This window comes from Nocardia sp. NPDC102475 (assembly GCF_055584605.1).
On the sequence record NZ_JBVJLS010000029.1, the window covers coordinates 1 to 55,909 of the forward strand.

The window sequence follows — 55,909 nt, forward strand, 5'->3', positions numbered from 1 at the left end:
CGGTCCCATTCCGAACCCGGAAGCTAAGGCCACCAGCGCCGATGGTACTGCACTCGACAGGGTGTGGGAGAGTAGGACACCGCCGGAACATCCTTCACGATAGGGGACCCAGAACTGGGTCCCCTATCGTCGTTTATGCACCTATATCTATGCCGTGTTCGGGCCCGACTGCCGACACGTGATTGAATTCAGGGGTTCGACAACCTCTGGCGGAACCTAGAAAGGGGCCACCGTGTCGGAACAGAACGACGGCCGGAAGTCTTTCCGGCAGGACGGTCCCGACCGCGATCGAGGCGGCGACTCTCGCGGCTCTTCCGGCCGAGGTGATTCCGGTGAACGGCGCGGCTTCAAGCGCAGCGACTCGACCCGGGGTGGTTCGAACGACCGCGGCGACTCCAACCGCCGCAACGATTCCAATGATCGCAGCTCCGGCGACCGCGGTGGTTTCAAGCGCAGCGGATCCGGTGAGCGTGGCGACTCTGGTAATCGTGGCGGCTTCAACCGCAGTTCCGATGATCGCGGAGGTTTCAACCGCGGCGGCGGCCGTGGCGGTTCCGAGCGCGGCGACTCCGGCCGGCGTGGTGATGATTCCGGCGAGCGTGGTTTCAACCGTGGTGGCTCGGGTGAGCGCGGCGGATTCAAGCGCTCCGGTGATTCCGCCGACAGAGGTGGTTTCAACCGTGGTGGCTCGGACGAACGCGGCGGATTCAACCGCACCGGTGATTCGGGCCGACGCGGCGATGCGGGCGATCGGGGCGGGTTCAGCCGAGGTGGCTCCGGCGATCGCGGCCGTTCCGATCGGGGCGACTCCAGTGAGCGTGGCGGTCTCAACCGTGGCGGTGATTCCGGCGAGCGCCGTGGCTTCAAACGTGGTGGCGATTCGGGTCAGCGCAGTGATTCTGGCGATCGAAGTGGCTTCGGCCGCAGTGGTTCTGGTGACCGTGGCGGATCCAGCCGTGGTTCCGGCGATCGCGGGGGCTTCAGCCGCGGCGGTTCGAGCGATCGCGGCGGTTTCAACCGTGCTGACTCGGGCGATCGCGGTGGTTTCCGCCGTGCTGACTCGGCGGAGCGCGGTGGGGTCGGCCGTGGTGGCAGCGGTGAGCGCGGCGGTTTCAAGCGTGGTGGCGACTCGAGTCAGCGCGGCGACGTGAACGAAGGCACCGGGTTCAAGCGACGCGATGACGCCGGACCACGCGGTGGTTTCAACCGTGGCGGTGACTCCGGTCAGCGCGGCGGCTGGACCCGTGGCGACGACGCGCAGGATCGTCGTCGTGGCGGCGAGGGCGCGCGTACCGGGGGTGGTTCGGCTGATCGACGCGCGGCGCGTCCCGAAGAGCCGGATCTGCCCGATGACGTCCAGGCCGCCGACCTCGAAACCGAGGTGCGTCGCGACCTGCTGAGTCTGGACAAGAGCAATGCCGAAACGGTCGCCCGGCATCTCGTGATGGCGGCCCGACTCATCGACGATGATCCGCGTCTCGCTTTGGCTCATGCTCGGGCCGCCCGCCAACGCGCCGGCCGCATTGCCGTGGTCCGCGAAACCGCGGGGGTCACCGCGTATCACGCGGGCGAGTGGGCCGAGGCCCTCTCCGAATTGCGCACGGCCCGCCGGATGTCCGGCGGTTCCGGTCTGCTCGCCGTCATGGCCGACTGCGAACGCGGCCTCGGCCGTCCCGAACGCGCCATCGAACTGGGCCGCAGCGACGAGGCCCGTGCCCTGCGCGGTGACGAGGCCACCGAACTCCGCATCGTGGTCGCCGGCGCCCGCATGGACCTCGGCCAATACGACCAGGCAGTAGTCACCCTGCAGACCTCGGAACTCGACCCCTCCCGCACCGGCTCCGCCGCCGCCCGTCTCTTCTACGCCTATGCCGATGCCCTGGTCGCCGCAGGTCGCACCGCCGAGGGCCTCACCTGGTTCCTCAACGCAGCCTCCGCCGACCTCGACGGCGAAACCGATGCCGAGGAGCGCGCCGAGGAACTAACCGGCGACACCGACCTATAGGCACAGCGGCTGGGAACCCGACGCCGAAGAGTTCGTCGACTCAGGGCAGTCACACAAGAGAGCCGGACCGGCGCGAAACAGGTCGCGTCGTCCGCGTCATCGGCAGTGCCGGGACGATCCAGTCGGGCAGCCTGTCAAAAGGGTGCGGGTAGAGAAGTTGCCCGGGTCTTGTCGGAAGCGGCAGCACGGTCTCACGTCGGGCGCTATCCAGCGAAGGCGTGACTTCTCAGGGTTGTGCACCGCCCGCCGGATATCCGGGCGGTTCTGGTGGCTCGTCGTCATTGCTGACTGCGAACATCGCGCAACGCACTGGCTAGGCGATATCGCACATCGCACTGTCAATTCGAGCGTGGGCTCGGAATGGGTTTGCGGCATACGGTCGGTCGACGCCGTCATTTTCCTGTCGTCGGGCTGGCGTAGGGTTCGGGAAGGTGTCGGTCGGTTACATGGAGTGAGAGTGGTGTGAAGCGGCTACGAGAGCGGTATGAAGCCCTGCTGCTGGATCTGGACGGCACGCTGTATCGCGGGCCGGAGGTGATCCAGGGCGCGCCGGAGGCGTTGGCGGATTTCGATGCGGCACAGCGGCTTGTATATGTCACGAACAATGCGAGTCGCGGTCCGGATGTGGTCGCGCGGCATTTGGCCGCGCTCGGGTTCGCGGCGGAAACCGATGATGTCGTGACCAGTGCGCAGGCGGCGGCACGGTTGTTGGCTGAGCGGCTCGATTCCGGGGCGACGGTGTTGATCGTCGGCACCGATGACCTGGCCAAAGAGATCGAAGCGGTCGGGCTGCGTTCGATCCGGCGCTTCAACGGCGCCGCACCAGATGCTGTCGTACAAGGACATTCACCCGAAACCGCGTGGCCGGATCTGGCCGAGGCGGCCTACGCGCTGAGCGCCGAAGCATTGTGGGTTGCCGCCAATACCGATAAGACGCTGCCGAACGAGCGTGGCCTCGCGCCCGGCAACGGCGCCATGGTCGCGGCATTGCGTGCCGCCTCCGGCAGAGAACCGGTGGTAGCGGGCAAACCCTATGCGCCACTAATGGAGGACGCCTTGGTGCGCGCCGGAACACGCAGCGCGCTGGTCGTGGGCGACCGCCTGGACACAGATATCGAGGGCGCCAACCGCGTCGGCCTCGAATCGCTACTGGTCCTGACCGGCGTGAGCACCCTCGACGAACTACGCGACGCCCCGGCGGACCGGATCCCGACCTACGTCTCGGAGTCATTGGACGCGCTGAATCATCCGCCTATCGAGGACGAGGCGACCGACCTCGCCCACGACTTGGCGGAACGCTTGCGCCGTAACCCGGGACGAGCCGTAAGGGTGCAGGCGTCCGGTTCGGAAATCCGATAGCGTTGACCCCACGATGACTACTCCGATGCCACGCCCCAACGGACCCGGCTCGAATGGACCGCGCCCCGGGCCACCGCTGCCCGGCCAGCATCTGCCGGGTGCACAGGGACGCCCGGAGCCAGCCGACCCCGAGCGGATCCGCGCCGAGATCGACGGTCTGCTCGCCGAACTCGACGCGCGTCCGGCCTGGGCCGGCCTGGCGGCGCCCCCGCCGACGGCCTCCGATTCCGGCGCCGATATCACCCGGCGCGCCCGCATCCTGGAACAGGCGCATGAGGTGCTCGTACAGGCACTGGCCACGGTGGACAAGATCTGAGGTGGCCAGGCGCGCGCGGGTGGACGCCGAACTGGTTCGCCGCGGATTGGCGCGATCGCGTGAACATGCGGTCGAGCTGATCGGTGCGGGCCGCGTCCTGATTGCTGGAACGGTCGCTGTGAAGCCGGCGACTGCTGTCGAGACCGGCACGCCGTTGGTCGTGCGCGAGGAGCCCGACGAGGTGTCGTGGGCGTCGCGCGGTGCGCATAAGCTGCTCGGCGCGCTCGAAGCTTTCGAACCCCTGGGCTTGACCGTCGGTGGGAAGCGCTGCCTGGATGCCGGTGCGTCGACCGGTGGCTTCACCGACGTACTGCTCTCCAGGCAGGCGCGTGAGGTCGTCGCCGTCGATGTCGGCTACGGCCAGCTGATCTGGCGGCTGCAGAACGACGACAGGGTGCAAGTTTTCGATCGCACCAATGTTCGCGCCATCACCCCCGAATCCATCGGTGGCACCGTCGAACTGGTTGTCGGCGATCTGTCGTTCATCTCGCTGAATCTGGTGCTGCCCGCCCTGGCGGCCTGCTCCGCGTCGGGTGCCGACCTGTTGCCTATGGTCAAACCCCAGTTCGAGGTGGGCAAGGAGCGAGTAGGCTCCGGCGGTGTGGTGCGTGATCCCGCATTGCGCGCGGAAGTGGTGCGCGATGTCGCGGCGGCGGCCGGCGAATTGGGCTTGCGCACGGTCGGGGTGGTGGCCAGCCCGCTGCCCGGCCCATCGGGCAATGTCGAATACTTTGTGTGGCTGCGTAAAGACGGGCAGCTCGAGTACGACGGCGAGCAGGTCGCGGCGCTTGTCGAACGTGCGGTTGAGGAGGGTCCACAGTGAACGCGCTGACGCCGGCCGAATCCAGAGAGATTCTGCTGGTTTCGCATCCGGGCCGGGCGGAGATCATCGAAACCGCTCATCGTGTCGCGAAGATTTTCGCGGATGCGGGTATCGGGCTGCGCGTGCTCGCGGACGAGGCGGACAGCACCCGATTCGATTGCGAGCCCGACACCTCCGGCGGGACGGCCGTCGCGGAACCGGGCGGATATCCGGCGCGCGTGGTCGAGCATTGCCCGGACGCGGCGGTGGGCTGCGAGATGGTGCTTTCGCTCGGCGGTGACGGCACCTTCCTGCGCGCGGCCGAACTGGCCAGGCCAGCGGGGGTGCCGGTGCTCGGAATCAACCTGGGCCGCATCGGTTTTCTGACCGAGGCCGAGGCCGAACACCTCGACGAGGCATTGGCGAGCGTGGTCCGCGGCGATTACCGCCTCGAGCATCGGATGACCATCGATGTGAACGTCCGGGTGGACGACGAGATCGTCGAAACCGGTTGGGCGCTCAATGAAGCCAGCATCGAGAACGCCTCGCGCATGGGTGTGCTGGAGGTGGTCCTGGAGGTCGACGGGCGGCCGGTTTCGCAGTTCGGTTGCGATGGCATCCTGATCTCCACACCGACCGGATCGACCGCCTATGCGTTCTCCGCGGGCGGCCCGGTGGTGTGGCCGGAACTCGAAGCGCTGCTGGTGATTCCGAGCAATGCGCACGCCCTGTTCGCACGGCCGCTGGTGACCAGTCCGGAGTCCAGGATCGCGGTCGAATCCGTTGCGGCGGGCCATGATGCGATAGTTTTCCTGGATGGCAGGCGCACCCTGGCATTGCCGAAGGGCGGCCGGCTCGAGGCGGTCCGTGGCGCCGAACCGGTGCGGTGGGTGCGGTTGGATTCCGCACCGTTCGCGGACCGGATGGTGCGCAAATTCCAATTGCCCGTGACAGGCTGGCGTGGCCGACGGCCACCGGAGATCAGCCGGGGGATGGCCGCCGGTGGGGTGGGTGAGGACTAGTTGCTGACAGAGATCAGGATTGACGGGCTTGGCGTCATATCCACGGCCACCGCGCAATTCCATGAGGGGCTGACGGTTCTGACCGGTGAGACCGGCGCCGGTAAGACCATGGTGGTGACCAGCCTGCACCTGCTCAGCGGAGCGCGGGCCGATGCGGGCCGTGTCCGGTTGGGTGCGGACCGGGCCGTGGTCGAGGGGCGGTTCACCGTCGAGGAGGTGAATACCACCGCGCAGAAGCAAGTGCAGGAAGTCCTGGAATCGGCCGCGGCCGAACGCGATGACGACGGCAGCATCATCGCGATCCGCACCGTCGGCAGTGACGGACGTTCCCGCGCACACCTGGGTGGGCGCGGCGTACCCGCCTCTGTCCTCGCCGATTTCACCGCGCCGTTGCTGACCGTGCACGGTCAGAACGACCAGCTGCGCCTGCAGCGTCCGGATCAGCAGTTGTCCGCGCTGGATCAGTTCGCCGCCGATACGGTCGGTTCGCTGCTGCGTAAGTACCAGGTGCAACGGCGATCCTGGCTCGACGCCCGCAGTGAGCTGCTCGAACGTACCGCGCGCAGTAGGGAACTCGCGCTGGAGGCCGACCGGCTGAAGTATTCGCTGGCCGAAATCGATGCCATCGCACCGGAACCCGGTGAGGACGAGCGCATCGTGGACGAGGTGCGCAGGCTCAGCGATCTGGATTCGCTGCGTGAGGCCGCCGCGATCGCGCACGATGCGTTGGCCGGTCCCGCCGATTCGCCCGAAGACGGTTCGGGCGCACTGGAATTGCTCGGCGGCGCGCGGGCCCGCATCGAATCGGCCCACGATCCGGCGCTGACCGCGCTCGGGCCGCGGCTCGGTGAGGCCATCGCGGTGGTCGTCGATCTCACCACCGAGCTCAGTGGCTATCTTTCGGATTTGCCTTCGGACCCGGGCGCATTGGATTCGCTGCTCACCCGGCAGGCTGAGTTGAAATCGCTGACGCGCAAGTACGCACCGGATATCGACGGGGTCATCGCGTGGGCGGATGAGGCGCGCACGCGTCTCGGCTCGCTAGATGTCTCCGAAGAGGCATTGGCCGCGCTGGCGGCGGAGGTGGATATCGCCGCGGACCGCGTTCGGGAAGCGGCACGCAAATTGACTGCGGCGCGCACCAAGTCGGCGGGCAAGCTCGCCTCGGCGGTGAGCGCCGAACTCGGTGGCCTTGCGATGGGTAAGGCGAAGCTCGAGGTCGTGGTGCGGCCGGTGCCGGCGAGCCCGCAGGATTCCGCGCCGCTGTCGGTGGACGGGCAGGAATTGCACGCGGGTTCGACCGGTGTCGACGAGGTGGAATTCCGGCTGTCCGCGCATTCCGGCGCGCAGTCGTTGCCGTTGAGCAAGAGCGCATCCGGTGGGGAGCTGTCGCGCGTGATGCTGGCTCTCGAAGTGGTGCTCGCCAGTTCGGATCATGGCGCGACCATGGTGTTCGACGAGGTCGACGCCGGTGTCGGCGGCCGGGCCGCGGTCGAGATCGGCCGCCGACTGGCTCGGCTAGCGCGCACCCATCAGGTGATCGTGGTGACCCACCTGCCGCAGGTCGCGGCATTCGCCGACACCCATCTGGTGGTGGACAAGTCCGATGACGGCAAGGGCAAGGTCAACAGTGGCGTCCGGGCATTGACCAAGGATGAGCGCGTCATCGAATTGGCTCGCATGTTGGCCGGTCTCGATGACACCGAAACCGGCCGCGCCCACGCCGAGGAGCTGCTCGAAACCGCCCGCGCCGAACGCTCCCTCGCCTGAGGAGTCAGCGCAGGGCTTTTTGGGCGCCCTTGATGAACTGGTTGATGAGGTTCTTCAGGCCGAATTCCAGAACCTTCGCGGGGACGGGAAGGCTGGGCTCGGACTCCATCGTGTAGGAGACCAGGGTGCCTTTATCGGTGTCGGTGAAGGTGATGGTGCCGACGTGCCGCTTCACCGGCGCACCCTTGATGATCTTGTATTCCATGAGTTCGCCGGGGACCAGCTTGGTGGTCTCCTCGACGATGCCGACGCCGGCCTTGCCGATGAAGTACTGCGCGCCGACGCCTGTCGGGGTGGGCGAGCCGGGGGTCTTCAGGGTGAAGTCGACCGGGATGTACGGGTTGATGCCATCCCGCTCGGTGAAGAACTTGTAGACGACATCGCGCGGTGCCGCGATCACGGCATCGACGGTACTGCTGACCATGGTGACTCCTATTCGGGATATCTGTGACCCGCAGCATACGGGTACTTGTTGGCGCGCTCTCGGCGCGGCGTGGTGTTCGTGTTATCACAGTGACGAATGTGATAGGTGATTCGGCGCGCCTCCATCAATGGTTGAGGGTTTGCGGACAGGATCGGCCACATGAAGATGTTGGCGTTGTTGTCGAAGAGCACCGAAGCGCTGCCCGGGTTGACCGGGACAGCTCGGGTTGACCGCAACACCAGGCGTCTGCTGAAGCGGGTCGGGCCCGGTGATGTCGTAATACTCGACGAGATGGATCTGGATCGGCTCACCGCCGATCGGTTGGTCGAGGCGGGTGTGGTCGCGGTGGTGAATACTTCGCCATCGATCTCGGGCCGCTATCCCAATCTGGGGCCGGAAGTGCTGGTCGCCAACGGAATTCTGCTGCTGGACACCGTGAGTTCGGATGCCTTCCGGATCAAGGACGGCACCAAGGTCCGCATCGATGAGGGCGTCGTCTACTCCGACAAGCTGGTCAAGAAGGAGCCCGAGGTCCTGGTCACGGGCATCGAGCTGACCGAATCCGATGTCGCTGAGCGGATGATCGAGGCGCGCAACGGTCTCGCCGATCATCTGGAGGCCTTCGCGGGCAACACCATCGAATTCGTTCGCACCGAGAGTGCGCTGCTCATCGACGGTATCGGGGTGCCGGAGCTCGAACTCGACATGAAGAATCGGCATGTGGTCGTGGTGGCCGACGGCCCCGAGCACGCCGACGATCTCAAGCGACTGAAGCCCTTCATCAAGGAGTACGCGCCGATCATGGTCGGCGTCGGCCGCGGGGCGGACACCTTGATCAAGCAGGGCTACCGCCCCGATCTGATCGTCGGCGACCCGGACGAAATCACCACCGCCACCTTGAAATCCGGTGCCGAGATGATTCTTCCCGCCGATACCGACGGCCACGCCAAGGGGCTGGAACGCATCCAGGATCTCGGCATCGGCGCGACGACCTTTCCGTCGTCCGGCGCACCTTCCGACCTGGCCCTGCTACTGGCTCACCACCACGGCGCATCGCTGATCGTGACCGCCGGCGCCGCCGCCTCGCTGGACGATTTCTTCGACCGCGGCCGCCGCGAGAGCAATCCGGCGACCTTCCTCACCCGACTGAAAATTGGCACCGAACTCATGGATGCCAAGGCCGTCGCCACGCTCTACCGAAACCGGGTGTCCGGCACCGCCATCGCGATGGTGGTACTCGCCGCACTGGTCGCGGTGATCGTGGCCATGCTCGCCTCGAATATGGGGACCGAGGCGCTGGATTGGGCGGCCGATACCTGGAACCGGTTCGTGCTGTGGGCCGAGGGCCTAGCCGGTGCGGGAGGGACCCGATGATTTCGATTCGGCAGCACGCGGTTTCGATCGTCGCGATCTTCCTGGCCCTCGCCCTCGGCGTGGTGCTCGGGTCGCAGACCGTAGCGGCGGACCTGCTGTCCGGATTGCGCGCGGATAAAACGGATCTGCGCAAACAGCTCGACGTGGCCACCGATCAGAACCGGCGGTTCGGCGACGAAATGAATGCCGCGGACCGGTTCATCGCCGGATCGGCGGGGCGGATCCTCGGCGGCACGCTCACCGACCGCAGCGTCGTGGTTTTCACGACCCCCGATGCCGAACCCGCCGATGTCGAGGCCGTCGCGAAGGATCTGGAAACCTCGGGCGCCACCGTGACCGGCCGCATCGCACTCGACGACGCCTTCCTCGACGCCGCCGAGGGCGACCGGATGCGCACCGCGGTCACCAATATCATTCCCGCGGGCGCGCAACTGCGCACCGGCCAGGTGGATCAGGGCAGTATGGCGGGCGATCTGCTCGGCCTGGTGCTGCTGCTCGATCCCGCGAGCGCGCAACCGCGCAGCACCCCGCAGGAGTTGAGCCTGGTGCTGGAGACGTTGCGCGGCGGCGGTTTCCTCGCCTACGGCGACAACCCGACGCAGGCCGCGAACCTCGCCGTTGTCGTCACCGGCGATGGCGCGAAGTCCAGCGAGAACAGTCAGGGCAGCAATATCGCCCGATTCGTCGGCGCCCTGCGTGGTCGCGGTGCGGGGGCGGTGCTGGCGGGCCGATCCGGCGCCGCCGACAATCCGGGTCCGATCGCGATCATTCGTTCCGACGCCGCGCTCGCCACCGCCGTCACCACCGTCGACAATCTCGACCGCGATATCGGCCGCGTCACCACCGTGCTCGGCCTGAGCGAGCAGCTCAACGGCGGCGCGGGCCGATACGGAACCGGCACCAAGGCGACCTCCCTCACACTCGTCGCACTGCCCTCGAGCTGACCCGCCGGACCCGCGATGCCCGGTGCTGCGAACATGGCGCACAGTGCGGATCCGATCGATCGCAGCGACTCGGTGGCAAACGTGCGTGGTGTGTGATCAGACCAGCAATTTCGTGTTACCGTGAAGACCCGTGGGTCATACACGGAATCAGGCGCGAACGGCCACGAAGCACATCTTCGTCAGCGGTGGTGTCGCCTCCTCATTGGGTAAGGGTCTTACCGCCTCCAGCCTCGGTCAGCTGCTGACCGCGCGCGGACTGCGGGTGACCATGCAGAAACTCGACCCGTACTTGAACGTCGATCCGGGCACCATGAATCCGTTCCAGCACGGCGAAGTGTTCGTCACCGAGGACGGCGCGGAGACCGATCTCGATGTCGGCCACTATGAGCGGTTCCTCGATCGGGACCTGTCCCGGGACGCGAATGTGACTACCGGGCAAATCTATTCGTCGGTGATCGCCAAGGAGCGTCGCGGTGAATACCTCGGTGACACGGTGCAGGTTATCCCGCACATCACCGACGAGATCAAGAGTCGCATCCTGGCGATGCAGGGGCCGGATCTACAGGGGCAGGTGCCCGACGTGGTGATCACCGAAATCGGTGGCACCGTCGGCGATATCGAATCGCAACCCTTCCTCGAGGCCGCGCGCCAGATCCGCCACGATGTGGGCCGGGACAATGTGTTCTTCCTGCACGTCTCGCTGGTGCCCTACCTCGCGCCGTCGGGTGAGCTCAAAACCAAGCCGACCCAGCACTCGGTGGCCGCGCTGCGCAATATCGGTATCCAGCCCGACGCGCTGATCCTGCGTTGCGATCGGGAGGTGCCGCAGGCGCTCAAGAGCAAGATCGCGCTGATGTGCGACGTCGATGTGGACGCATGCATCTCCACGCCGGACGCGCCGTCGATCTACGACATTCCCAAGGTGCTGCACCGTGAAGGCCTCGACGCCTATGTGGTGCGCAGGCTCGGGCTGCCGTTCCGGGATGTGGACTGGACCGTGTGGGGCGATCTGCTGGATCGGGTGCACCAGCCGCGGGAGACCGTCGAGGTCGCACTCGTCGGCAAGTACGTCGATCTGCCTGATGCGTATCTGTCGGTGACCGAGGCGTTGCGCGCGGGTGGATTCGCTTCGCGGGCCAAGGTGAATATCCGCTGGGTGCAGTCGGATGAGTGCGAGACCCCGGCGGGTGCGCAGGCCGCGCTGCGCGATGTGGACGCGGTGCTGATTCCGGGCGGGTTCGGTATCCGTGGCATCGAGGGCAAGGTCGGCGCCATCAAATATGCGCGGACCAGGGGTCTTCCGCTGCTCGGTCTGTGTCTTGGCTTGCAGTGTGTGGTCATCGAAGCCGCGCGCTCGATCGGTCTGGCCGAAGCGAATTCGGCCGAATTCGAGCCGGATACACCGCATCCGGTGATTTCCACCATGGCCGATCAGGAGGAGATCGTGGCCGGTGAGGCCGATCTCGGCGGCACCATGCGCCTCGGCGCCTACCCGGCGACGCTGCAGAAGGGTTCGGTGGTCGCGCAGGCCTACGGCACCGACCAGGTCTCCGAGCGGCACCGGCATCGCTACGAGGTGAACAACGCCTACCGCGACAAGATCGCCACCAGCGGTTTGAAATTCAGCGGTACCTCCCCCGACGGACATCTGGTCGAATTCGTCGAGCTGCCTGCGGATAAGCATCCGTTCTTTGTGGCCACCCAGGCGCATCCGGAGCTCAAGAGCCGCCCGACTCGCCCGCATCCATTGTTCGCGGCGCTGATCGCGGCGGCGCTGAAATATAAACTGGCCGAGCGGCTTCCGGTCGATATCCCGGACGAAGAGTTCGCGAACGCAGATCAGGCGTCGTAGATGAGTGATAACGGGGGAGCCCAGCCGGGCAGCCACGACTTCGAGACAGTGGCGAGCAAGACCGTGTACAGCGGTGCCATCCTCGCCTTGCGCCTCGACCAGGTGGCAATGCCGGGCGGACGCGTCGTCGAGCGCGAGGTGATCGAACATCATGCGGCGGTTGCGGTTGCGGCCATCGATGATGCCGACAATGTGGTGCTGATCAGGCAGTATCGGCATCCGATCGGTCGGCGGCTGCTCGAGCTGCCCGCCGGACTGCTCGATGTGCCCGGCGAGGATCCGCTGGCAGCGGCCAAGCGCGAATTGGCCGAGGAGACCGGACTGGCCGCCAGGGAATGGTCGGTTTTGGTGGATGTCGCGCTGTCGCCCGGATTCACCGATGAGGCGCTGCGGGTGTATGCCGCGCGGGGTCTGTACGAAACCGACCGGCCGGAACCAGAATTGGAGGAGGCGGACCTGGAACTGGTTCGCCTGCCGGTGGACGAGGCCGTGCGGGCCGCATTGGCCGGTGAGATCGTCAATGCCACGGCTGTTGCCGGTCTGCTCGCGCTCGCGGCCGCCAGGGCGGGCGGGGTGCAGTTGCGTCCGGCCGACGCGGCGTGGCCGGGGCAGCCCACCGCCTTCCTGCGTCGCAAGGCGCAGCGGCAGTCCGAAGACTGACGGGTCCGGGCGGTGCTCGCGCGGGAGGTGGACGCCTACCTCGATCATCTTGCGGTCGAGCGCGGCGCCGCCCGCAACACCCTCGGTGCGTACCGTCGCGATCTCGACCGGTATCGGGATTTCCTGACCGGGCGCGGGGTTGCGGCACTCGAGCAGGTCTCCGAATCCGATGTCGCGGAGTTCACGATGGTGCTGCGGGCGGGTGGGGATACACACCCGCCGCTGGCCGCGAGTTCGGTCGCTCGTGCCTTGATCGCGGTGCGCGGGCTGCATCGCTTCGCCGCGGCGGAGGGTATGACGAGTACCGATGTCGCGCATGCGGTGAAGCCGCCGACACCGGGACGTCGATTGCCGAAAGCGCTGCCGTACGACGAGGTATTGCGGCTGCTGGAGGCGGCTGGTGGCGGGCCGATCGATGACGCGAATGGGGTCGGAACCGACGGCGGGCCGCGCGGATTGCGCGATCGGGCGCTGCTCGAGCTGCTGTATTCGACCGGGGCGCGGATTTCGGAGATGGTCGGGCTCGATGTGGACGATCTCGATCCCGAGGAACGCGCTGTTGTGTTGCACGGCAAGGGCGGCAAGCAGCGCATGGTTCCGATCGGCAGGCCCGCGCTGGCGGCTGTCGACGCCTATCTTGTCCGGGGGAGGCCGGTGCTCGCCGCGAACGGGAAAGGCAGTGCGGGCGCGCTGTTTCTGAATGCACGCGGTGGACGGTTGTCGCGGCAGAGTGCCTGGCAGGTTTTGCAGACCGCCGCCGAGCGGGCGGGCATCGGGGCTACCGTTTCGCCGCATACGCTGCGTCATTCCTTCGCAACGCATTTGCTCGACGGGGGTGCGGATGTGCGTGTGGTCCAGGAACTTCTGGGACATGCGTCGGTGACGACTACTCAGATCTACACCTTGGTCACCGTGAACACGCTTCGTGAGGTTTGGGCAACAGCTCACCCCCGCGCCCGCTGACCCGCTGGACTCCGGCGACCGCCGCGGAAGAAATAGGACCGCGGTCCGGTTGTGTCGGTATGTCGGGATCGGGTGATCTCGGCATACCGACGTGAGGTGAGTTGGATGGCAAAGGCTTTCATCGTTCAGGAGCGCGATGTCGAGGCGGTGGCGCTGCCCGGTGGCGGATCGTTCCAGTTGCTCGAGGACAGCGAGAACACCGATGGGCTGTTCGGAGCGAATCGGCTCGTCCTGCGGGCGGGCGCGGATGGGACCAGGCCGCACCATCACACGAAGTCCACGGAAATCTTCTATGTCCTGGACGGGACCATGGAATTCCTCGTCGACGGCGAACAGCATGCGATCGCGAAGGGTGGCCTGGTGGTGGTTCCGCCGGGTACTGTCCATGCCTTCGGGGCGTCCGCGGACGGTCCCGCCGAGTTCTTCGCGGTACTCACACCGGGTATCGTCCGGTTCGAGTACTTCCGGCAGCTCGGTCGTATCGCTCGGGGTGAGGCGGATTGGGACAGCATGGATGAGCTCCACGATCGGTTCGACGTCCATTTCGACGGCGGACCCGATTGGCGTTAGGGGAGTGGACGCCTGCGCAGGTAAACGCGGGTGTCGCGTGTCCGAGCATGGGTCTTGCGCTGTCAAGCGGTAGCGTCTATCGAGAGCTGGACCGTACGAAAGCGAGGTCGGGCCTGATCGGCCTCGCTACGCTCGGGCAGATGATGCCGGAGTCGGGCGAAGGCAACGGGCAGGAACGTATAAGGAGCAGCGGATCGTGACGACAGCGGGTGCGGCAGAGCCGCCGATGAGTGCTGGGGCGCAGCCGCTTACGGGTCCCCGGACGGGTCCGTACTCGGCCGCCGCGGCGGAAACGCTGTGGGGCGACGGCGTCGATCCCGTCCCCGACGATGCGACGCTCGGCCCGACCGGGCGCCCGCTGCGTGTTGTGCCCGACCCGCCGCCGGTCGAAAACCACGGTGATGCGCTGATCGTCGCGATGTGCAATCAGAAGGGGGGCGTCGGCAAGACCACCTCGACCATCAACCTGGGCGCCGCGCTCGCGGAGTTCGGTCGGCGGGTGTTGCTGGTCGACCTGGATCCGCAGGGTGCGCTGTCGGCGGGATTGGGTGTGGCCCACCACGATCTCGATCTGACCGTGCACAACCTGCTCATCGGATCCAAGGTCTCGATCGATGATGTCCTGATGGAGACCCGCGTCGAGAATCTGGACCTGCTGCCGAGCAATATCGATCTGTCGGCCGCGGAGATCCAGCTGGTCAACGAGGTCGGCCGGGAGCAGACACTGGGCCGCGCCCTGGAATCGGTGCGCGATCGCTACGACTACATCCTCATCGACTGCCAGCCGTCGCTCGGCTTGCTCACCGTGAATGCGCTGGCCTGTTCCGACGGCGTGATCATTCCGATGGAGTGCGAATACTTTTCGCTGCGCGGACTCGCCCTGCTCAACGACACCGTAGAGAAGGTGCGGGACCGCTTGAACCAGCGCCTGAGCCTGTACGGCATCGTTGTGACCATGTTCGATGCGCGGCTACTGCATTCGCGTCAGGTCATGGCGCGCGTCGTCGAAGTGTTCGGCGACCTGGTGTACGACACGGCGATCGCGCGCACCGTACGTTTTCCGGACGCCAGCGTCGCGGGTGAACCCATCACCACGTGGGCACCGAAATCCAGTGGGGCCGAAGCATATCGGGCGATGGCGCGGGAAGTCATCCACCGGTCCGGCCGGTGATCGGCGGTACGGAACCGGCGCCATCGACGAACACGGATACGCTCGGCTCGGAGTCTGATGAGTTCGTCGATCGGGACTCCGGTGCCGGGCGTGCCGCGTCGGCTGCGAACGACTCGGCCGCGGATGATCCGCCCGGTAGACCTGGCAGCGAGAGCGAGCCGGCGGCCCAGACCTCCGGGTTCCAGCTGCGGCTGAGCAACTTCCAAGGGCCGTTCGATCTGCTGCTGAATCTGATCAGTTCGCGCAAGCTCGATGTCACCGAGGTCGCGTTGCATCAGGTGACCGACGAATTCATTGCCTACACAAAGGCTTTGACCGCCAGCATCGGGCATCAGGCGTTGCGTGCGGACAAGATCCTGGATCAGACCACCGAATTCCTTGTCGTCGCGGCGACATTGCTCGACCTCAAGGCGGCGCGACTGCTGCCGTCCGGTGAGGTGACCGACGCCGAGGATCTCGAACTGCTCGAGGCACGCGATCTACTCTTCGCCCGGCTGCTGCAGTACCGCGCGTTCAAACAGGTCGCCGAACTGCTCGGGGAACTGGAGGCGGTCGCGTTGCGGCGTTACCCGCGCGCGGTCGGGCTGGAGGAGCGCTACGCCGACCTGCTGCCCGAGGTTACGCTGGGAGTTGACGCAAACCAGTTCGCCGCGATCGCCGCGACGGCCTTCCGGCCTCGCCCGGCGCCGCGGGTTGGACTCGACCACCTGCACCAGCACGCCTTCTCGGTCGCCGAACAGGCTGCGCTCGTGCTCGAACAGCTCAAACTGCGCGGACCGGGCGGCTGGACGACCTTCGGCGAACTGGTCGCCGACTGTGATGTGCCGATCCAGATCGTCGCCCGCTTTCTGGCGCTGCTCGAGCTGTACCGGGGCAAGACGATCGAGTTCGACCAGCCCGACCCGCTCGGCCCGCTCTCGATCAGCTGGACCGGCGACCCCAAGGACGAGACCGCCGACACCGTGACCATCGAGGAGGACTACGGGTGAGTGAGCGCACCGACGATGCGACACCCCTCGAGCACAACGGCATCGAGCATGACACCGGGATGGTGGGCGAGCAGGTCGACGGTGGTAATCGTGCAGTGATCGCGCGGAGCGGCGACGCATTGGGCGCGAGCGCAGTGGAATCGGGCGACGAGGCGGCATCGTCGAGTGATGAGTTCATCGAAGACGCCGCGGATGCGAGCGTGCCAGGATCCGACGGCAATGCGGCGCTGAGTTCGAGCGGCGGTGTCGCGGTGGGCGCGAGCGCCGCAGAATCGAGCGTCGACAAGGCGGCGTCGAGTGGGCGTGGTGAGTTCATCGAAGACACCGCGGATGCGAGCGCGCCCGTATCCGACGGCAATGCGGCGAATTCGATCGGTGACGATGCCGGGGATGCGGCGATCTCGAGCGACCCGGGAGCGGCGGCTGTAAGCAGTCGAGTTGTCGACCCGGATTCCTCGGGCGCGGTCGAGCCGAGCCTCAGCGGGCAGGCATCGCGCGGAGTCGAAGGCGTCGCGGGGCGCACTGCTACGCCGCCGACGAGCGGTGGGGGCGAGGAGCCCGCAGCTTCGGCAGGTGCGACCGAGGCCGTAAGCAGTCCGATCGTCGACGGCGATTCCTGGGGCACGACCGAGCCGAGTGTCAGCGAGCAGGTAGCGCCGAGCACGGAGGATGGCGACGGTGTCGCTGGAGGACCGAGTGAGACGCGGCTGGGGAGTGGTAGGGACGAGGCCCCGGCTTCTGTAAGTGCGACGACGACCGCACGTGCGACGAAGAGCAAAAAAGACGCCGACGCCGGTTCCGGTGACGAAGTGGCGGAGTTCACGCCCGAACCGCTGGATGACGATGAATTCCGGTCGGCCTTGGAGGCGATGCTGCTCATTGTGGACACTCCGGCCCCGGTAGAACTGCTGGCCGACGCGTTGCAGGACAAACCGGCGCGGGTGGAGCGGGCGCTGCACGAAATGGCCGCGGAACTGTCCGCGCGGGCCAGTGGCATCGATCTGCGTTTCGTGGGTGACGGGTGGCGCTTCTATACTCGCAGCGAGTACGCGCCGTATGTGGAACGGATGCTGCTCGATGGCGCCCGGTCGAAATTGACCAGGGCCGCTTTGGAAACATTGGCGGTGGTGGCATACCGCCAACCGGTGACCCGGGCCAGGGTCAGTGCGGTGCGCGGCGTGAACGTCGACGGTGTGATGCGAACCCTGCTGGCTCGCGGATTGATCGCCGAGGCCGGGGTCGACCCGGAAACGAACGGCACGCAGTACTGCACGACCGAACTGTTCCTGGAGCGGATCGGACTCGCATCGCTGTCCGATCTGCCGCCACTGGCGCCCCTGCTGCCGGGCGTCGACCTGATCGACGAGATCAACGAGAGCCTGGATACGGACCCCCGTTACACCAGGTTGAAGAAATCCGCCGAGACCGATTTGGATCTCGGTACCGAAGAAGACTGACAGGACAACATGAATACGCCCGCTCGCCGAGATGGCACACCGGATCGTAGGAACAGAAGCGACCAGCCCACCAGGGGCGGCGCAGGCCGAAACGCACGCGATATGCGTTCGGCCCAACGGGGAAGTACGCAGCGCGGGGCCGCAGGGGGCGGTTCCGAGCGCGGTACCTCGCAAGGGGGTTATCGGGGGAGCTCAGAAGGCGGCGACCGTGGGTACCGCGGTTCGTCGCAGGGCGATCAGCGTGGCTCCTCGCGTGGCGGCTACCGCGGCACCTCACAGGGCGACAGTGGTTATCGCGGTTCGTCGCACGGCGACAGTGGCTATCGCGGTTCCGCCGAGCGCGGATCCGATCGACGTAGCACGTCGCAGGGTGGCGGTCATCGCGGTTCTGCCCAGGGTGACGGTGGCTATCGCGGTTCCGCGCAAGGCGGCTCGGGCTACCGCGGTTCGTCGCAGGGTGGAGCGGGTTATCGCGGCTCGTCGCAGGGCGGCTCCGATCATCGTGGCTCGCGCGGCGACGGCTATCGTGCTGGCGCACAAGACAGCTCGGCCCCGCGTACCGCCGGTTCGCGCGGCTATACGCCGGGAGGCGCTGCGCAGCAAGGCAATCCATCGCGCCGCACAACATCGGCCGCGATGTCCGCGCCCGTCGGCAAGAAGCCCAAGAATCCGAAGCCACAGAAGAAGGTCGTCTCCGCCCCGCTGCTGAGCAACGCCAAGCCCGCCAAGAAACAGCACGTCGACCAGCCCGCCGAGGGTGGCCACGAGAAGTTGCCGTGGGGCGAGGGCGAGCGGCTGCAGAAGGTTCTCGCCAAGGCAGGTGTCGCATCGCGCCGCGCCGCCGAGGAGATGATCGCCCAGGGGCGGGTCGAGGTCGACGGCGCCATTGTCACCGAGCAGGGTCTGCGGATCGATCCGCAGCATGCCGTGGTCCGCGTCGACGGCACCCGCGTGATGGTGCGTGAGGAACTGGTCCATATCGCGCTGAACAAGCCCAAGGGCTGGCAGTCCACCATGTCCGACGATCTGGGCCGCCCGTGCGTCGGCGATATCGTCGCCGAACGCATCGTGGCCGGTCAGCGCCTGTTCCACGTCGGCAGGCTGGATGCCGACACCGAGGGACTGCTGCTGCTCACCAATGACGGTGACCTCGCGCACCGGCTCATGCACCCGTCGTTCCAGGTCCCGAAGACCTATCTGGCGACGGTGAACGGTGAGGTCAACAAGTCGGTCGGCAAAAGCCTGCGCGACGGTGTCGAACTCGAAGACGGTCCGGCCAAGGTGGACAGGTTCCAGGTACTCGAGCTGGGCGAGGGACGTTCGCTGGTCAAGATCGTGTTGCACGAGGGGCGCAAGCACATCGTGCGCCGGTTGCTCGACGCGGTCGGTCATCCGGTGACGCGGTTGGTGCGCACCAATATCGGTCCGGTCGCACTCGGCGACCAACGGCCCGGCACGCTGCGCGTGATCGGCCGCGATGAAGTCGGCAAACTTTACGAGGCGGTGTCGTTGTGAACGGTGTAGAGATTCCCGTGGAGGTCCCTGCGATGGTTGAAGGCACCACGCCGCTGGTCGTTGCCATGGACGGGCCTTCCGGAACCGGCAAGTCCAGTGTGTCGCGGCGACTGGCCACCCGGCTCGACGCCAGCTACCTCGACACCGGCGCGATGTACCGTGTCGCAACGCTGCGGGTGCTGCGTGCTGGTGTCGAGTTGACCGATTCGGCGGCCATCGGTGCGGCGGTCAAGGAACTGCCGCTGACCATCGGTACCGATCCCAGCCGTGAGCTGATCCTGCTCGACGGTGAGGACGTCTCCTCCGAGATCCGTGGCAATGCCGTCACCAAGGCGGTCTCCGCGGTGTCCGCCGTGGCCGAGGTGCGCGAGCTGCTCGTCGCGCTGCAGCGTGAAATCGCTTCCGCCGCACAGCGAATCGTGGTCGAGGGGCGCGATATCGGTACCGTTGTGCTGACGGATGCCGACGCCAAGATCTACCTCACCGCGTCCGCCGAGGCCCGCGCGCAGCGGCGCAACCAGCAGAACATCGCCGAAGGCCGCGGCGACGACTACGAGGGCGTACTCGCCGACGTGCAGCGTCGCGACACCCTCGACTCCACTCGCACGGTGTCCCCACTTCGTCCGGCCGACGACGCGGTGCAGGTCGACACCAGCGAACTGAATATGGATGAGGTCATCGACGAGCTGTATCGCGTTGTGGTGCGGCAGGTTTCGATCGGCCGGACGGGCAGGACATCGTGAGCGAGCGTAGCGAGCGAACCAAAAACACAGCAGTGTCACTCGTGACGGAGCCGAGCGTCAGCGAGGCGCAGTCATGAGTGAAGACGTTCTCGCGGGAGATGGCGTCTGGAGCGACGAAACCGATTGGGAGATAGCCGATCTCGACGGTGATTTCGACGAGCACGAGCACCTCGCGATGCCGACTGTGGCGGTCGTCGGCCGCCCGAATGTCGGCAAATCGACCCTGGTGAACCGGATTCTCGGCCGCCGTGAAGCCGTAGTCGAGGACATTCCCGGCGTGACCCGCGACCGGATCTCCTATGAGGCGAACTGGGCGGGTCGCCGTTTCCTGGTGCAGGACACCGGTGGCTGGGAGCCCGATGCCAAGGGCCTGCAGCAGTCGGTCGCCCGCCAGGCCGAACTGGCCATGGAGACCGCCGACGCGATCCTGCTGGTGGTCGATGCCGTCGTCGGTGCGACGGCCACGGACGAGGCCGCGGTGAAGAAGCTGCGCCGCTCCAAGATTCCGGTGATCCTGGTCGCCAATAAGGTCGACGACGAGCGCGTCGAGGCCGAGGCCGCCGCGCTGTGGTCGCTCGGTCTGGGTGAGCCGCGCATGGTCAGCGCCGCGCACGGCCGCGGCACCGGTGACCTGCTCGACGATGTCCTGGAAGTTCTCCCGGAGACCCCGCGTGAGGGTACCGGCGGCACCGGTCCGCGCCGGGTCTCGCTGGTCGGCAAGCCCAACGTCGGCAAGTCCAGCCTGCTCAACAAGCTCTCCGGTGACGAGCGTTCGGTCGTGCACGATGTCGCGGGCACGACCGTCGACCCGGTCGATTCGCTGGTCGAATTGGGCGGCAGGATCTGGAAATTCGTCGATACCGCCGGTCTGCGTCGCAAGGTCTCCCATGCCAGCGGCATGGAGTTCTACGCTTCGCTGCGTACGAAGGCGGCGTTGGAGGCCTCCGAGGTCGCGATCATGCTGATCGACGCCTCCGAGCCGATCACCGAACAGGACCTGCGGGTGATCAGCATGATTGCCGACTCCGGTCGCGCGCTCGTGCTGGCCTTCAACAAATGGGATCTGGTCGACGAGGACCGTCGCCTGCAGCTCGACAAGGAAGTCGACCGGGATCTGGTCCGCGTGCCGTGGGCGCAGCGCGTCAATATCTCCGCGCATACCGGTCGCGCCGTCCAAAAGCTCGTTCCCGCAATGGAAACCGCACTGGAATCCTGGGATAAGCGCATCCCGACCGGTCGGCTGAACAACTGGCTCAAGGAAGTCATCGCGGCAACACCGCCGCCGATGCGTGGTGGCCGGTTGCCGCGCGTCCTGTTCGCCACGCAGGCAACGACCCGGCCGCCGACCTTCGTGCTCTTTACGACGGGGTTCTTGGAGGCGGGCTACCGCCGGTTCCTGGAGCGCCGGCTTCGTGAGGAGTTCGGCTTCGATGGTTCTCCGGTTCGTATTTCGGTGCGTGTGCGTGAGAAGCGGGAACGCCGGAAGTAGGCCGTTCCCAATTTGCGGTCAGCGGAAGTCGGCGAGGTGGTCGGATACCCACTCGGCGAGGGAACGTGCCGGGTGACCGGTGATATCGGCGACGGTCGAGGTGATTTCGGGGCGGGGCGCGGCAAGCATCTCGGAGTAGCCGTCGAGGAGGACGTCGACGAAGGAGTCGGGAAAGGTGTCGTCGTCGAGTAGGCGCTGTCTGGCCTGGTCGCGGGTGAGTTCGGCCCAGCGCAAGGGACGCTCGAGTGCTTCGCCGATGATCCGGACCTGCTCCGCCCGGGTGAGTACCTCCGGTCCGGTCAGCGTGTAAGTGGCTCCGGTATGGGCGTTTTCGGTGAGTGTCCGGGCCGCGACGGCCGCGATATCGGTCTCGTGGATCAGGCTCATCGGCAGGTCGCCGTGGCTGCCGTGCACGATATCGCCGGTTCGGATCTCATCGGCCCACCAGAGGGTATTGACGGCGAAGGTGCTCGGGCGCAGCACCACCGATTCGATTCCGCAGCCGTGCACCAGCTTCTCCTGATCCTCGAAGCTGAGGTCCGGGATGCCGCCGGTACCTAGAAATACGATGCGCTGGGCGCGCTCGGCGATGAGATCGAGTGCCTCGGGCAGTTGTGCGCCGGTGTGCAGCGGCCATAGCAGGAAGACGGCGTCGATGTCGTCGAGGCAGGCGAGGAGCGAATCGGGTTCGGATAGTTCGACGTGCACGACCTGCACGTCGGGCGGGAAGTCGGCGGGCGCTGGCTTGCGGGTGCCTGCGCGCACAGTGTGACCGGCGGTGCGCAGTTGGGGGACAAGTTGGCTACCGATGTTTCCGGTCGCGGCGAGGATGAGGATGTTCATGCCTCGATCCTGGCGCTGAGGGAGCGAAATCAACCAGAGTAGGTTCTGATATCGCCGGAAACCGTCAGATTTGGAGGGTTCATGATGGATGCCGTCGAGAGGGGGATCGTTCATGCGCTGCAGATCGACGGCCGGGCGTCGTTCCGATCCATCGCCGAAGTTCTCGACGTCTCCGAGAACACGGTGGCACGTCGGTATCGTCAGCTGCGAAAAGCGCATGGGCTCAGGGTGATCGGACTGGTGAATGGTCAGCGGCTCGGTTACGTCCAATGGACGATCCGGTTGCGCTGCACTCCCGACGCCGCCGGTTCCGTCGCGAAAGCCCTCGCGGCACGCGACGATACGTCCTTCGTGTATCTCCTCTCCGCCGGCACCGAGGTCTCCTGTACGGTCCAGACCCGCAGTATCGAAGAGCAGGAAGCTTTACTGCTGCACAAACTTCCACGTACCAGCCGAATCGTGGCCATGTCCGCGCACTTGCTGCTGCGCGGATTCGTGCTGCCCGACGGCTGGCGAGGTTCAGCCGCGCTGACACCCGACCAGGTCGACCACCTCAGGCCCGCCCCCGTCGACCGCGACGACGAACCCCTTCATCTCGACGAAGGCGATAAGTCTCTGCTGCGCGCCCTCAACCACGACGGCCGCACGTCCTCCTCCGATCTCACCACCGCTACCCAGTGGTCCGAAACCAAGGTGCGTCGCCGGATGGAAGCCATGCGCCGCAACGGAATCCTGCAATTTCAGCTCGACATCCCGTCCACTGCACTGGGATTCGGCACCGAGGCCCGACTCTGGATCGCCACACAACCTGCCGCCACCGTCGCCGTCGGCGAGGCGCTGGCCCGCCACCGCGAAGTCTCCTTCGCCGCTGTCACCACCGGCGCTACCAATCTGGTCGCTGCGGTCAACTGCCGCGACCCTCGAGATCTCGGTCGCTACCTCACCGAGCGCATCGCCGAACTTCCCGGCATCGCCACGCTCGAAACCGCTCCGGTCATTCGTACTGTCAAACGTGCGGGCCCCCTGCTCCTCTGACGTGTGCTGCGTCACGATGCCGAGTCGTGGCATCCGGCGTAAATTCGTTAATTAGCGAAATACCGAAGGGAGGTGGATGTGCTCGACGAGTGCAAGGCATTGGCGAATGAGACCCGCTTGCGCATCCTGGCGTGGCTCAAGGATCCGGACGCGAACTTCCCAGCGCGAGGCGATGACACCGGCGAGTTAGGGGTGTGCGTCGGCCTCATCCAGCAGAAGGCGGGGACCTCGGCCTCGACCATATCGGCACACCTCGCGATCCTGCAGCGTGCGGGATTCCTCAGCGCCACCCGGCGTGGCCAGTGGACCTACTACCGCCGCGACGAAGCCCGTATCCGGGCCTTCACCGAAGAACTGAACCGCGTTCTCTGAGCTACGAAGGAAGTCTTATGCCTACCGCACTGTCGATCCTCGACTTGGCGTCGGTCGCACCCGGCAGCACCGCACGCGACAGTTTCGAAAACAGCGTCGCGCTGGCCAGGGCTGCCGAACGCAGCGGCTATCGACGCGTCTGGTACGCCGAACACCACAACATGCGCTCGATCGCGTCCAGCGCCACCAGTGTGCTCATCGGTCACGTCGCGGCGCAGACCGAGACCATTCGGCTCGGTGCGGGCGGCGTCATGCTGCCCAATCACTCGCCGCTGGTGATCGCGGAGCAGTTCGGCACCCTCGAGACGCTGTTCCCCGGGCGGATCGACCTCGGACTCGGCCGTGCGCCCGGCAGTGACCAGAAGACCATGTTCGCGCTGCGCCGCAATCCTTCCTCGGCGGACTCCTTTCCGCAGGATGTGCTGGAGCTGCAGGGCTATCTGTCGGGCAACTCGCGAGTACCCGGTGTGCAGGCCGTGCCGCGAGCGGAAGGCATTGTGCCGCTTTACATTCTGGGGTCGTCACTATTCGGTGCGCAGCTCGCCGCGCAACTCGGCCTGCCGTATGCCTTCGCATCCCACTTCGCGCCGGACGCGCTGCACCAGGCCGTCAGCGTCTACCGCGACAGTTTCCGGCCGTCGGAGCAACTCGCCGAGCCGTACGTGATGGCCGGTGTCAATGTGTTCGCGGCCGAAGACCACGATGCGGCGGTGGCGCAAAAGACGATCTCCTACCGTGCTCGCGCGCGAGCCATGATTCGGCGTGGCGCGGCGGGTGCGGACTTCACCGACGAGGAGATCGATGCGTTCCTCGCCTCACCGAACGGCAGCCAGCTCAGCGCGATGACCCGATACACCGCCGTCGGCACACCCGCCGAAGTCCGTTCGTACTTGGCGGATTTCGCGGGCTCCATCGATGCGGACGAACTCATCGTCGCTCACCACGCCACCGAAATCGATGACCGACTCCGGTCCGTCGAACTCACCGGCGGTCTCATCACCGAGCCGGTAGCCCCCTAGCTCACCGAGCCGCCGACGATCAGGTTCGCGGTAATTGTGCCGTCGGCTTCCTTACTGCCGTAGACGACGACCGCGGCACCGACCGTCACATCCGACACGCTACTGCCGGTGAGGACAAGTACCCGGGTATCGGTGTTGACACGAACGTTCGTCGTGGCACCCAATATCCCTTGCACCGCAAGCGTTTTGCCGTCGTTGGCAGTGACCTTGCCGATGGTCAGCCCGCGATTGACCTGGGCCGCGTTCGCCGGGACGGCGGTGGTATCGGTGGCCGCGGACCTGGCGGCCGGTGCCGAACCGATGGACGCGACGAAGAGGTAGGCCACCAAAGACAGCAGGACCGCGAAGCTGGTTCCGATGAGCATGCCGAGGTCGGGATAGTACTGCTGTCGCTTCGACGGAATCGTAATGGCAGTGAGAATCACCGGGTCGATGGCCAGCTCCGCGCCGCCGCTGGACTCCTTGCTCGGGAGGCCCTTGGGCTGGTTCGACCACGGCGTGGCCGGGGGACTCATAGCTTCAACGTTATTTAACCGAGTGCGAATACCTATCACCACTGGCGGGAGCACCACATCGATACCGTAGACACGCTGAGCGGGTCGGGGTGCGGTCGAAGGGGCGGGACCTGGCATTATCCGTACATGGTCATTCCCAGCGTGCTGCCGGAACGCCCTACCGTCGGATCCCCGTTCGAAACCGGCTGGCCGGTCCGCCTCGCCGACACCGACCGGGACCGGCGTCTGCGCCTCGACGCCATAGCCCGATACCTGCAGGACATCGGCTTCGAACACCTCGAAGCCGTCGAGGACGGTGAGACCCACCGCGGCTGGGTGGTCCGCCGCACCGTCATCGACGTCCTCAAGCCCATCGAATTCAGCGAGCACGTCACCCTGCGCCGCTGGTGCTCGGCCCTGTCGAACCGCTGGTGCAATATGCGCGTCCAGATCTGCGGCAGCAACGGCGGTCTGGTCGAAACCGAAGGATTCCTCATCCATTTCGGCACCGAATCCGGCGTCCCCGCCCGCATGAGCGACCGCTTCATGGCACCCATGCTCGCCAGCACCACCGAACACCGCCTGCGCTGGAAAGCCGCACTCACCGACCCACTACCCACCGGCCCCGACGTCCAGGAATTGCCCTTCCCCTTGCGCGTCGCCGATATCGACTGGCTCGACCACGTCAACAACGCGGTCTACCTCAGCGCCCTGGAAGAGCTCCTAGCGACCCACACCGACCTAACCTCCGGCCCCCACCGCGCCGTCATCGAATACACCAAACCGCTGACAGCAGGCGAGCAGGTCCGCGTAATCGGCCGCCGCACCGGCAGCACCCTCGACGCCTGGTTCGCCGTAGCCGACGACCCCCGAGCCACCGCCCGCATCACCCCACGCTGACTCCCGCCCCACCCGCCACACCGATAACCAGGCGATTCGGCGTCTGGGCGCCCCCTGAGGTAATCTTTCCGAGCGCCCGAACACCAGGCGCAACGGGCTGTGGCGCAGCTTGGTAGCGCACCTGACTGGGGGTCAGGTGGTCGCAGGTTCAAATCCTGTCAGCCCGACACATGCAAAACCCCTTCCGACCAGCATCGGAAGGGGTTTTGTCATTCGCCGACTACCCGCAGAGCGGGACCAGAACGGGACCGAAGGTGTTCGGAGAGCTTGTCACCGGCTCCGGTGATCTCGCGTCGGTCCGGGTGCAAGTACCGTTCGGTGGTCCGGCTGTCGGCGTGCCCGGCGATCTTCTGCAGCACGTGCAGGCTCACCCCGGCATCGGCCATCCATGTCAGCCCGGTGTGGCGCAGATCGTGACGGCGTAGATGCTCGTAGCCGAGTTTGGTGACGACCTCATCCCAGTGGGTGGCATCGCGCAGGACGCCGGTAGCGATGCGACCACCACGCGGTCCCCGGAACAGTCGAGCGTCTGGGTTGTCGCGGCCGACGATGGCGAGTCGCCGGGTGACCAGTTGCCGAACTTCTTCGATCAGCGGCACGTAGCGTGCTCGGTTGCCCTTGGTGCCTTTGTCCTCCAAGCCTCCCGGTGACGGAGTTGTCTGGCGCCGCACTTCCCATGTCCAGGTATCGGTGTCGATGTCGCCGACCCGGCAGCCGGATACCTCACCGATCCGAGATGCGGTGCAGGCGGCGAAGATCACCACGTCACCCCAGCCCTGATACTGATCTGCCGAACGTTTCACCAGCGCGTCGGCGAGGGTGAGCAACGCCGAGTAGTCCGACAGTGCCAGTGAACGCGGGTCGTCGAGTTCGTCCTCGATCTGTTGATACAGCTTTTGCCAGCCACGCACCCGTGCCGGGTTGGATGCCCGAATATCGTCGCGCACAGCCTGTTCCATCACCCGCACCAGTACAGCGAGGGTGTTCTTTACCGTCGACTTACCGGCGCCGTCGCTGATCCAGCCGACCACAGCCCGATCCACCGCGCCATTGGTCAGCATCGCCACCGGCAGATGCCCCAGGGTCGGCACGACCCGTTTACGCCAGCCCGTCAGGTACGGGTCGGTGGTCTTCTTCTCCAAGCCCCGCAGCGCCAGGTCCATATTCGCGTCGCCGTATTCAGCCAAACGCATCGTGGCCGTTTTCGGGTCGATCCCTTGCGCGGCTTTACGTTCCAGTCGCGCAATCCACTCTTCGGCTTCCTCGCGGGTCTCGAATGGTGCCGACACCGAAGGACGCTTCTTCGTTCCTGGCTCCGTCCAGCGCACGCGCGCCTTGAACGGCCGACGACCGTAGTCGCAGCGTTCCTCGATGTCCGAGGAAAGACGAACGCCCACAGGCATATTGACGGGTCCGGGCATCACGCCACCGCCGCGAGGGGATCGGTGCGTGCTCCCTGAAGCCATACTTCGATATCTTCGGCCGCGTACTTGACCACACGGGGAGAGACCCGCACGAAGGCAGGCCCGCACGGAGGATTCGCCGTACGCCAGCGCCGCAGGCTCGACGGATCGATGCCGAGCAACAACGCCAGTTCCGCCGTCGAGTACAACTTGCCATCGACCAACCGCGTATCCACGATCGCCCCTCCTATGCCGCTGATTGCTTGATTGCCGAATGTTCTTTCCACGCTTGAGGTCCCGCCTCGAGTAGCGCTCTGTCGTACTCGACGCGCCAGGCTGTTCGTCGGGCGATCTCGCCGAGGATCACGTGATCTCTGGGTGGTGCGGAGTGGTCGCCGGGTTCGACGGGCCGCACGATCAGATGACTGGTGTCGGGTTTGACGATGCCGACCGAGGCGAGCAGTTGCCGAACGAACTCGACGCGCTCGGCCTTGTGATCCGGGAGTGTTTTGCCCGACCAGCGACGCGACACCAGCACCCGGCGACCGGGCAGGCCGAGGGTGTCTCGCCGATGTGCCTTGCCCTTGCAACGACCCGGGACGGTTTTCTCGCTGGCGCCCTTGGGAATGATGCCGTAGCGCAGCCACACGGCGCAGCGAGGCGAGCACGGGGTGTGCTGGAGCTCGGCGTGCAGCCTGTCGTAGTGGGTCGCGGTGCGGGTGGAATCGGTTTCCAGCACTTCGGCGACGGACTTGGTGAGGTATTTGGTGACGTAGCCGATCGCGGCATCAGCCTTCGGGCCGGGGATGTGGCCTTTGATGTGGCCGGGGTCCATGCGTTCACCGAAGCGGGCGACGTAGGCCGGTTGGAGGTCATCGACGGTATCGAGGATGTCCAACGCCTCATCCCAACCCTTGAGCGCCTGGCCGCTGTCGGGATCTACGAAAGTCATTGCCTGCCAGTCCCACACCGGCAGCTTGTCCCCGGAGTACACCTCGTTCTCGGGATCGAAGTGCGGCCACCACACCTGGTGATAGGTCGCCGCGGTAACCAGCTTGAGCGTGTCGCGCGAGATCGCCGAACGCAGCAGGATGTGGATGTGCGGGGCCCCGCGCCGTTGAGGTTCCACGGTCGCGAAGTACTGCACGTCATAGCCGAGGCAGCGGCGAAGGTTCTGCATCCACCGATCGAACAGTGCCGCGAAGAACACGATGTCTCGTGCGGCACTGGTGTAGTCGTAGGACTGCGGGTCGCGCGGAGAACCGTCCCCGCACACCTTGCCTTCCTTGTCGAGTGCGCCGTCTTGGTTCATCGCCCCGTAGGAAGGCATCGTGAGGGTGACCATCATCGAGGGCCGGAACTTGCCGCCGAACACCTTGCCGATGGTCTTTTTGGAGACCTTTAAGCGTGGCAGGTTCGGTGCGTCCTGGCGGCGACGAGTCGAACGAGCCCGCCGTTTCGACGGTTTCGGCTCCAACGCCGGGAGCGGCCCACGCATCCCGGAATCGCGCAGCTCCTGATCCATCTCACCGACCAGGCCCGCGAACTCGGCGGCAAGTTCCTCGTCGCCGTCCTCCAACGCTTTCCGGTAGTCGGCCACCAGGTCGGCGCGGGTAGTGAGCAGGTCGGTTTGCTCGGTGGAGGGTTCACCGGTGATGTCGACGGGTTCGGCGTCGACGTGCCAGCCCGCACGGCCCTGGGTGATGCGCAGCCAGCGAGCCTTGTCGGCACACGGTTTGCAGACACTGGCGATGGTGGCCTTGCAGGGTGATCCGATGTACTCGGTCTTGCCCGTCACAGGGTCGATCGAGGCCATCGTGATCGGACGCAGGCACACACCGAACTTCTCGGCCGCCGCTTCGGCGATGTCGGTGAAGTCTGGCAGGGCACGACGTTGAGCAGCTGTCTGGCGGGTCGGGGAATCGGCCGGCATATCGGTGTCGAGATTGATTGGCTCGGTCATGCTGCCTCCTTCTGGTCCCACAGCCACTCCACCTGTGTCGGTGGCAGGGTGACCGCTTCGGCGAGTGAATCGCGGTGCCGGAACGCCAGTTCCACCGTGGACGGGCCGACGATGGTTGCGCGGCATTCCAGGACGCCGAAGGCGTGCGCGAGATGGGCGGTGCGGGCGCTGTAGTCGTCGGGGCACTGGCCGGGCAGCATCCGCAACCTCACCCGGTCAATGAACGCTCCGACCTGCACACCGATCAGCCGAGGAGTCGCGGTGTGGTCACCGTAGATGGCTTGCAACCCGCAGGCCGTCATCAGCCGCATCCAGCGTCGCCGGTAGCGAAACCAGGCCAGGAACCGAGTGCGTGCCCGCAGGGTGATCCACCGCTCGAAGGTCTGCGGATGCTTCGCCCTCCACAGCACCATCCCCGCGCCGAACATCCCGACCACCACAGCACCGGCAACCGGACCGAGGACGGCCCCGATGGTTACCGCGAGAGCGAGGGGGATCGAGACCATCGGGAACAGCAGCACCCACCACCCAAGTACCGCCGTGCCCTTGATGAGCGTCCACACGATCGCGAGGACCGCGTTCACAATCGCGTCTGCCGGATCATGTTGTTGTTCAACATATTTCGTGGTCTTCATGATGCTTCCTGGTCGAACAGAGCGAACTGGGTGGGGACCGGGGTGTTGTCGCGGTGGCGCTTCCACATGTCGTGTTCGTGGTCGCGGAAAACCACGACCGGCTTCGAGCCACGCTTGCCCTGATTGCTGGGCTTGTCGGCCATCAGCAGGGCTTGAGTGACGTTGCGGGCCTTGGGCAGGGGGCGCACCGTTTCGCCGATCAGTACGCCCCACTCGACGGCCTTGCGGGCACTCATGCCGCCCAACCGCCGTCATCGTCGGAGTCCGACCCCCACAAGTCCCAGGAGGGCAGCTCGCCCGTCGTGGCGCACAGGTGAACCGCGATTTCCAGCGGGTCCGCGCCGCGGCGTTCCAGGTGCCCGCGACGACGGGAAGCCAGGTCGATCACGTTGTCCCGGTACGAGGAATCACCGTCGATATTGTTGGTGCGCTTCATGATTCAGTCCTTCGAGTCGATGTCGTGGATGTTGATTGCGCGGCAGGCGTCGCACAGGACGCGGTCGCCGTCGTAGATCCAGCCCACCGCCGCGGAGCGGGCATTGAGGTAGGCCACGGCCTGATTGACCGAGTCGAAGCACATGCCTTCGGCGTCGGCGTAGAACTCCACACCGGGGGTTTCCTCGGTGTAGGGCTCCCCGCAGGAGTCGCAGTAGATGAGGACATGGGTTTCGGTCACGAATCCTCGTTTCATGCCGCCACCGGCCCGTTCTCGTCGCCGAGGTCATCGGGATCGAACCCGGAGTAGTCCTCTTGCGGAGCCAGATCCACAGCACGGGCCGGGGAGAAGGTGTCGACGATGTAGTCGATGTCGTCATCGGTGACGTAGAACGCGCGTACCCGAACGAAGTCGGTGGTGCCGTCCTCGCCGACGTAGCCGACACCGGGGGTGTGTTCGCTGATCTCCTCGCACCGTGCTCCACGGTCGCGAGCGCCTTGCCCGTGCACCATCACCGTTTGAGTCGGCTCGTCCAGGCGCAGCCCGATACGGATCGGGAACAACTGCCGGTTCGGCATCGTCTCCTTGGAAGGATCCTGCAACGCCGCCACCACACTGACCGCCGCCGCGCGACCCTGTGACAGGAGCAGGCCGGTCAGGCGCCGAAACTCTTGCTGCTCTTCACGTTCGGCGTAGGAGGACAGCGCCGCCGCCTCATCGATGATGATCAGGATCAGCGGGTGCTCAGTCGTCGGGATGTGCTTGCGCGAACCCGTCGCCCGCATGTGCGCGAGCCGGTCTTGCATCACCGTCACGGCCTTGCGCAGCAGCGTCAGGATGGTGGCGGTGTCGGTGGCGAAGTCCACGAACAACCGGTTTTCACCCTTGCCGAACTCGGCGCCGCCTTTCGGATCGGCCATATGTACATCCACCAGGCCGTCACGGATCGCCGGACCGAGCGCGGCGAGCAGCGACCACAGCACCGAGCCCTTCCCGGAACCCATGGCCCCGGCGAGCAGGATGTGGCCGTACAGGACGCGCAGCCGCCACAAGTCGTGGTCTTCGGTGATCCCGACCGGAACCGCCTCCAGGTCCACACCGTTGTGAACCGCCATCGGCACCGTTGCCGGGGCAGCGAGGGTGTCGAACACTCGCACCTGGAGACGGACCCAGCTGGGTTCGGGTGACACCGCTGTCACCCCGGGAACACGCAGATAGGTGGCGAACTGGTCCAAGACCTCATCGTTGTTCCAGTCCGACAGGGACTGACCACCCAGCATCAGCACGTCCACATCAAGACCGTGATCGGTGTAGTAGTAGCCCTCGACGTAAGGGAACCCGCCCTCGATCGAACCGAGATCCAATGCGGCGAGCATCATGTTCGTCTGCGGCGGGTCCGCCAGAATCGAGACGGCCGTACCCAATCCCGGCGGTGCCTGAGCAGCGATGTCCGCCGCGGTAACCGGCCGAGAGCCCGCGCCCTGTGAACGCATCCACATAAGAGCACCCGCCGCGGCGATCGAGCCACCCGAGACCAGCAAGGTTGTCAACGACATCACGCCACCCCCCGCAGCGGCTCGAACGCCAAAGCGACCGAGTGTTCAGCCAGCACGTTCGGCAGGACGTGTGAGAGCGCACGAGCATCCGCGACGCTCAGGCGGACCTCGGCACCGCCCACCAGGAACGACACCCCAGCAGCGGACTCCACCGGCTGGAAGCGGTGCGCTGGAACGTATTTCACGTTCCGCAGCCCACCAGCGACCAGGCCGTCGATGGTCGGATCGGAAACAGACATCACGCCACCTCGCTGTTCTCATGAACCTGCAAGGTGATATCCACATACGGAACCGGCAGAAGGTCGTCAGCGCCATTGGCGATCAACGCATCTCGGTAGACAGCCTGGAGAACCTCGATCACGCCGGGAAGGTCTTGCGGTTGCAGGTACAACCCGAACAACAGGCCCTTGTAGCCGGTGCCACCGACAGTGACCATGACCGCAGAGCGGCACTTGTCGTAGCGGGCACCGAACGCACCCTCAGCGGCGAGCCGAACTCCGTTACGCGACATCTCTACCGCGGTTCGATCGGCCATATTCCGTGTGACCCAATAGTTTTCACACTTGTGCATTGCCTTGTTCATCACGCCGCCGCCTTCACCAGGTCGACGCGGAACGCGGCAGCTTCGGCAGCGTCGAGGGCATCGGCGATACCGGCGTCGAGCAGATCCCGAAGCCCTTGCGCCTGCTCCAGCGACAGCTGCATTCCGCAGTCACGGCCGATGTTGACGAAGATCTTGCCGTCGTAGTACTGCACGTTGAAGGACACGCGGTGGTAAGCCATGGTCACCAGCACGTCATCGTTGTGACCGGTTGTGTGATGCGGGTAGAACTTTTCGGACATCAGAAACCCCCAGCAGGGACAGCGGAGACCGGCAGCATCGTTTGCACCGGGCGCACGGGACGGACAGGAGCCACCCGAACCGGGACCGGCACGGCCACACGCACGGGAGCGTGTTCGGGTTCAGGGGCAGGAATCGGGGAGTCGAGGACTTGAGCCGGAATCGTCTCGTAGTCAACAGATTCCGACGCTGTGGCGGACTTGGCGTACTTGGACGCCGTACGAGCCGACACACCCAGTTCACGGGCGATCTCGGCGAACTTCATGCCCTGGCCGTGCAACTCGATAGCACGAGCCACCACCGCCGGATCGGTTCGAGGCGACTTCTTCGGAACTATCGCCGCGGGCACAGGTTCGGGGTCAACAGTGACCGCCGGATCGGGATCGGCCGAAACAAGTCCGACCGCAACCTCACCGGCCACAGGCACCGACACCGGAGCACGTTGCACCGTGCGGAACAACAGAGCGAGCCCGTGTGTGTCGGCGAGCAGGCTGATCGGTGCCACCGCTGCGACGATCGCCGCCGCCCACCCCGGCAACGGGTGACCCGAGGCCATCGCATGAATGCTGTTGCCCGCCACCGACACCGCCGCACCGATCCCCAGCACCCAAGCGAAGAACCGGCGGTCGGACTTCTCATCCGAGGCCAGCACACCAGCGGTGGCCAGCAGGATCGTGCCGTCCACGATCAACGGGAACAACCAGGCATCATCAGCCGGAATTCGTGCCAGCACACCGAGATCGCGAAGAGTGGCGAACGACAACCGGAACGCTGCCGCCGCTACCGCGATGCTGATGACTGCGGCGGACCAGCGAGCCCAACGCTTCCACCCCGACTGCTGCTGATCCGCCGCACTCATCACGCCGCCTTACCGGACGGACGGGCCGAACCCGGATCGGCCGGAGCCTGCTTGGCGCCGGAGTTGTCGCCCTTGATGCCGGTCGCGCGGTAGGCGTAGCCGAGGTACTTGTACTCGCCCTGACCCATGACCTTCGCTTCGGCGGTCAGGCCCTCCACCTCGATGAACCACATATCGTCGGTGATCTGTTCACCAGCCGGGATCGGCTGCACCCGCGAAACGAACGTGATCTCGAACGAAGCCCGCTTGCCCTTACCATCACTCGCCTCATGTGGGTCGGTGACCGTCGCCGTCCACAACGGCAACCCCGAACCCTCACCCGTCTTCGGGTCGATGTCGTACTTCTGCTCCGGCAACGCGTTGCGGTCCGGGTTCCACTTGATCGCCGGACCGATCGGACCCATCAACAGCAGCCGCTTCGGGAACGCGGTGCGGGACTCGACCGGGAAGCCGTAACCCTTGGGAATCGCCATCTTGAACTCCTTGTCGTCGGCTACGCATTCTGCGTATACACAACAGCGTATACGCAGCTGCGTATACGCACAAGGTTCTGTGTATACGCAGTGTGCAACCCCGCTTGACGGAAGGGAGAGGGTTCCGGAGAGGTTGAGTATTTGCGTATACGCAGACAGGTATACTGAACATGATTTTCGGAAACGAATGACAGACTCGGAGGGATAGAGGCATGGCTGAGCATGCGTACGTCGCCATCGCGGGAAATATCGCGAGAGGCATCCGCAGCGGTGTCATGCCCGCCGGGACTCAGCTACCGAGCTATTCCATACTGGCGAAGCAGCACAACGTGTCCGAAATCGTCATCCGGAAGGCCATCGATCTGCTGTCGCGGCAAGGGCTGGTGTACACGGTCGAACGCCGCGGCACGTTCGTTGCCGAGCGCACCACGCTCGTACGCGTGTCGCCAGAACGGCAGCTCGAAGACCCAGAAGACACATTCGGTAGCGAGGCTGCCGGGGGAGACGATGACGTACGTATCGAGCGCGATTCCGCCTCGATTTCAGCAAGCGAAGACATCGCCGCGAAGCTTGGGATCAACCCAGGCGACACTGTCCAGCATGTGGTGACCAGGGCATCCGAAGGCGGACGGCCTATCTCTATCTCCGACAGCTACCAACCACCTGGCTCTGATGTCACCAAGGCAACGGTTCTCGAGGAGACGGTGTCGGACCGGGATCCTGAACCTATGCACGCTGAATGGTTGGGAGTGTCGCTCGGCGAACTTGTCAAGGCCGTTCACCAGCGGTTCCTACTGCCAGACGGCCAAGTGTTGATGGTCGCGGATGTGTCCTATCCGAAAGATCGGTACGACTCGTTCAAGTTTCGGATGGCGCTTGACGCTCAGCCCTGAGAAGCGAGTTCTTAGCGGGGCCCCGTCGGATTGTCCCGACTTGGGCCCCGTTTGGCTCTCTCGGCCTACTCCCGAACCCACCCTTGAGCCACGTCACCCAGGTTCCACCACGAGACATGTTGTTTATCAACAGATTTCAATGACCAACCCGAAGATAGGGTGTCGAAGAAGGCGTCATTGCCAGTCTTGCCGCCCTTCGGTTCGCCGATGTAGATCAGACGCCGACCGCCACGAGCGCGGAATAGCTCCAACGCTGTCGAAGCCATCGGGTCACCCCATCCCGGAGGCCAGCAGAGGAACAATACGCAGTCACCCGTCAGAGTCTGTTCGAACTCATCCAGTCCACCAACCGGATGCCACACATCGAGTTGTCCCGTCGCGCCTGGGAACGATGCATTTGTGCTCGAATCCGGAGGCTCGGAGTCGAACGCTGACACGTTGACGTCGAGTTGTGCCAACTGATTCGCCCAGTAACCTCGGCCTGCTCCCAACTCGATAACCCGCTTGCCATCACTGAACGTGCGTACCCAATCGAGCGTTTCCGGCGACGGAACTGCGTAGGCGTATGCCGCTTGCAAGATCGTCTGGACGAAACCGAGACGGACGCTTCCACGCTCACTGCCACCGTTGACGACGCGGCGGGACCCATCGAAGGAGACCGACGGACCGACGATGTCCCAATACGGATTGGGCGATTCCGCCAGCCCACCAGTCATGTAGTGCACGAACCGCAGATCGAAGGCAGCATCCGCCCCGTCGTCGCCTGTGCCCGCCAGCATCGGCGCTGTGCCCAAGTACTCGGCGACTCTCGGATACTCGGACTTCAACCGAGCGTCATCACCGAGCAACTCAGCCAGTTCCGTTCGACGCTCCGGCGTCAGCGCGATACCAGTCATGCCTCGATTCTCGCTGTGCGCGTTGCCCTTCGCGAGTTGTTGCCGAATTTCGCCGTATAGGAACAAGAGCGCCCCGGCGGCGCTGCGCGCCGCCGCCGCGCTGCGACGCGCAGCGCGGTTCCCTGAACGGCGGTCACCGCGGCGCGTCGGCGCGTCGGCGGCACACCGGCCGCCAGGGCGCATTCTGGTCCTGTTCGCATGTTCTGGCATCCGCTTTGGCGACGTGGTAGCACGCGGACTGTTCGACTCTCGCCGCTTTTTCGTTCACCGGGCAGTGCTGGGCACGACGTCAGCCGTCCCCGACTTGCTCTCCCGCAACCCGCTCACGAATCGGCCGGCATCGTTCGTGGGGCCTGGCTGTGGTCACGTCGAGATCACTCCCAACAGCACGGAACATTCATCGGCGCACGCCAAACCCCTGCGATAGCCTGAAGATTCGAAATGCGATCAAATGCGCGCCGGTGTTGGAGGGGGACATACAGATGAGCACCAATTCGCGCCGTCAAGTCTGGATCGACCGGGCCATCGGTTGGTTCGGTCAAGGTGCCACTGGACGTGTCGCCCTGGGAATGGCCATCATCATCGGCGGGGTGACTGCCGTCCTCATGTCGCCGTTTTTGCTTCTACTGCTGCCAACACAGAACGGCATGGACTGGGGACGACTACGCGAGGTCAGCCAAACCTACGGCGCGACGTCTGCAATCCTGTCTGCACTCGCGCTATGTGGGGTCTCGGCTTCCCTGTTCATACAGGCCCAACAGTTCAAGGCTGGGCGATTCGAGACGGTTCGCCGCTATCACCTGGACTTGACCCGCACCGCGATGGACGACCCGACGATCTTCGCTCCCTGCATCGGCAGACGCTTCGATCCACCTGGAGTTGAGGGCCGTCAGTTCTACTACACCGCTTCATGGATGCGGTATGGCCTGATGGGCTATGAATCTGGCGTAATCGACGAGCAGACTCTCCGGGACGATGTGCTCGGTTCGGTATTCAGTAGTGAGATCGGACGAGACTACTGGGCCCAAACGTCAGTGTTTTGGCGGCAAAATAAGGATTACAACCGGCGCACACGCGAATTCAAACGTATCACTGAGGAGGAGTACCAAAGGGCCCTCGCGACCGGTCCAGCACCGATCACCTGGGCCGACCTGCGCGCTTCACAGCAGGCAATTCTTGCCCCTCAGCAGACCGATTCCCGCCCACGGAAAGGGTGGCTCGCCGCCGGTCGTGTCGCACTCGCTGTCGGCTCTGCCGTCGCACTCGGTGTCGCAATCTCAAAGGTGAACTTCGACCGTTTCGACCGATGACACGTTCAGAACCTCCTCGATTACGTACATCACGCGGGCTGCCGGATCAGCCGACCGATTCGTGGTTGCGTAACCCTGCCTCCTCATGGCCCGATTGTCTGACCTCACTCGGCCGAGTCAAGGGAAAGAGCGCCCTTGACACGACCTCCCTCAGCTCAGGATGGCCAGTATGAGGAAGCAGGGGGGAGGGAAGTCGCCCGGACATCTGAAAGTGGCGGATAGCCAATGACTCTGGCGCGTTGTTCGAGGTAGGGAGCGGGACCAGAACGGGACCACACGTTGTGAACGTTCTCCGCCGACCAGCACCTTTGAAACGTAGGAAAACGGCGAAAGTTGTGCCCTGACCTGCACTTTCGTCCCTCGGTCCGACCTGGGGGTCAGGTGGTCGCAGGTTCAAATCCTGTCAGCCCGACACATGCGAAACCCCTTCCGACCAGCATCGGAAGGGGTTTTCTCGTTTCTGGAGAAGCTCCGAGATTTGAACGATCTCACAAAAATCTCACGTTTTCGACCCCGATCCCCGCGCCCAGGCCTCGAGCACGGCTCGGTTGTCGGGCACGGTCTCGGGCATGTCGATGTAGTGGGTCTTGGCGACCTCGCGGGTGTTGCCGAGTTGGCGGGCGGCGCGTTCGGGGTCGCCGGAGGCGTTGTCGACTGCGGTGGCCACGCCTTTGCGGAAGGTGCGTGGGGTGACCCAGGCGAAGTCGTCGCCGCGGGCGGCACGCCAGGTGCGCCCGAAGTTGTTGGGGTTGCGTACCGAGCCGTTGCGGGCGGGGAACAGCAACCGGTCCGGGTTGGGGCGCGCGGTGACCTCGAGGTCCTTGACGGCTTCGCGGACCGCCTCGACGGTGTGTTCGGGCAATAGGATTCGCCGCCAGCCGTTGTCGGATTTCGGTGCGGGTTTGCGCACCCAGCCGCCGGCACCGGCGCCCTTGATCTCCACCAGGGTGCCGGTGACATCGAGGTAGGGGTCGCTGGCATCGAGATCGATATCGTCCAGGAGCAGTGCGAACACCTCGTGCGGGCGCATCCCGGTCCCGGTGATCACGTCCACCACCCATACCACCGTCCAATCGCGTGCAGGCCCGTTGGTGTAGGCAGGTGTGCCGGGGATGGCTTCCCCGCGCGCCCAGGCCCGCACCTGGGCACGGAATGCTGGCAGCGCACTGTGGTCACCGACTTTGCCCCGCGCGGGAACGCGGCGTCGGGTGAAGGCGGCGACGCCGTCGACGGGGTTGGTGTCGATCACGCCGTGGCGGACCGCGATCTGCATCATCGCTCGCAGGATGATCTTGTGCTGCTTGGCTTTCCGTCGCATTCCGAGGGAGACCAGGTGTTTGATGTGGCGGTCGAGTTCGCCGGAGGTGGCTTGCCAGATCTGTAGATTCCCGATGGAGTTCTCGATCTTGATCGTGGCCTTGTTGGCGCGCCGGTCGGTGGAGACGTAGATTTCGCGCCGATAGTCCTCGATGTTGCTCGCGGTGTAGGCGTCATCGCCAGCCAGCTCGTCCAGCAGTTCCTTGGCCAGCGTAATCAGCTTGGTGTTGCGTGTGATCCGATCACGCCCGAGCTGCTCGCGGTAATCGCGCATGGCCTCCGCCAGCCGGTTACGGGCGTCGTCGGCACTGACACCCATCCGCTCGAGCTGCTGCGCACCGCCCGCACCGTAGTAGCGGACAGTGGTCCGCCAGCGTCCGTTGCGCTGCTTCTTCGGCTTGGTCGGTGTGCCGAAGGTTCCTACGGGCTTGGGGAGTCTGCCGCCCAATTGTGTTTTCTCCCTTCTCTATTCGGTGTGGGGGATTGCTGGGGTACTGCACTTTGTCGAGTCGCGGACCTCGGTGGCCCTGACTGGTGCTCGGTGGGGTGGGTGAGATGGGTTCGCCGGACTGACCGATCGGCCGAGGTGGGGAGCGATGCCCAGCGACGACGAGTCTCGAAGATCGGAAACGCGGCTTCAAGACCAGAAAGTTTGCCTACAGTTAGCTATGAAGCGGAAAGGCCCTGTTGGGTTTTTCGGATTCGGTGACGACGTCATCAGTCACGACGGACATTCAGGTGAGGACTGCCTTGTGCCGGGGGGCGCAGCGACATGGGAGCCGGTCACGTCTTGTCCAGTTGTTCCTGCTCCCAGGCGAGCAGATCGCTCAGTCGATAGCGCCGGTACCGTCCCATTCGTGCGAATCGAGGACCGCGTCCGGAGCTCGCCCAGGCGGCGAGGGTCTTCTTCGGAATCTTCAGCCGTTCGGCGACATCGTCGGTACTGAGCCAGACCACCTCACCGCTCATAGGAGTCTCCACGCGAAACAGGTGCGCTGGCAGTCGATGTGTTCGTCGCCGGGGACGCGGTGGGCTGAACAGTGGTGTGGGTCGCACCGATTCGCTTTTCGTCGGCGTAAGAGGGCGGAGATTTCACCTGGAGTCGGCGGGCACCTGTGTGCGCAACGACGAAACCGGCTGGCAGTCCATGGCAAGTGACCGAAGTGATGCCGAGCGGTCGACAGGGCCAACTGACAGCGCTATGCACCCGCTTGGAATCCCGTGCCCCGAACACAGACAGTGCTGTGGTGCTTGGCGGCATAGCCGCGCTGGAAGAATCAAGGGGGAGTGAATACATGGGTTACTCATTCCTAACCCGATCCGCGATTCATCCCCAACCTCCATGAAACCCCAAATCCCGTATTTTCGCCACCGATCTTGCATCGGCGGACGGCTTTCATATGGGCGCCAGCCTCCACGCTCGGTCGATAACTCGGGGAGCATGAGTTGTCCGTCGACCGGAGCTGCCGCTCAATGTGACCAAAGACGATCGCCGAACGAAGCTATCGGTTACCGGGGCCGAGATCGTCACGGTGAACTCGAAGACGCTGTCGCATCCGATCGGTGGAGATTTGCAGTGCGCTGAAAGTTCGAGTGCCACAGTCACATCGAGGTGAAGGCACCTGTCTATGTCCAGGATCTGTTGAGGGGCAAGGGAAGTGCGCCAAACTGGAGCGAATTGGCACGCTGGCGCTGGAACTCGCTCTGTATCCGTTCGGGTGCCCGTGTGGATGGTGGCGACCAATCCGCTTCTGCCTCATCGTCGCGGCGATTAGCCGCTCGAGGCCCTGTGTCGAGGGATCGGAGGCCTACCGGCTAGCTCAGAACGAGAGTATCGGAGATTCCAGCTGCCCATTTGGCCAACGAATTGGCGGTGATCGGTGCTGCGACCATGGCATCAGCGGGTGGGAGGACGTCAGGCGTGCCGGGGTCTTTGTATTGGCTGCGCACGGTGTGTCCCGGTCTTCGTGGCCAGGACGTCGGCGTCGGCAGTGCGTGCGCCCGTCCGACTTCGACAAAGTACTGCGCCTTGCGGCCACCCGCCGGAAGCTTCTCCGGCTCGAGGGACGACGCCACTTCGAGAACCTGGCCAGGTTCTCGCTGTTCCATCGCCGCGGACATGCGCCACGGCTGGACGTTCGCGGGTCCGAATGTGGGATTGCGCAGGATTGATGTCCGTGGGTCGGCATCGGCGAGTCGGTCCGCTTGCTCGCCCGCCTCATCCAAAGTGTGCCCGAGGGGCACCGCCAAATGCCGCGGGACGAGCGAGACCTGCCTGCGTGACGACGAGTCCGACACAGGCGAACAGCCCAGGACTCCCAACAGCACCCCCGTTGGGCTCGCCCACCGATTCCTGTCCGCGATGATGATCGCGCGCTTCCAATCGACACTCGAGCTCGCCGATCCGCCTGGTGTCAGCGGCACACGAGTGCGTTGGGTGTGGGCTGCGTCTTCGCGACATGATGAGCGGGACATGGTACGTGTAGGTCTGGCTCAAGTTGCGTGCCGCCACACGCCTGAGATAGGACGGGCCCGCCATGACCAAATCCACGCCTCTTTGGGGGTTCATGTCGGGAGAGGGTATCGACCAGTACGCCAACCTTCTGCAACACCGAAAACTGCTGGTCATCGGCAAATACCGGTGGCGTGACGGTTCTGGTCCGGTTGCTGCAGGTTCGTGTCCCTGGCGGGAATGCCGACAGATTGGAATTGTGACGACCTGCGGTTTCTTCGTGGTCAGCTGACGATAGAAGCTGCCTTCACGTTGTGATCGCCCATGGGAGGATCCACGGCGAAGCGATCGCAGTCGTCGGTCTATTCCCCTGGGATGGCTCCAGGCGGCAGCATGCCCAATCCGTCAGGCGGGCAGCCTCTTCCTTCTTCTAGGGACACGAATTTCGCTGTTAGACGTGGGGCCGGGCAGTCCTGAAGTGGATCGCTATAGGGCAGGGAGAGTGTGGGTGAGGTCGTGGGCGAGGGGGATGAAGGCGCGACAGGCGGCGCTGTGATAGCCGCCGTCGCGGGTGAGCAGCACGGCAGTGCGAGTGGGTATGCGCGGGTCGAGGTCGATCGGGATCAGTTCGGGGTGGTCGTGAGTGATCGCATCGGGTAGCACGGTGGCCAGGGGAGCCTGCCGGACGATTTCGGGTGAGCGCCTGGACCGAGTTGGCTTCCACAGCGATTCGCGGATTGATGCGGTGGGCGGAGCGGTAGTTGTCGATGTGGCGGGTGGGAAGTCGCGAGTCAGCAGCGCCAGTGGATGATTTTCCAGGGCGTGGGCCGAAATCGTTTGATTGGACCTACAAAAGTCCGGTTGCCTTGGCGAAGGCAACTATCTGGTCCGCAGTCAGCCTTCTCTCGAAGCCGAAGTGGATCACCAGCATTCGCGGAGAGTTGATATAGCTTGCCTAAGTATCGTTGTTCACGCCCCAACTCCGCCGACTTGTCAGAATTCCAGATCGTATGATCGTCACTCGGAAGAAAATCTTTGTCGCTGTTGATAACGTCCCTTGATTCTTTGCTGTCGATGAACGCGTCGAAGATGCCGGAGTACAGGCCCGCTGGGGACGAAGCGAGGCTGGCGGGCTGGACGATTCGGCAGGTCACCTCCACGGCATTCATGCGCCCGTCGTGACCGGATCAATCCGAACTCCGTCTCATCCACACACGCTGCCCTCACCGGCAGCCCGACACAACATCAGCCCGCCACGGGCTTGCTTGAGCCGGACGCATGGAAATCGTGCACGTCCGGTTCTGAGGGGGCCGGGCTCAGCAATGCGCCCGGCCTACCCGGCCAAACTGCTCATTGGTCAGTTGTGGCTTGGATATGGGGAGTTCGACCAGGCTGAAGACCGGTCGGCGTGCAGTGGTCATGGCATTCGGTTGATGCTGGCACGCCAGCACTTCGGGATTGTCGCGGTCGTCGTCGATCGTGTATCGATGACCCGCACGGTCAACGGCGCCGCTGTGCGCTATCCGGGCCCGGAGCTCGGGCAGATCCGGGCCAGCACGAACCCTCGGGCAGCGTGTCCAGGTGTCGTGGTTTCACGGTGGATTTCACCAGCACAGCAACTCCGCACCGATATCGGGCCTGTTTCCGATCTCCGAGGTCGTGCGGGACGCACGCGTTGTTCGCCGCGGCGATCGGGGCGTGAGCATTATCCGATCGAGCAGCGTGAGCGTGCGGTGAAGATGGTGCTGGACCGAATCGACGGGTAACGGTCCTCGGACTTTGGCCACCAGTTTCGGTGAATGCGGCGGGCTAGTATGTGGTCGATTATGCGGGGGACCGTTGGCGGGTGCCTTGGCGAGTTCGGCACCGGGACGGGAGAGGCATGCGTCGGAAGTCGTTGCGGCGCACCAGGATACGGCGGACGGTACGTGTCGTCGGCGTTCTGCTCGCTGTCGGCGCATTGACCGGCATGGCTGGTTGCTCACACACCGTCACCGGCAGTGCCGCACCGGATCCGTCTCCTCGGCAATGGGGCCCAGCACACCAGCCCCTTCTTCCGAGCTGATGGCCAAGGTCCGAGCGGTTGATCCCTGCTCGGTGTTCGACGTCACCGCGGCAAAGCAGTACGGACCGGAGGTTCGGACCGGGCGGACATCGCTGGACCATCTGAATTCGTGCAGCCTGCAAGCCGGCGCTGGTACCACGGTCGACGCTCGTTTCCGTCTCACCCTGGGCACCATCTTGGACCACAGCCACACCACTCGCGTCGGCGGCAGCACCATCGAAGTCGGCCAGCCCCAACGTGATGCCAACAAAACGGGTGACACGGTGGATACCTGCGATGCTCTGGTCCCCTCCGCGATCGATAGATTCGGCTACGCCCTGCACGCCCTGCTGTTCCCGCTTCAGGCCCGCAGCAGGCGTGCGACGCCGCGAAAGCCATGCTGACGGCCGCGGCACCCAAACTCGACCGGCTCGACCCGGTCGCACCGAAAACCAGCCGACCAACCCTGTACGGCAAGGATCCCTGCGGCCCACTCGACCAGATCCTGCACGCCCTACCCGGGAACTGGCACAGCGGCCCGATCACCTGGGTCGGCCCCTACCACTGCCTCAGCGTGCTCGATGATCCCTCATCCAGCACCGATGTGCAGGTGCAGTTGACCTACGACCGCGACGCCGAGCAGGACCCCGGATTTCGTGGGCGGCGCCTGAGCGTGGCAGGGCTGTCCGGGATAGAGATACACAGCTCGGTCGAGCTGATGTTGGGAATGCTAGGCATTCCCGATGCCGGATGCATGCTCAATCTCACCTACCAGCCACAGTCGGCGCCGAAGGCCAACGACGCCCAGCTCATCGGCGTCGACCTCCATTTCGTCCAGAAAGGCGCCGCACCCAGCGCGATTCCGCAGAGCCCAGCTGGTGGGACCCCTGTCCCGTTCAATTCATGTGACGAAGTCGAGCGCCTCGCACCGACACTCGTGGCCGCTGCAGGACAATAGATGTCGAGTCCGTTCGAGTCTCACCGGAATCGATAGTTCCTCACCTCAACGGCACACTGATGCGGGATCTGGCACGGTTCGGGTGATTGATTCGACCTGAATTGCCCACGGGCGCTTGATGATCGATCACGTCGCCGGTGTTGTGATCTTGGACCGTTCGCGGTCCTGTTTCCGCATCTGGATGGGCTGCAGACCTTAGCCGAGGTTGCCGGTCGGGGCACGGGCCGTATGACCAGACTGCACGGGAAATCGACCGTATGGAATCGGCCAGGTCGTCCTGGTGGTCAGCCGGCGTTCTGAACGACGGTCGGCACGATCAGGTCCAGCTGCTGGCATGCGTCGAACGGCAAGGGCGGAGCGGTCGGGTTGATGTCGACGCGAACATCGATCAGGTGGGCCGAGGCCGAGCCCGCCGGATCGGCATGCCGATAGACCAGGCTGGCACTGCAGCGAACCGCCTGTGTCGGATTGGTGGATTGCACGGTCGTGATCTGAGTGCCGTCCAAGCCCGCCCTGCTGGCGTAGCTGCCGGTTTGAACCGTCTGCCCGCCGTCGAGCCCCCCGCCGGGGAGCCTGATCTCACCAGGCCGAGGCTGCTGCTCGTTGTTGCGTTCGAACTGCATCTCGATCTGCACCCGGCGCTGATCCGAGTCGTGGCCGAGCGTGTAGGTGCACATGTACGCGTTAGCCCAGCTGACCGATGTCACCTTCCACCCCTGGAATGCTGCCAGCACCTGCTGTTCGTTCAAGCACGGGTTCTTCTGGATGAGACTGTTCTCGCCGGCGCCATCGATGGGATGCGGCGGAAGCGTTTTCAGGTTGTCCATGATCGCCGCCAGGTATCCGCGGGTGTACTCGCACGGCCTTGACCACGGGACGGGCTTGTTCTTCGGCGGGGCGAGATGCGACGTGCCCAGGGTGTAGGTGCGGCCGGACTGACCTGACGGAACGAAGAACAAGCAGCCGTATGCATCGGGTTTATCGTCGTTGCTGAGGAAGTCGCGGTATACCGTCTGGCCGGCAACCTGTTCGGGCAATCTGGTGCGCGGATCGGTGGCCGAAGCCTCGTCCAAAGACAGGGTGAATCGGTAGAAGCTGCTGGGGTCCGCGTCGTCGGCGATGAACATGCTGCACCCGGTCCGGCTCCCCTTACGGTCGAAACTTTGGAAGGTACCGAGTTGTTCTGCGAGACCGCGATCGAACAAGCTGCAGGCATCGGCTGAGCGGACCTTCGCCATCTGATCACCGACGGCCGAAGTGATGTTCGTCGGTGGAGACGACGGTGTGGGGAGCGCGGCCGTAGCGGTGGCTGAATCTTGCCGCGGTGCAATGGGATTGCCGGAGACCGTCTCTGAACACCCGGCGAGCGCACCCGCCGCCAGCAGCGTCGCCACAGCCAGAATTATCCCTCGGAACACGCCCCCCACCAGAACCCTTCACACCACTCGAACGCCCAGAATTCGGCCAGGCTAGCAGACTGCAGAGGCGGCACTCACGGCCCGCGCTGAACCGAATGAGGTGAGGCTCCGGCGCATGCTGACCGAGCAGGACAAGCCCTTGCGAGCGCGCACCGCGATGATCGTGCTGCTTTACGCCCAACGGTTCACCCGCATCGTCCGGGTCACGATCGACAACGTGATCACCGATGACGACCAGGTCTTACTCCGGCTGGGAGAGCCGCCATCCCGGTCCCTGAGCCGGTCGCGGAGCTGCCATTGGAATAGGTCGCCTGCCGGGCGAACTCGAATACCGCGAATCACGCTGGCTGTTCCCCGGCCTCAGGGCCAGCTAAGGGTGTCGTCCATCGTGAGGACGATTCCGCCGTGCAGCAGCAAGCGACCGTCGGAATTCATGACCGCCTCCAATTGGACACACAAGGTGGGTTGCAAAGCGCCTTTGTCATAATGGACACAGTGTTGCCGTTATTGTGCTCGGTGTCAATGGATATCGACGGCACCTCGGCAACGGGGACGGCGGCAATCGCGTAGGCCCGCGCGCGTCGAAGTCGGCGGGACGCTGTGCACCCTCGGTACCGGACGCGATGACGAGCGAAAGGTCTTGGCCTGATGTCTGTTTCACTGCTGCTCGCTACTGGGCTGCGGCACCACGGCAGGTGAGGTCGGGGCCGAAGCCGGTGCGGGATCCGACGTTGCGGCGCGAACGGTGCCGAGCAATGACACCGTGGCCACGGCGCCGAGGATTGCTCCGAAGACGATGCCGATGTGGGAAAGGTTCCAGTGCTGGGCGGCCAACCCCACGCCCAAGACGGGAACGGAGATCGCGAAATAGATCACGACGAAATAACTGGAGGCGATCTCGCCGCGCTGCGATGGCGGAGCCGCTTCCATACCTGAGCTCTAGCCGGACTTGACAGCCAAGATCTCCCCTCCGCCAGGCTGAGGGCAACGTGAGCCGCGCGCCGAGGCTTCGTAAGCGGTCGCCCACGCGACGGACGTCACGAGCATCTATAGGTGTTGCCTATGCGTGTCTCGCGCTTCTGGTCTTGGACTTGCCGGCTACGGGGCCAACACAATCGAGGACCAACCGGTTTTCTGCTCGAATTTCAACTGAAAGGTTGCAGATGCCCTCCGAGACAATGTTGGCTGCCGTGCTCGGCGAGCCGGGGAAGATCGCAACCACGCGGTTGCCTGTGCCCGAGGTGGGACCGGACGACGTCCTGGTCCAGGTCCGCCGGGCATCGCTGTGCGGTTCGGACCTCAAGATTCGAAGTCGGAAGTTCTTCGCCGGTGACGGCCCGCCTCCGGGAACCTTTGTCCCCGGGCACGAGTACGCGGGTGTGGTGGCTGCGGTGGGGCGCAGCGTCGACGAGTTTTCGGTTGGTGACCGGGTCGTGACCGAGGCGCATCGCGGCTGTATGCGATGCGTCAACTGCCTCTCGGGTTCCTATACCGATTGCCTGAACTCCGGCAAGCGGGAGAAAGGGCATCGGTCACAGGGGATGACGGTCAACGGCGGGTTCGCCGAATATGTGATCAATCATGTGTCCACCCTGCATCGGCTGCCGGATTCCGTTGATTTCGACGCGGCGGTAGTTCTCACCACTGTCGGCTCGGTTATGCACGCCTTCGATGTCCTCGGCTCCCTGGTTGTCGGCGCGAGTGTCGCCGTGATCGGCCCCGGGCCCATCGGGCTGCTGGCCGTTCAGGTCGCCCGCCAACTCGGAGCCGACCCGGTGGCTCTGGTGGGTACCAGGTCGAGCCGGTTGGAGCTCGGCAAGCAGTTCGGCGCCGACGTGGTGCTCAACTCGCGCGCGGTGGACGCCGTCGCCGCGGTACGCGATCTCACCGGTGGGCGCGGCGCCGATATCGTCCTCGAGTGCTCGGGCGCCGCGCCCGCTGTCGATCAGGCGATCCATATGGCCAAGCGGTCCGGCAAAGTCGTGCTCGTGGGCTTTTTCGAGCAGCCGGTGCTGGCCGACCTCAACCATGCCGTCATGAACGGAATCTCATTGCAGACCGTTCGTGGCGAAGGAACGGGCTCTGTTGCACGAGCCGTTTCCCTGGCAAGCCAGGCAAGACTGAACACCGACGCACTCGTGACACACCATTTCGCACTCGGCGACATCGGTGAAGCGTTCGACACCTATGCCGAACGCAGAGGCGATGCCATCAAGGTGATGCTCGATGTGTCCAACGACGTGGAAGCGATCCGTGGTCGGTAGCGTCCCGGATTCGATGATGTCGGCTGCGATGACCGAACCGCGGCAGGCAGTGGCCGCCGCGATGGCGAGCGCCGCCACGGCATGGCTGGACGCACTGACCTCCGGTCAGCGTGCCGCCGCGCTGTTCGATTCCCCGTTGGCGCCCGATGCCGAAGCGGAGCGAGTGCGGTGGTACTACACGCCGACCGACCATGGCGGGCTCGCGCTGCGTCACCAGCTGGCGCATCAGCAGAGCCTGGCGATGCAGTTGGTGGCGTCGGGGCTGTCCGAGGCCGGGTACGCCACTGTCGCGACCGTGGTGGGTCTGGAGAACATTTTGGACCAGGTCGAAGGTTGGAAGGCACGCTGGGCCCGGCAACGAGGTCGCGATCCCGGACTGTTCTGGCTCAGGGTGTTCGGCGTGCCGGGCGACCCGGTTTGGGGTTGGCGTTTCGGCGGTCATCACATCTCGCTCAACAACCTCATCGTCGGCGGCCGTCTCGTATCGACGACACCCTGTTTCATCGGCGCCGACCCAGCGAGCACAGTATTACTGGGCGGATCGCCGCTACGGCCGCTGGGCGGGATCGAGGATGTCGCACGGAACCTGGTCAGGTCCTTCAACGCGGAACAGCGCAAACACGCATTGTTGCACGAGTCCGCGATATCGGACATCGTGTCCGGCAACCGAGCCCGTGTGACACATGGCGACACCATGATGCATATGCAGGATCTATGGCGCGGCCAGTTCGCGGACCCCGCGCTGAACAAGCTTGTCGATGACGTCGACCGGAACGCGGAAGAGGCCAGCGGGTACACCGAAGCCGATCACGCTGCCCTGGCGATTTCCGTTCCGCCCAAGGGAATCAGTGCGCGCAACCTCGATTCCACCCAGCGCGACGAACTCCGACGACTGATCGCGCTGTACACCGGCCGTGTATCGGCCGCGATGGCTGACGTACACGCCGCGCGTTACGCGACCGATGCGGTGCTCGACGTCACCTGGTTCGGGTGGGCGGGTGGCATGGCACCCGATGATCCCCACTACTACAGGATACAAGGCCCGGACCTGCTCATCGAGTACGACAACACGCAGCGTCAGGCGAATCACGCGCACGCCGTATGGCGGGATCTGTCCGCGGACTTCGGCTTCGACACCCTTGCCGAACATCGAAAGAATCACTCCCATTGAAGAGGCACTATGACGAGCAATTCGACAACAAGCGCGACCGGATTCGCCGAGCGGTTGCGGTCCGGGCGACAGACCGTCGGCTACTGGGTGGTGTGCGACAACCCGGTGGCCACCGAACGGATCGCCATGTCCGGCTACGACTATGTCTGCCTCGACGCCCAGCACGGCCTGATCGAATATCGGGGCCTGCTGGCCGGAATCACCGCGATCGACGCCGCAGGCACCGGCACGGCCGCGCTTGTCCGGGTGCAGGCCAACGATCCGTTCTGGATTGCTCAGGCACTCGACGCGGGTGCCCGTGGCGTTATCGTGCCGATGGTCGATACAGCGGCTGAGGCCGAAGCCGCGGTGGCGGCCTGTCGTTTCCCGCCGGTGGGGCACCGTAGTAACGGGGCCCTGCGCGCGGGGCTGCGAATCGGGCCGTCGCCGGCTCGAGCCAACGCCGAGATCGCCTGCGTGGTGATGATCGAGACCGCATCTGGACTGCGTAATGCTGCCGAGATCGCGTCGGTTCCCGGCGTCGACGCGATCTACATCGGACCATCGGATCTGCGCCTCGCACTCGGCGGCGCCACCCCCACCGACCCCGCGGTCGACGCCGAGTTCGACGACGCCGTTCTCACTGTGCTGAAGGCGGCCCAAGCGGCGGGAAAACCCGTTGGCATCCATTGCCCGGACGGCGTCACTGCCGCTCGGCGTCTGGCCGAGGGCTTCAACTGCGTCAGCATCGCCAACGACCTGGCGCACCTGGAACAGGCTGTCAAAAGCCACCTCGCGCAGGTGCCTGACGGATCCGACTAGCCAATGTGCCGAATCACTCCAACCCTGAGACTGAGACCCAGGCCCATATAGACAAAGCCGATGGGGGCTCGTAGCGTGCGGACTCGTGAATCTACGACGGCTTCAATACTTTGTGGCGGTCTGTGAGCTGAAGTCGTTCACCATGGCGGCCGAGCGGCTGTTCATCGCTCAACCTTCACTTTCCCAGCAGATAAAGCGTCTGGAAACAGATCTGAAGGTCACGCTGCTCGATCGCACGGCGCAGGGTATCCGGCCCACTCCCGCGGGCCGGGCACTGCTGCCCGTGGCGCGAGATATTCTCGCCGTCGTCGAGAGAGCCGAACAAGCAGTCGATGATGCGCGGACCGGTCGACGAGGCGATCTCGAGGTGCTCACCGTCCGATCGGTGGCCAACGCCATCCTTCCCTCGGGCATCGCCGTCTGGCACGAAAGGTTTCCCGAGGTCGTGCTCGAGATCAAGGATTACCCGCATGCCACAGCGATGGAGGCCGCCTTCCGTGACGGTGAAGGCGATCTGGCGATCGGTCCTCGAACGGGGTTACCCGGCGCCGATGTGGCCTCCATCGGATTCGAAGAACTGGTCCTTGTCGCCGGGCCCGACAGCGGTGTATTGACCGACGCGCCGCTGTCACTGGCGGATCTGAAGGGCCACCAGTGGGTGCTGTTCGACAAGGAGAACGGGCTGACGCGGGTGATCAGAATGCTTTGCGCCGCAGCCGGATTCGAACCGCTCGCCGCCGTCTGGACCATGCAGGTCCAGGCCGCATTGGAGCTGGCATCCAGCGGTGTGGCGGTTACGCTGGTCCCCGACAATGCGGTACACGGGGAATATCGTCGCTTCGCCCGGTCGTTGACACCGCCGATTTACCGCGAAATCTGCGCGTATTCCCGACCCGGTTCTCGGTATGTGTCTGATGCCTACGTCGACATCCTCTGCCGAGCCCAGTCGCAACTGTTGGTGCAAGCTGATCTCCCGCAGTCCTGTTCCCTCACCTGAGTCGACCGCTCGCGGGCGTGCGAGGCCCGGACGCGTCTGCACTATCGTCGCGGAACGGCTGCGCCGCGACCCGATCATCACCGCCCGACCCGCAGCGATTCCGTCCGATTTCGGCCGCACTCCCAAGAGCACCACGACCACGCAATCAGCGCTCGGGCGGGTGTTGCTCGACCTGACCCGCGCGGCGCCCGACGCGGCCAAACGTGTTGTCACAGTGAGTCCACGTCAGTTCGACGACCAACCTCGCCGGGTGGGTGAACAAGGTGGCTACCCACTGGTCCGTCACGACGACGCCACGGTGACCATCGCGGCAATGGGCGCGATGATGACCGAGGCCCTCGCCGCCGCAGCACGTCTCACGCACACAGGCGTCCCCGCCGACGTCCTCTGCATTACCAGCCCCGGTCTGTTGTTCCGGGCACTACAAGCGCGCCGAGCCCTCGACTCCGGCGAAACATGGATCCTCGATCAGCTCTTCCCTACCGATCGCGCCACCCCGCTGCTCACGGTCCCCGACGGCCACCCACACACGCTGGCATTCCTTGCCGGAATCAATCGGGTGCGCCACACCGCATTGGGTGTCTCACGGTTCGGGCATGTCGGCTCCCTCGACGATGTCTACCGCTATCACGGCATCGACTCCGACAGCATTGTGCGCGCCGCTCTCGATCTACTTTGATAGGTGTCGCAAGGGTGCGCCGGCTGAAGCGTCATTTGAAGGAGTCGCCGGCGCAGGCGTGGCGAGCGAGGTCCACCGCTTTTCCGGGGGAGGGCGCTCTCGGCTGGAAGCCGACAAGGGCGGCCCGTGCCCTGTGGTCGGCGATACGCTGGGCATTGTCGAAAGGTAAGCGCATGGTGCCCGATGTTCGTGCACGTATGGAGTGGATTGCCCACCGCTGATGGTCGGTGATGATCCACCGCGGACCCAACGTGACGTGAATATGCCCGTCTCGGTGGAGTTGAGCGCGTCCGGATTCGAGGACGCCGAAGAGATCGGCCGTGGTGGCTTCGGGGTGGTCTATCGGTGCACCCAGGTGGCCTTGGACCGCACGGTTGCGGTGAAGGTGCTGACCGCCGAGCTGGACGAAGACAACCAGACGCGGTTTTTACGAGAGCAGAAGGCGATGGGTCGGTTGACCGGGCATCCGAACATCGTCACGGTGCTCCAAGTGGGTGTCACCGCGAGCGGGCGGCCCTATCTGGTGATGCCGTATCACCCGTTGGATTCGCTGGATGCGTGGGTTCGTCGGCAGGGTCCGATGCCGGTGCAAACCGTGCTGTGGATCGGGGTGAAGATCGCGGGTGCGCTCGAGAGCGCACATCGGCTCGGCATCGTGCATCGGGATGTGAAGCCGGGCAATATTCTGCTCACCGATTATGGTGAGCCGGCGTTGACCGATTTCGGTATCGCCCGCGTTGTCGGCGGGTTCGAGACGGCCACGGGTATCTTGACCGCATCTCCGGCGTTCACCGCACCGGAGGTGCTCGGCGGCGAGACGCCGACTGCGGCGGCCGATGTCTACGGTCTGGGTGCGACCTTGTTCTGCGCGCTGACCGGGCATGCCGCGTATGAACGGCGTAGTGGTGAGCAGGTGGTGGCACAATTCTTACGGATCACCAGCCAGCCGGTGCCGGACCTGCGCGAGGGCGGAATTCCCGATGACGTGGCGGCGGTAGTGGAATCGGCGATGAACCGAGATCCAGTGCAGCGGCCGTCGGCGGCGGAGATCGGCGAGGCGGTCCGGCAGGTACAGCGTCATCACGGATACCCGGTGGGCGAGATGGCTCTGCACGGGAAACCGGTTGCAGCCCAAGGGGTGTGGGACCATACGCCGTCGATGCCGGAATCGGCCCCGTGGCAGATCGAAGAGGGTCGCGGCAGCACTGGTGAGCTGCCGCTCGAGTTGACCAGATTCGTCGACCGTCGCACTGAGACGGCGGAGATCAAGAACCTGCTGTCGGTGTCGCGCTTGGTGACGTTGGCGGGAATCGGTGGGGTCGGCAAGACCCGGCTGGCGCTGCGAGCGGCGTCGAATGCTCGACGCGATTTCGCCGATGGGGTGTGGATGATCGAGCTGGCCGACGTGCGGGACCCTGCCCTGCTGGTCGATGTCGTCGCTGCGGGTATGGGCCTGCGAGACGATTCGGCTCAGCCGATGCGGCAGGTGCTGGTCGAGTTCCTGCGTTCACGGGAGACGCTCCTTGTTCTGGACAATGGCGAGCAGGTTGTCCAGGCGTTGGCGGAGCTGGTCGAGGAATTGTTGCTGGCGTGTCCGAGCGTGCGGATTCTGGTCACCAGCCGCGAGCCGTTGGACGTTGCCGGCGAAGCGGTGCTGCGGGTGCGGCCGTTGGCCGTTCCTAGCCCCGATGTCGAGCCGACGCTGCGGGTACTGCCCAAATACGACGCGGTGAGTTTGTTCGCCGATCGCGCCGCGGCGGTCGTGCCGGGTTTCGAGGTCACCGAGCAGAACAAAGCCGCGGTGGTTGGTATCTGTTCGCGGTTGGACGGGTTGCCGCTGGCGATCGAACTCGCCGCGGCGCGGATGCGCGCGATGTCGCCCGAGCAGATCCTGCAGCGGCTGAGCGACCGGTACGCGCTGCTCACCCGCGGTAGCCGCACCGCGCCGAGGCGGCAGCAGACGCTGCGGTGGTGCATCGACTGGAGCTACCAGTTGTGCAAGCCGGTCGAGCAGCGGTTGTGGGCCCGGTCGTCGGTGTTCGCCGGCGGTTTCGAACTCGATGCCGCTGAACAGGTGTGCGGCGCCGACCTTGCGCCGGAGAATCTGCTGGATGCCTTGTCCTCCCTGGTCGACAAATCGATTGTGAACCGCGACGAGCTCGATGGTGTCGTGCGTTTCCGGATGCTCGAGACCGTGCGCGACTACGGGCGCGAGCAGTTGCATGAGTCTGGCGAGTACCGGGATCTGCTTCGACGACACCGCGACTGGGGCCAGCGATTGGTGCTGGATTCCGTGGCCGACTGGATCAGCGACCGACAGCCCGACTGGCTGGCTCGCCTTGATCGCGAGCAACCGAATCTGCGGGCTGCCCTCGAGTTCTCCCTCTCCGAGGACAGTGCGGACTCGGCCGAGGCCGGGCTGCGCACCGCCAACGCACTATTCGGGTTCTGGAGCTTTCGGGGTCGGTACGGTGAAGGTCGACGGTGGCTCGACCGCGCCCTGGCCCACCCGGATTCGGGCTCGATACCCGACCGTGTCAAGGCGCTCGAAGCCTGCGTTTTCATGTCCGCGGCGCAGCGGGACCTTCGATCGGCAGCGTCATTACTGGAGCAGGCGCGTGCACTCGCCGAACAGGACCCCACTCCCACGAACCAGGCGCTGATCGCCTACGCCAGCGGCACGCTGGCGCTTTATCGAGACGAACCCGCTCGCGCAGTCTCCCTCTTCGAGCGTGCCGTCGAGGTGTTCACCTCGAATAGGCGCGGGTACCTACACATTTCTGCGTTGATGCTGCTCGGTTGGGCCCACGCAGCGCAGGGCGATATACGGCGGGCGATCGAGTATCACGAGCAAATGCTTTCCATCACCGAAGCATGTGGCGAATCGCTTTATCGGTCAACTGCGCTGTGGGGCTTGGGCATTGCCGCATGGCAGCAAGGCGAGCGGTCTCGCGCACAACAGTTGCTGCAGGAATCGCTGCGAGTCAACCAGCGCATGCACAGCCCTGTCGTCGCGGCGCTCGATCTCGAGGGACTGGCATGGACCCGCACAAATGGCGATGGTGAGCGCGCGGCCGTGCTGATGGGGGCCGCGGAGAATCTGTTGCGGTCCTCCGCGTCCGGGTTTTCTGTCTTCCCGGGGCTGACCCACGTTCACGACGAATGCGAGCGGATGGTGCGTCGCGCGCTCGGCGAACGACGATTCGAAACGGCGTTCCGGCGCGGCCAGGCGATGGGGCACAACGCCGCGGTGAGCTACGCACTGGGCGAGGCGCCGCCCGCCACCGCGCCCGCTTCGCAACTGACATTGACCAAGCGCGAACGGCAGGTCGGAGACCTTATTGCCCAGGGACTCACCAATAAGCAGATCGCCGCGAAATTGGTGATCTCGCAACGCACTGCGGACGGGCATGTGGAACATATCCTGAGCAAACTCGGATTCACCTCCCGCGCGCAGATTGCCGCCTGGATCGCGAACGAGGCCCAGCGCGAGAGTTCTTGACCGCACTCTTCACATTGTGATTTGTTTCTTGTGTGTCGGGATCGGTTGTGTTGCATGATGTTCGGCCGTGACCGACGAGTTGTCGAAGCGGCTGGTGCCCGACGAGCTGTGGGAGTTGGTGGCACCGCTGCTGCCGGAGTTCACTCCACGCGCACAAGGTGGCGGAACCGCGCCGGTGGACCAGCGGGCTGTGTTCACCGCCGTCGTGTACGTGCTGACCAGCGGTTGCGCGTGGCGGATGCTGCCACCATCGTTCGGGGTGACGGTGCCGACGGCGCATCGCCGGTTCACGGTGTGGACCGACGCCGGTGTCTGGCGGCGATTACACCGCGCGGTGCTCGACGAGCTGGGCAGCGAAGGCTTGATCGACTGGTCGCGTGCGGTAATCGACGCGGCGTCGGTGCGAGCCTAATCAGCACAATCTGGCGGGCACGGGGAACTGGCACGAAAATGACAGACTTTCAACGACTTTCACGACACCAACCGCCACGACCTTGCCCGATCACCTCACCTGCGCCGACTCGACACGCCGCAGCAGGCAAGATGACCCCCATGCCCGCGATCCCGGACTCGACCAAGACTTCCCTGGCCCAGCGGCTGCGCCAGCATGCTGCCGCGCACTGGCCCCAGCTGACCGGACTGCATGTCCGCTACCACGGCCAATTCGCCTACGTCGAGGGCGAACTGGCCGATGGCGACCGGCTACCCCTCATCCGGCTCCGCTACAGCGGATCGGCTTCGATGTGGGGATTCGGCCTCTACCTCGCCAGCAGCGGCAAATACGAAAACCAGATCCTGCCCACCGGACTCACCGCCGGCAGTCCCCAACAAGCCCTCGACTGCGCCTGCGACCTCTACCTCGGGCACTGACCCCCGAAGAACTTGCGGGCGGAACCACTAAGCCGGACCAGCCGAAGGCTGCCCACGAGGCCGAAGCGCCGAAGTAGAACCGG

The 55,909-nt window shown here is 65.0% G+C and carries 59 protein-coding genes, 1 tRNA gene, 1 rRNA gene and 2 pseudogenes; 39 read left to right on the forward strand and 24 right to left on the reverse strand.

What is annotated here, in order from left to right; all coding sequences use genetic code 11:
• From rrf to recN, 8 genes are all read left to right on the forward strand, one after another.
• Positions 1–88: ribosomal RNA gene (gene rrf / locus ACZ60G_RS36695) — 5S ribosomal RNA — on the forward strand; the annotation flags it as partial.
• 490 nt (positions 89–578) lie between these two features.
• Positions 579–1,151, forward strand: coding sequence for a hypothetical protein (locus tag ACZ60G_RS36700; RefSeq protein ID WP_465816215.1), 573 nt, complete (start codon positions 579–581; stop codon positions 1,149–1,151).
• A complete protein-coding gene (locus tag ACZ60G_RS36705; protein ID WP_465816216.1) occupies positions 1,148–2,005 on the forward strand; it encodes a tetratricopeptide repeat protein in 858 nt (285 codons plus the stop codon). The genes ACZ60G_RS36700 and ACZ60G_RS36705 overlap by 4 nt, the downstream gene beginning before the upstream one ends.
• A gap of 462 nt (positions 2,006–2,467) precedes the next feature.
• A complete protein-coding gene (locus ACZ60G_RS36710) occupies positions 2,468–3,364 on the forward strand; it encodes an HAD-IIA family hydrolase (protein WP_465816218.1) in 897 nt (298 codons plus the stop codon).
• A 13-nt stretch (positions 3,365–3,377) separates the two neighbouring features.
• On the forward strand, positions 3,378–3,680 hold the full coding sequence (locus ACZ60G_RS36715) for a hypothetical protein (RefSeq protein ID WP_387298433.1): 303 nt from the start codon (positions 3,378–3,380) through the stop codon (positions 3,678–3,680).
• Between the two features lies 1 nt (position 3,681).
• Positions 3,682–4,503, forward strand: coding sequence for a TlyA family RNA methyltransferase (locus ACZ60G_RS36720; protein ID WP_465816220.1), 822 nt, complete (start codon positions 3,682–3,684; stop codon positions 4,501–4,503).
• Positions 4,500–5,504: an NAD kinase gene (locus ACZ60G_RS36725; protein WP_465816222.1), complete on the forward strand. Its 1,005-nt coding sequence runs from the start codon at positions 4,500–4,502 to the stop codon at positions 5,502–5,504. The genes ACZ60G_RS36720 and ACZ60G_RS36725 overlap by 4 nt, the downstream gene beginning before the upstream one ends.
• Positions 5,505–7,274, forward strand: coding sequence for a DNA repair protein RecN (gene recN / locus ACZ60G_RS36730; RefSeq protein ID WP_465816224.1), 1,770 nt, complete (start codon positions 5,505–5,507; stop codon positions 7,272–7,274).
• Positions 7,275–7,278: 4 nt separating this feature from the next.
• On the opposite strand, the gene ACZ60G_RS36735 is transcribed toward recN, so the two are convergent.
• Positions 7,279–7,698 (reverse strand): SRPBCC family protein, encoded by a 420-nt coding sequence (locus tag ACZ60G_RS36735; protein WP_465816226.1) that lies wholly within the window; start codon positions 7,696–7,698, stop codon positions 7,279–7,281.
• A 159-nt stretch (positions 7,699–7,857) separates the two neighbouring features.
• Here ACZ60G_RS36735 and steA point away from each other — a divergent pair, with 159 nt between their 5' ends.
• The 12 genes from steA to der all read left to right on the forward strand — a co-directional run bounded on the left by steA (position 7,858) and on the right by der (position 21,425).
• Positions 7,858–9,072 (forward strand): putative cytokinetic ring protein SteA, encoded by a 1,215-nt coding sequence (steA, locus tag ACZ60G_RS36740; RefSeq protein WP_465816227.1) that lies wholly within the window; start codon positions 7,858–7,860, stop codon positions 9,070–9,072.
• The gene (locus tag ACZ60G_RS36745) at positions 9,069–10,016 is read left to right on the forward strand and encodes a copper transporter (protein ID WP_465816228.1); all 948 of its coding nucleotides are present in this window, start codon (positions 9,069–9,071) and stop codon (positions 10,014–10,016) included. The genes steA and ACZ60G_RS36745 overlap by 4 nt, the downstream gene beginning before the upstream one ends.
• 130 nt (positions 10,017–10,146) lie before the next feature.
• Complete coding sequence (locus tag ACZ60G_RS36750) at positions 10,147–11,868, forward strand: CTP synthase (protein ID WP_465816230.1); 1,722 nt, start codon at positions 10,147–10,149, stop codon at positions 11,866–11,868.
• Positions 11,869–12,528, forward strand: coding sequence for an NUDIX domain-containing protein (locus tag ACZ60G_RS36755; RefSeq protein WP_465816232.1), 660 nt, complete (start codon positions 11,869–11,871; stop codon positions 12,526–12,528).
• Between the two features lie 12 nt (positions 12,529–12,540).
• Positions 12,541–13,491: a site-specific tyrosine recombinase XerD gene (gene xerD, locus ACZ60G_RS36760; RefSeq protein ID WP_465816234.1), complete on the forward strand. Its 951-nt coding sequence runs from the start codon at positions 12,541–12,543 to the stop codon at positions 13,489–13,491.
• Positions 13,492–13,596: 105 nt separating this feature from the next.
• Entirely contained in the window at positions 13,597–14,061 is a 465-nt protein-coding gene (locus ACZ60G_RS36765) for a cupin domain-containing protein (RefSeq protein WP_465816236.1), read from the forward strand.
• Between the two features lie 226 nt (positions 14,062–14,287).
• Entirely contained in the window at positions 14,288–15,232 is a 945-nt protein-coding gene (locus ACZ60G_RS36770) for a ParA family protein (protein WP_387298441.1), read from the forward strand.
• Between the two features lie 185 nt (positions 15,233–15,417).
• Positions 15,418–16,221, forward strand: coding sequence for a segregation and condensation protein A (locus ACZ60G_RS36775; RefSeq protein ID WP_465816398.1), 804 nt, complete (start codon positions 15,418–15,420; stop codon positions 16,219–16,221).
• Positions 16,222–17,030: 809 nt separating this feature from the next.
• Positions 17,031–17,678 carry an SMC-Scp complex subunit ScpB gene (gene scpB, locus ACZ60G_RS36780; RefSeq protein ID WP_465816399.1) on the forward strand — a complete coding sequence of 216 codons (648 nt, stop codon included), beginning with the start codon at positions 17,031–17,033 and terminating at the stop codon, positions 17,676–17,678.
• A gap of 636 nt (positions 17,679–18,314) precedes the next feature.
• On the forward strand, positions 18,315–19,193 hold the full coding sequence (locus ACZ60G_RS36785; protein WP_465816238.1) for a pseudouridine synthase: 879 nt from the start codon (positions 18,315–18,317) through the stop codon (positions 19,191–19,193).
• A 32-nt stretch (positions 19,194–19,225) separates the two neighbouring features.
• Entirely contained in the window at positions 19,226–19,936 is a 711-nt protein-coding gene (cmk, locus tag ACZ60G_RS36790; protein WP_465816240.1) for a (d)CMP kinase, read from the forward strand.
• Between the two features lie 73 nt (positions 19,937–20,009).
• Positions 20,010–21,425, forward strand: a complete 1,416-nt coding sequence (gene der, locus ACZ60G_RS36795) for a ribosome biogenesis GTPase Der (protein ID WP_465816242.1) — start codon at positions 20,010–20,012, stop codon at positions 21,423–21,425.
• An 18-nt stretch (positions 21,426–21,443) separates the two neighbouring features.
• Here the strand turns inward: der and ACZ60G_RS36800 are convergent, their stop codons facing one another.
• Positions 21,444–22,268, reverse strand: coding sequence for an SDR family oxidoreductase (locus tag ACZ60G_RS36800; RefSeq protein ID WP_465816244.1), 825 nt, complete (start codon positions 22,266–22,268; stop codon positions 21,444–21,446).
• A gap of 81 nt (positions 22,269–22,349) precedes the next feature.
• Here ACZ60G_RS36800 and ACZ60G_RS36805 point away from each other — a divergent pair, with 81 nt between their 5' ends.
• The 3 genes from ACZ60G_RS36805 to ACZ60G_RS36815 all read left to right on the forward strand — a co-directional run bounded on the left by ACZ60G_RS36805 (position 22,350) and on the right by ACZ60G_RS36815 (position 24,694).
• Positions 22,350–23,303, forward strand: a complete 954-nt coding sequence (locus ACZ60G_RS36805; protein WP_465816246.1) for an Lrp/AsnC family transcriptional regulator — start codon at positions 22,350–22,352, stop codon at positions 23,301–23,303.
• 78 nt (positions 23,304–23,381) lie between these two features.
• On the forward strand, positions 23,382–23,675 hold the full coding sequence (locus tag ACZ60G_RS36810; RefSeq protein WP_245721355.1) for an ArsR/SmtB family transcription factor: 294 nt from the start codon (positions 23,382–23,384) through the stop codon (positions 23,673–23,675).
• Positions 23,676–23,692: 17 nt separating this feature from the next.
• Entirely contained in the window at positions 23,693–24,694 is a 1,002-nt protein-coding gene (locus ACZ60G_RS36815; RefSeq protein WP_465816248.1) for an LLM class flavin-dependent oxidoreductase, read from the forward strand.
• On the opposite strand, the gene ACZ60G_RS36820 is transcribed toward ACZ60G_RS36815, so the two are convergent.
• Positions 24,691–25,209 (reverse strand): hypothetical protein, encoded by a 519-nt coding sequence (locus tag ACZ60G_RS36820; protein ID WP_465816250.1) that lies wholly within the window; start codon positions 25,207–25,209, stop codon positions 24,691–24,693. The genes ACZ60G_RS36815 and ACZ60G_RS36820 overlap by 4 nt on opposite strands.
• Positions 25,210–25,335: 126 nt before the next feature.
• Between ACZ60G_RS36820 and ACZ60G_RS36825 the strand changes: the two genes are divergently transcribed.
• Together ACZ60G_RS36825 and ACZ60G_RS36830 are read left to right on the forward strand one after the other, a co-directional pair.
• Positions 25,336–26,088 (forward strand): acyl-[acyl-carrier-protein] thioesterase, encoded by a 753-nt coding sequence (locus ACZ60G_RS36825; RefSeq protein ID WP_465816252.1) that lies wholly within the window; start codon positions 25,336–25,338, stop codon positions 26,086–26,088.
• 93 nt (positions 26,089–26,181) lie between these two features.
• Positions 26,182–26,255: transfer RNA gene (locus ACZ60G_RS36830), tRNA-Pro, on the forward strand.
• Between the two features lie 42 nt (positions 26,256–26,297).
• Here ACZ60G_RS36830 and ACZ60G_RS36835 read toward each other — a convergent pair.
• From ACZ60G_RS36835 to ACZ60G_RS36895, 13 genes are all read right to left on the reverse strand, one after another.
• A complete protein-coding gene (locus tag ACZ60G_RS36835) occupies positions 26,298–27,377 on the reverse strand; it encodes a site-specific integrase (protein WP_465816253.1) in 1,080 nt (359 codons plus the stop codon).
• A gap of 131 nt (positions 27,378–27,508) precedes the next feature.
• On the reverse strand, positions 27,509–27,727 hold the full coding sequence (locus tag ACZ60G_RS36840) for a helix-turn-helix transcriptional regulator (RefSeq protein WP_216917525.1): 219 nt from the start codon (positions 27,725–27,727) through the stop codon (positions 27,509–27,511).
• Between the two features lie 11 nt (positions 27,728–27,738).
• Positions 27,739–29,454 (reverse strand): replication initiator, encoded by a 1,716-nt coding sequence (locus tag ACZ60G_RS36845; protein ID WP_465816256.1) that lies wholly within the window; start codon positions 29,452–29,454, stop codon positions 27,739–27,741.
• The gene (locus ACZ60G_RS36850) at positions 29,451–30,089 is read right to left on the reverse strand and encodes a hypothetical protein (RefSeq protein WP_465816258.1); all 639 of its coding nucleotides are present in this window, start codon (positions 30,087–30,089) and stop codon (positions 29,451–29,453) included. The genes ACZ60G_RS36845 and ACZ60G_RS36850 overlap by 4 nt, the downstream gene beginning before the upstream one ends.
• Complete coding sequence (locus tag ACZ60G_RS36855; protein WP_465816260.1) at positions 30,086–30,325, reverse strand: hypothetical protein; 240 nt, start codon at positions 30,323–30,325, stop codon at positions 30,086–30,088. Before ACZ60G_RS36855 ends, ACZ60G_RS36850 begins: the two co-directional genes overlap by 4 nt.
• Positions 30,322–30,525, reverse strand: a complete 204-nt coding sequence (locus ACZ60G_RS36860; protein WP_465816262.1) for a hypothetical protein — start codon at positions 30,523–30,525, stop codon at positions 30,322–30,324. The genes ACZ60G_RS36855 and ACZ60G_RS36860 overlap by 4 nt, the downstream gene beginning before the upstream one ends.
• Before the next feature lie 3 nt (positions 30,526–30,528).
• A complete protein-coding gene (locus tag ACZ60G_RS36865) occupies positions 30,529–30,765 on the reverse strand; it encodes a hypothetical protein (protein ID WP_465816264.1) in 237 nt (78 codons plus the stop codon).
• A gap of 11 nt (positions 30,766–30,776) precedes the next feature.
• Positions 30,777–32,081: an FtsK/SpoIIIE domain-containing protein gene (locus tag ACZ60G_RS36870; protein ID WP_465816266.1), complete on the reverse strand. Its 1,305-nt coding sequence runs from the start codon at positions 32,079–32,081 to the stop codon at positions 30,777–30,779.
• On the reverse strand, positions 32,081–32,320 hold the full coding sequence (locus tag ACZ60G_RS36875) for a hypothetical protein (protein ID WP_465816268.1): 240 nt from the start codon (positions 32,318–32,320) through the stop codon (positions 32,081–32,083). Before ACZ60G_RS36875 ends, ACZ60G_RS36870 begins: the two co-directional genes overlap by 1 nt.
• On the reverse strand, positions 32,320–32,667 hold the full coding sequence (locus tag ACZ60G_RS36880) for a hypothetical protein (RefSeq protein ID WP_465816270.1): 348 nt from the start codon (positions 32,665–32,667) through the stop codon (positions 32,320–32,322). Before ACZ60G_RS36880 ends, ACZ60G_RS36875 begins: the two co-directional genes overlap by 1 nt.
• Positions 32,664–32,924 carry a hypothetical protein gene (locus tag ACZ60G_RS36885; RefSeq protein WP_465816272.1) on the reverse strand — a complete coding sequence of 87 codons (261 nt, stop codon included), beginning with the start codon at positions 32,922–32,924 and terminating at the stop codon, positions 32,664–32,666. The genes ACZ60G_RS36880 and ACZ60G_RS36885 overlap by 4 nt, the downstream gene beginning before the upstream one ends.
• Entirely contained in the window at positions 32,924–33,781 is an 858-nt protein-coding gene (locus ACZ60G_RS36890) for a DUF2637 domain-containing protein (RefSeq protein WP_465816274.1), read from the reverse strand. Before ACZ60G_RS36890 ends, ACZ60G_RS36885 begins: the two co-directional genes overlap by 1 nt.
• Positions 33,781–34,254: a hypothetical protein gene (locus tag ACZ60G_RS36895; RefSeq protein ID WP_465816276.1), complete on the reverse strand. Its 474-nt coding sequence runs from the start codon at positions 34,252–34,254 to the stop codon at positions 33,781–33,783. Before ACZ60G_RS36895 ends, ACZ60G_RS36890 begins: the two co-directional genes overlap by 1 nt.
• A gap of 212 nt (positions 34,255–34,466) precedes the next feature.
• Between ACZ60G_RS36895 and ACZ60G_RS36900 the strand changes: the two genes are divergently transcribed.
• Entirely contained in the window at positions 34,467–35,147 is a 681-nt protein-coding gene (locus ACZ60G_RS36900) for a GntR family transcriptional regulator (RefSeq protein WP_465816277.1), read from the forward strand.
• Positions 35,148–35,212: 65 nt separating this feature from the next.
• On the opposite strand, the gene ACZ60G_RS36905 is transcribed toward ACZ60G_RS36900, so the two are convergent.
• The gene (locus ACZ60G_RS36905; protein WP_465816279.1) at positions 35,213–36,043 is read right to left on the reverse strand and encodes a hypothetical protein; all 831 of its coding nucleotides are present in this window, start codon (positions 36,041–36,043) and stop codon (positions 35,213–35,215) included.
• Positions 36,044–36,525: 482 nt separating this feature from the next.
• Between ACZ60G_RS36905 and ACZ60G_RS36910 the strand changes: the two genes are divergently transcribed.
• The gene (locus ACZ60G_RS36910) at positions 36,526–37,353 is read left to right on the forward strand and encodes a DUF6082 family protein (protein ID WP_465816281.1); all 828 of its coding nucleotides are present in this window, start codon (positions 36,526–36,528) and stop codon (positions 37,351–37,353) included.
• A 499-nt stretch (positions 37,354–37,852) separates the two neighbouring features.
• Here the strand turns inward: ACZ60G_RS36910 and ACZ60G_RS36915 are convergent, their stop codons facing one another.
• The 3 genes from ACZ60G_RS36915 to ACZ60G_RS36925 all read right to left on the reverse strand — a co-directional run bounded on the left by ACZ60G_RS36915 (position 37,853) and on the right by ACZ60G_RS36925 (position 40,968).
• Entirely contained in the window at positions 37,853–39,118 is a 1,266-nt protein-coding gene (locus ACZ60G_RS36915; protein WP_465816283.1) for a hypothetical protein, read from the reverse strand.
• A 335-nt stretch (positions 39,119–39,453) separates the two neighbouring features.
• On the reverse strand, positions 39,454–39,639 hold the full coding sequence (locus ACZ60G_RS36920; protein ID WP_465816285.1) for a helix-turn-helix domain-containing protein: 186 nt from the start codon (positions 39,637–39,639) through the stop codon (positions 39,454–39,456).
• An 846-nt stretch (positions 39,640–40,485) separates the two neighbouring features.
• Positions 40,486–40,968, reverse strand: coding sequence for a flavoprotein (locus tag ACZ60G_RS36925; protein ID WP_465816287.1), 483 nt, complete (start codon positions 40,966–40,968; stop codon positions 40,486–40,488).
• Positions 40,969–41,207: 239 nt separating this feature from the next.
• On the opposite strand from ACZ60G_RS36925, the gene ACZ60G_RS36930 reads away from it, so the two are divergent.
• A complete protein-coding gene (locus ACZ60G_RS36930; protein WP_465816289.1) occupies positions 41,208–41,414 on the forward strand; it encodes a hypothetical protein in 207 nt (68 codons plus the stop codon).
• Positions 41,415–41,608: 194 nt separating this feature from the next.
• Here ACZ60G_RS36930 and ACZ60G_RS36935 read toward each other — a convergent pair whose 3' ends face one another.
• Together ACZ60G_RS36935 and ACZ60G_RS36940 are read right to left on the reverse strand one after the other, a co-directional pair.
• A complete protein-coding gene (locus ACZ60G_RS36935; RefSeq protein ID WP_465816291.1) occupies positions 41,609–41,785 on the reverse strand; it encodes a hypothetical protein in 177 nt (58 codons plus the stop codon).
• Between the two features lie 128 nt (positions 41,786–41,913).
• Positions 41,914–42,291, reverse strand: a complete 378-nt coding sequence (locus ACZ60G_RS36940; protein ID WP_465816292.1) for a hypothetical protein — start codon at positions 42,289–42,291, stop codon at positions 41,914–41,916.
• 153 nt (positions 42,292–42,444) lie between these two features.
• Between ACZ60G_RS36940 and ACZ60G_RS36945 the strand changes: the two genes are divergently transcribed.
• From ACZ60G_RS36945 to ACZ60G_RS36955, 3 genes are all read left to right on the forward strand, one after another.
• Complete coding sequence (locus ACZ60G_RS36945; protein WP_465816294.1) at positions 42,445–42,888, forward strand: hypothetical protein; 444 nt, start codon at positions 42,445–42,447, stop codon at positions 42,886–42,888.
• A gap of 331 nt (positions 42,889–43,219) precedes the next feature.
• Complete coding sequence (locus tag ACZ60G_RS36950; protein WP_465816296.1) at positions 43,220–43,570, forward strand: hypothetical protein; 351 nt, start codon at positions 43,220–43,222, stop codon at positions 43,568–43,570.
• On the forward strand, positions 43,564–44,124 hold the full coding sequence (locus tag ACZ60G_RS36955; RefSeq protein ID WP_465816298.1) for a hypothetical protein: 561 nt from the start codon (positions 43,564–43,566) through the stop codon (positions 44,122–44,124). Before ACZ60G_RS36950 ends, ACZ60G_RS36955 begins: the two co-directional genes overlap by 7 nt.
• A gap of 284 nt (positions 44,125–44,408) precedes the next feature.
• Here ACZ60G_RS36955 and ACZ60G_RS36960 read toward each other — a convergent pair whose 3' ends face one another.
• Positions 44,409–45,518 (reverse strand): hypothetical protein, encoded by a 1,110-nt coding sequence (locus ACZ60G_RS36960; protein ID WP_465816299.1) that lies wholly within the window; start codon positions 45,516–45,518, stop codon positions 44,409–44,411.
• Between the two features lie 681 nt (positions 45,519–46,199).
• The gene (locus tag ACZ60G_RS36965; RefSeq protein WP_465816301.1) at positions 46,200–46,472 is read right to left on the reverse strand and encodes a hypothetical protein; all 273 of its coding nucleotides are present in this window, start codon (positions 46,470–46,472) and stop codon (positions 46,200–46,202) included.
• A 233-nt stretch (positions 46,473–46,705) separates the two neighbouring features.
• Here ACZ60G_RS36965 and ACZ60G_RS36970 point away from each other — a divergent pair, with 233 nt between their 5' ends.
• The 8 genes and pseudogenes from ACZ60G_RS36970 (at position 46,706) to ACZ60G_RS37005 (ending at position 55,826) form a co-directional block, all read left to right on the forward strand.
• Entirely contained in the window at positions 46,706–47,806 is a 1,101-nt protein-coding gene (locus tag ACZ60G_RS36970) for a zinc-dependent alcohol dehydrogenase (RefSeq protein ID WP_465816302.1), read from the forward strand.
• Between the two features lie 28 nt (positions 47,807–47,834).
• Positions 47,835–48,977, forward strand: a complete 1,143-nt coding sequence (locus tag ACZ60G_RS36975; protein ID WP_465816304.1) for a DUF3500 domain-containing protein — start codon at positions 47,835–47,837, stop codon at positions 48,975–48,977.
• A 9-nt stretch (positions 48,978–48,986) separates the two neighbouring features.
• Entirely contained in the window at positions 48,987–49,778 is a 792-nt protein-coding gene (locus tag ACZ60G_RS36980) for an HpcH/HpaI aldolase family protein (protein WP_465816306.1), read from the forward strand.
• Between the two features lie 85 nt (positions 49,779–49,863).
• Positions 49,864–50,775 (forward strand): LysR family transcriptional regulator, encoded by a 912-nt coding sequence (locus ACZ60G_RS36985; protein ID WP_465816307.1) that lies wholly within the window; start codon positions 49,864–49,866, stop codon positions 50,773–50,775.
• Positions 50,776–50,803: 28 nt separating this feature from the next.
• Positions 50,804–51,454 (forward strand): annotated as a pseudogene (locus ACZ60G_RS36990) (transketolase-like TK C-terminal-containing protein); the annotation flags it as partial.
• Positions 51,455–51,674: 220 nt separating this feature from the next.
• The gene (locus ACZ60G_RS36995; protein WP_465816309.1) at positions 51,675–54,956 is read left to right on the forward strand and encodes a protein kinase domain-containing protein; all 3,282 of its coding nucleotides are present in this window, start codon (positions 51,675–51,677) and stop codon (positions 54,954–54,956) included.
• Between the two features lie 67 nt (positions 54,957–55,023).
• Positions 55,024–55,365, forward strand: a pseudogene (locus ACZ60G_RS37000) (transposase); the annotation flags it as partial.
• 143 nt (positions 55,366–55,508) lie between these two features.
• Entirely contained in the window at positions 55,509–55,826 is a 318-nt protein-coding gene (locus tag ACZ60G_RS37005; protein ID WP_465816311.1) for a hypothetical protein, read from the forward strand.
• The last annotated feature ends 83 nt before the right edge of the window (positions 55,827–55,909 follow it).

Excerpts from the sequence above, each read along its gene's own strand:
- ACZ60G_RS36715 (WP_387298433.1), top strand. The coding sequence starts at position 3,378 with ATGACTACTCCGATGCCACGCCCCAACGGACCCGGCTCGAATGGACCG.
- ACZ60G_RS36735 (WP_465816226.1), bottom strand. The coding sequence starts at position 7,698 with ATGGTCAGCAGTACCGTCGATGCCGTGATCGCGGCACCGCGCGATGTC.
- steA (WP_465816227.1), top strand. The coding sequence starts at position 7,858 with ATGAAGATGTTGGCGTTGTTGTCGAAGAGCACCGAAGCGCTGCCCGGG.
- ACZ60G_RS36745 (WP_465816228.1), top strand. The coding sequence starts at position 9,069 with ATGATTTCGATTCGGCAGCACGCGGTTTCGATCGTCGCGATCTTCCTG.
- ACZ60G_RS36755 (WP_465816232.1), top strand. The coding sequence starts at position 11,869 with ATGAGTGATAACGGGGGAGCCCAGCCGGGCAGCCACGACTTCGAGACA.
- ACZ60G_RS36765 (WP_465816236.1), top strand. The coding sequence starts at position 13,597 with ATGGCAAAGGCTTTCATCGTTCAGGAGCGCGATGTCGAGGCGGTGGCG.
- ACZ60G_RS36770 (WP_387298441.1), top strand. The coding sequence starts at position 14,288 with ATGAGTGCTGGGGCGCAGCCGCTTACGGGTCCCCGGACGGGTCCGTAC.
- ACZ60G_RS36785 (WP_465816238.1), top strand. The coding sequence starts at position 18,315 with ATGTCCGCGCCCGTCGGCAAGAAGCCCAAGAATCCGAAGCCACAGAAG.
- cmk (WP_465816240.1), top strand. The coding sequence starts at position 19,226 with ATGGTTGAAGGCACCACGCCGCTGGTCGTTGCCATGGACGGGCCTTCC.
- der (WP_465816242.1), top strand. The coding sequence starts at position 20,010 with ATGAGTGAAGACGTTCTCGCGGGAGATGGCGTCTGGAGCGACGAAACC.
- ACZ60G_RS36800 (WP_465816244.1), bottom strand. The coding sequence starts at position 22,268 with ATGAACATCCTCATCCTCGCCGCGACCGGAAACATCGGTAGCCAACTT.
- ACZ60G_RS36805 (WP_465816246.1), top strand. The coding sequence starts at position 22,350 with ATGATGGATGCCGTCGAGAGGGGGATCGTTCATGCGCTGCAGATCGAC.
- ACZ60G_RS36815 (WP_465816248.1), top strand. The coding sequence starts at position 23,693 with ATGCCTACCGCACTGTCGATCCTCGACTTGGCGTCGGTCGCACCCGGC.
- ACZ60G_RS36820 (WP_465816250.1), bottom strand. The coding sequence starts at position 25,209 with ATGAGTCCCCCGGCCACGCCGTGGTCGAACCAGCCCAAGGGCCTCCCG.
- ACZ60G_RS36825 (WP_465816252.1), top strand. The coding sequence starts at position 25,336 with ATGGTCATTCCCAGCGTGCTGCCGGAACGCCCTACCGTCGGATCCCCG.
- ACZ60G_RS36845 (WP_465816256.1), bottom strand. The coding sequence starts at position 29,454 with ATGACCGAGCCAATCAATCTCGACACCGATATGCCGGCCGATTCCCCG.
- ACZ60G_RS36850 (WP_465816258.1), bottom strand. The coding sequence starts at position 30,089 with ATGAAGACCACGAAATATGTTGAACAACAACATGATCCGGCAGACGCG.
- ACZ60G_RS36855 (WP_465816260.1), bottom strand. The coding sequence starts at position 30,325 with ATGAGTGCCCGCAAGGCCGTCGAGTGGGGCGTACTGATCGGCGAAACG.
- ACZ60G_RS36860 (WP_465816262.1), bottom strand. The coding sequence starts at position 30,525 with ATGAAGCGCACCAACAATATCGACGGTGATTCCTCGTACCGGGACAAC.
- ACZ60G_RS36870 (WP_465816266.1), bottom strand. The coding sequence starts at position 32,081 with ATGTCGTTGACAACCTTGCTGGTCTCGGGTGGCTCGATCGCCGCGGCG.
- ACZ60G_RS36875 (WP_465816268.1), bottom strand. The coding sequence starts at position 32,320 with ATGTCTGTTTCCGATCCGACCATCGACGGCCTGGTCGCTGGTGGGCTG.
- ACZ60G_RS36885 (WP_465816272.1), bottom strand. The coding sequence starts at position 32,924 with ATGTCCGAAAAGTTCTACCCGCATCACACAACCGGTCACAACGATGAC.
- ACZ60G_RS36890 (WP_465816274.1), bottom strand. The coding sequence starts at position 33,781 with ATGAGTGCGGCGGATCAGCAGCAGTCGGGGTGGAAGCGTTGGGCTCGC.
- ACZ60G_RS36895 (WP_465816276.1), bottom strand. The coding sequence starts at position 34,254 with ATGGCGATTCCCAAGGGTTACGGCTTCCCGGTCGAGTCCCGCACCGCG.
- ACZ60G_RS36900 (WP_465816277.1), top strand. The coding sequence starts at position 34,467 with ATGGCTGAGCATGCGTACGTCGCCATCGCGGGAAATATCGCGAGAGGC.
- ACZ60G_RS36905 (WP_465816279.1), bottom strand. The coding sequence starts at position 36,043 with ATGACTGGTATCGCGCTGACGCCGGAGCGTCGAACGGAACTGGCTGAG.
- ACZ60G_RS36910 (WP_465816281.1), top strand. The coding sequence starts at position 36,526 with ATGAGCACCAATTCGCGCCGTCAAGTCTGGATCGACCGGGCCATCGGT.
- ACZ60G_RS36920 (WP_465816285.1), bottom strand. The coding sequence starts at position 39,639 with ATGAGCGGTGAGGTGGTCTGGCTCAGTACCGACGATGTCGCCGAACGG.
- ACZ60G_RS36930 (WP_465816289.1), top strand. The coding sequence starts at position 41,208 with ATGACCAAATCCACGCCTCTTTGGGGGTTCATGTCGGGAGAGGGTATC.
- ACZ60G_RS36940 (WP_465816292.1), bottom strand. The coding sequence starts at position 42,291 with ATGAATGCCGTGGAGGTGACCTGCCGAATCGTCCAGCCCGCCAGCCTC.
- ACZ60G_RS36945 (WP_465816294.1), top strand. The coding sequence starts at position 42,445 with ATGCGCCCGGCCTACCCGGCCAAACTGCTCATTGGTCAGTTGTGGCTT.
- ACZ60G_RS36955 (WP_465816298.1), top strand. The coding sequence starts at position 43,564 with ATGCTGACGGCCGCGGCACCCAAACTCGACCGGCTCGACCCGGTCGCA.
- ACZ60G_RS36965 (WP_465816301.1), bottom strand. The coding sequence starts at position 46,472 with ATGGAAGCGGCTCCGCCATCGCAGCGCGGCGAGATCGCCTCCAGTTAT.
- ACZ60G_RS36970 (WP_465816302.1), top strand. The coding sequence starts at position 46,706 with ATGCCCTCCGAGACAATGTTGGCTGCCGTGCTCGGCGAGCCGGGGAAG.
- ACZ60G_RS36975 (WP_465816304.1), top strand. The coding sequence starts at position 47,835 with ATGACCGAACCGCGGCAGGCAGTGGCCGCCGCGATGGCGAGCGCCGCC.
- ACZ60G_RS36980 (WP_465816306.1), top strand. The coding sequence starts at position 48,987 with ATGACGAGCAATTCGACAACAAGCGCGACCGGATTCGCCGAGCGGTTG.
- ACZ60G_RS36995 (WP_465816309.1), top strand. The coding sequence starts at position 51,675 with ATGGTCGGTGATGATCCACCGCGGACCCAACGTGACGTGAATATGCCC.
- ACZ60G_RS37005 (WP_465816311.1), top strand. The coding sequence starts at position 55,509 with ATGCCCGCGATCCCGGACTCGACCAAGACTTCCCTGGCCCAGCGGCTG.